Genomic DNA, 55786 nt, shown 5'->3' on the forward strand with positions numbered 1-55786 from the left:
GTGAGGGGTGTGAGGGGCGGGGGGCCGGGGGCGCTCGGCTACCCCAGTAGGCCACGGCCCGGGGGCCCGGGGCGGGCCCTTACGGGGCGGCGGGAACGGATCCCCTAGGGGGCGGCTGGGCCCCCTGCGGGGCCACAACGTGGTGGGGGCGGGGGATATTCCGGGGCGGAAGGGCGGGCTATTCCTGTTTCCGGGGGCCTACGGGACGGGTGTGGCTTCTGGGGCTTCCACGTCGGGTGTGGCTTGCGGTGCTTACACGTCGGGTGAGGCTTGCGGGGCTTCCACTTCGGGTGAGGCTTGCGGGGCTTCCACTTCGGGTGAGGCTTGTGGGGTTTACGCGTCGGGGGTGGCGCGGCTGGCCAGGCGTTCGTAGCGCTGCCGGGCCGCTTGGGGGGTGCCGAGGCCGAGGCCGAAGGCGATCTCCTGCCAGGTCATGCCGCGGCCGCGGGCCATTTGGAGGAGCCCGGTCTCCAGTTCGTCCAACTCACCGCGCACCAGCGGGACGAGGCTGAGCGCGGCGGTGATGTCGGCGTGGTCCACCTCCGGCTCACCGTCGTCGAGCTGCGCGGTCCCGCTGAGCAGGAGCGATACGAGGCGGACGGCTTCGTGCGGGCCGAGGAGCGAGGGGTTCACCTGCCGGTGGCGCTGCTGGTCGGTGGCCGCGTGCCGCTCGGCGATGCGGAAGAGGGACGCGTAGACGCGCTGCGCGCGCGCCTCTTCCGGCTGCGGGGGCGTGAACGGGTCGGTGGGCTGTTCGGGAGTTGACGACATGAGGAGAGGATGCGGGAGTTCCCGGCCCGTTGTCAACGACTTAATTTAAACGACTCGTTCAAGTGGATCGATGGCGCGGAACGTCGGTCGGCGAGGGCCCGTCATGCCGGGACAGGTGCGCCGGCGGCGTCAGGACGGCCGTGTGGTGGTGACCGCGTAGAAGGCCACGGCCGCGGCGGCGCCGACGTTGAGGGAGTCGATGCCGTGGGCCATGGGGATGCGGACCCACTCGTCGGCGGCGCGGAGGGCGCCGGTGGAGAGGCCGCCGCCTTCGGCGCCGAGCATCAGGGCGACGCGGTCGAGGGTGTGCGGGGCGGCGGCATCGAGGTCGGTGGCGCCGTCGGCCGGGGTCAGGGCGAGGAGCCGGAAGCCGGCCTCGCGGACCGTGGAGAGGTCGCGCGGCCAGTTCTCCAGCCGGGCGTACGGGACGGAGAACACCGCGCCCATGGAGACCTTGACGGAGCGACGGTAGAGGGGGTCGGCGCAATCCGGGGAGAGCAGGACCGCGTCCATCCCCAGGGCCGCGGCGCTGCGGAAGATGGCGCCGATGTTTGTCGGTGGCACAAGTTAACTACCTAGCCAACACGTGTGTGAAAAAGGATCATCCGACACACACGAGGGGCCCTGAATGGTCGACGTGCAGGAAAAGCCGCGCCGAAAGGGACGCGGGTACATTCGCGTCTCGAAGAAGCGCCGGGACATGATCAGCCCGGAGATCCAGCGTGACGAGATCAATCACCTCGCTGAACGCGAGAACATCGAGCAGGTAGCAGAGCCGATTCAGGACCTCGGCCTCTCCGGGCGAGAGTTCGAAGAGCGGCAGATCAACAAACTCGTCGAGGACGTCGAGGCTGCCATCATCCAGGTCGTCTTGCTTTGGAAGTGGAGCCGCTTCGGCCGCAACACGCTCCAATCCCTGCTGAACATTCAGCGCATCTACGACGCAGGCGGGGATGTCCGCGCAGCGACGGAAGATTTCGACGGCAAGACGAGCGTCGGACGCCTCCAGATCACCCAGATGCTCGGATGGGCACAGTTCCAGTCCGATCAGATCGGGGAGAACTGGCAGTCCGCACACAAGTACCGGCGGAAGAAAGGACTGCCCCACAGCGGCTTCAAGACGTTCGGCTACAAGATCTGTTTCACATGCCCACCACACGAACCAGGCGAACGCCGTAACAAGTGCGACAACTGTCGCGACGGCATTCAGAAGCTGGACCCGGACACGCAGGATGCATTGGCCGGAGTGTGGCGGCGCTTCACGTTCCAGAACGAGCCGATGAAGCGCATCTGTGACGACCTGTGGGAACGCGGGTTCCGAACCGAGAGCGGAGAACGGATCACGCCGACGCAGATGTACAAATGGCTGGACAGCGGCTTCAGTCTCGGTTGGGTGCGCTGGCGATCGAAGGAAAAGATCCTCCAGGACAAAAAGGTCGTCCGAGAAGGTAGGAAGAACTACTACCGAAGCTCTCGTCCGGAGTACTTCGACGTCTGGGTAACCGGAGCGCACGAGGCTGTCATCGAGGATCCCAACGAGCGGGAGCTGCTCTGGCTGACGTATCTGTCCAAGCGTTTCGGTTCGCCTCAGCTCCCCAAATCGCACCACGACCCGAAGTACAGCATCTCCGGTCTCGCTCGCTGCACAGGACTACGACTCTTCGAGATCACCCGAACGCGTGGCCAGTGGAAGACCGCAATCTGCGGGAGGAATGAGGGCGCCTTCTCGCGAGGCAAGGAAAGGATGGAGCAATACCCGCCGCTACCCAACGGAGATCGCAATCCTCACACCGTCTACTTCCGCTGCACCCATGGCGCCCTCTACAAGGATTGCACAGGCAGCGGTTCAATCGGCGTCGCGCGTGCCGAGAAGGAACTGCTCGATTGGTTGGTCAAGCAATCCCAAGGCGAAGCATCTGTCGACGAGAAGATCGCCGCAGCGAAGGACCAGTTCGCCTTGAAGGGATCAGCCGACGAACAAGCAGAGGTATCTAAGAAGCTCAAGGAGCTGGACGAAGAGTCCTCTCGCTTGGTGCGCGGCTACACGAAGGGAATCATCGACGAGGACAACTACGTTAAGGAGAAGCAACGCATCGAGTCCGAGATCTCAGCAGCGCGGGAGCGCCTGAAACTTTTCTCCGCGAAGGTCGTCGCCTTGCGTCCGGCACAGGCTCGGTTCCTTGGACTGGTCGAGGAATGGGAGCACATGACGTACTCGCGAAAGCGGCAGGCTCTGTCCACTGTGATTTCGCACTTCTGGGTGTACCGCGAAAAGGCGAGAAGCAAGCCACGAATCCGCGTGGTTCCTCTCTGGGCGGAGGAGCACGAACGGCTCGCCCCTCCGCCGCCAGGCCATCCTGCTGACGAAGTCGACTAGGCCGCGTCCCTGAGCGGTGGGAGTTGAGACTCATGATGGTCTTGCTCCCACCGGCTCTGTCGTTCTAGGACTGCTTGGGCGATCACAGCCCAAAAGCTGTCCCAGCACTGTTCTTCTCCGAGTGAGACCCTTTCGGATTCAGAAGGCACAGACACTACTTCTGCTACACCCTGGTCTTCCATTCGACCTCCTCGGCCCCGAGTTTCGGGAGCTGAGGCGAGCCTATGGAATGGGCAGAAAAACAGTTAGGTCCTTCAAGAGCGGCGGCTGAGCTAAGAGACAAGCGAGAACGAAAGAATCAGCAGAAACAGCTAAGGGGCCCCGGCCGGGGCCCCTTTTTTCATACCCGAAAACAGGAGGAAGCATGTCTCACGTATGGGTGGTATTCGCCTTCGTCGGCGCGGCGCTGGCCGGGCTCGCGGCGGTGTGGCTCGCCGACATATCGGAGGGTGAAGGGAAGCACCGGAAGCGCCGATAGCCGTGGGAGAGCCCAGAGTCAAGGGCTGGGCTCTCCACTGTTCCTCATACCAGGACGGTGCCGTTTCTCTCGCATTCGACGCAGGCGTCAATTTCTGGCCAGCGTCCCCGGCATCGAGGACAGGTCTTCTCTTCCACATCTGCCTCGTGACCGCCGTTCCAGTGCTGGCCGGTGGTCGAGTAGTTAGTAGTCATTCTTTCAGTCCTCGATTACGTCGGCATCGACGATGTTCTGCTCAGCAGCTTCGGAAGGCGTCGCGGGGAGGGCGTGGTGTGGTGTTTCCTGGGCTCCGAAGAGGCGGCTGATGAGTCCGGTTTCAGCGGCGCCCTTCTGGGTGGCCTTGATGGAGATGCTTACCGATGCCTCGTCGGCCTTACGTTTGCTGGCTGCGAGCTTGCTCCACCTGTCGATTTCCTCGGAGAGGACAGGGTCCAGTTCGTTTTCGCCGTAGGACTCTTCGGCACGGGCTCTCTTGTACACCCGGCCGAGTTGAAGTTCGAGGACTGTTGCCTCGGCGTCGGCGAGCTGCTCCTTGGTGCGGATTGTGGGGTTGTCTGGTCGGTGCCAGGGGGCGACGGTAGTTACTCCCTGGTGCCGCTCCTGGAGGGACTGGGTATCAACTGTGTTGGAGGCAAAATCCACGTTCGGTTCGGTAGTGTTTGGAGTCGTGGGAGTTACTCCCCTGATGCTGGCGTTGAGCTTTTCCATATAACGGGACCAGGCGTAGATGGATAGGCGTAGGACTTCGGTGGGGTCGTCCTGGTCGATAAGGTCGATGTCGTATCCAGCGTCGACGAACTCCTGGCGGTGCCGCTTGCGGGCACGGTCCTTCATCTTCTTGGGGTAGCGGCGCAGTTCTCCTCCGGAGAACCAGATGGTGTCCCCGAATTGGCTGGGTGAGAGCCAGCTCGTGCTGGTGACGGCGTGGAAGGGCGCGGTCTGGAGGAGGTCGGGCTTAGTGATGCCTAGGCCGAAGAGGCGTACGCCCGTTGAGCGGACGATGCGGGCCAGGCGGTGTGCGAGGTTGTTGTCGATGGCGTCCTTGGGGATGGCGACGTTGGGCCAGTTCTCGCAGATTTCGTCCAGGTCTTGGCCGGGGTGCCAGACGAATACCGCCTTGGCCCTGTGTTCCTCCAACCAGGGCAGGCGCTTCATGCGATGGTCGGCGTCGAGGCGGGCGGCGTCGAATTCCACGAAGAAGTCGATGCGGCTGAGGTTCGGTTGGATGAACTCGTCGTAGTAGTGGTCGGCGATGTCGGCGAGTTCATCGGCTGTCGGGGCGCTGGCGGGGTTGTGGTTGAGGCTGTAGGTGCCGGAGTCGATGAGGATTTGGACGGCCGGGTCGTTGTAGTAGGCGTTGATATCGAAGGGCTTGGTGAACTTGTTGCGCTTGCGCAGTGCCCAGTAGCTGAGCGAGTGCTTGAGGTGGCCTTCGGCTATGAGGAGTCGCCGGTACACAGGAAATTCTGTGCCCGCTTGGTAGAGGTCCATCGGATGTCCTAGAGGGGCTCGGCGCTGCGACGCGGATCGGTGGCGTATGCCTGGGCCTGGGTTTCGGTCTCCGCGACGAGTTCCGCCCAAGGGCGCAGGCCCTGTTGGTAGTCGGGGCGCCATTCCGGCTTGGCGAAATGCGGCAGGGTGAGCGTTGTTACGGGGTATCCGCGGGCGAGCAGCTCGACGCTGACAGCAGGGTCGGGCTCGATGACCAGGTCCAGCTTTATGCCGGTGCCGGTGAGGTGTCCTAGGCACTCCAGGCGTACGTCGGCTGGCGTTGCTGCGTTGGATGTTCGTCGCGGGCCGACGAGTCGCATGTGCGCTGTGAGGCCGGTGAAGGTGAGCCACTTGTGTGTGGTGGACGGGTTGCGGTCGTCGGCGAGGAGGTACAGCGCGTGGTCGGTGGCGAGGGCCTGGTAGAGGGCGTTGCCGAGGGGGATGGCGCCGTCGGTGTCGGTGTTGCGCAGGACGCCGTCGATGGTGATGGCGATGTTCACTTCTGGCTCCAGAGGGCGGCCTTGATCAGGGCGGTCTGGGCGTCGTCGATGGCCTGGCCATAGAGGTCGGTTTCGGTGGACTGCTGTGCTGTGGAGCCGATTTCCTTGAGTTGGCGCAGTGTGTGAACGGTGCCGTTCTCCTTGGCGGCCTGCCAGCGGAAATTGTTGAAATCGCTATACCCGCTGCCCTGGGGGCTGAAGGCGGCGCGGCGGCCGAGGTGGATGGCATCGAAGAGGCTGGTCGCCTTGGCGATGACATTGCGCAGTTCGGTGGCGTGGTTCATCCAGGCCGGGGAGCCTTTCGCGAGGGTGCTGAGGCTGGTGGCGTGGAAGCGGTAGGAGTCCAGGAGTTGCTTGGCCTGGTGTTCGTCCTCGGTAGCTGCCTCGTAGTAGCTCGTGGGGTATAGGGAGCGGACGTCGCTCGGCAGGTGGGGTGGGGTGACGGTCCACTCGTCGTGGGTGAGGGAGTAGGCCGCGTAGGGGTGGATCGAGGTGATGTCCTTCACGCCTCGCGCCGGGTTCCAGTAAAAGGTGACCTCGTACGTCCGACTCCCGATTTGGCTGTGGGCCGTCTTGGGCCATAGTCCGTTGCGCAGGCTCTCGTTGACGTACCTGGCGGTCTCTTCAGCTGTGAGTCCGGCGTAGCCGTCGTTGTGGTAGGTGAACTGGGCGTAGTTGACGCCGATCAGTACGTCGAGATCGCCGTTTCCTCGGTCGGCTGCCCACTGGTAGGTGATTCCGGAACCGGCCAGCCAGACCTCCGCCCACTGGTCGAATCCCGGGGTGGCGAGGAAGAACTCACGCAGCGTGCCGAGGATCCAGTCGCGGATGGACGGCTTGAGGTGGGTGCCGTCGAAAAGGTTGGGGTCGAGTTCTGCGGAAGGCTCGGAGAAGTAGCCGCTTCCGCCGTGTACGGGGTCGGGTATGTCTGTGAGGGACTCGGCGAGTCGATCGTAAAAGACGTTGGGGCCACTCATAGATGCGACGCTATGAGTGGCCCCAGACTAAGTGTTAGTGCTCGTTCTGCCTCTGCTAGTTCCTGGAGAGAGGTTCTCCGACGTCTACGGTAAGGCTTTCGTCGAACCCGCTTTCCAGCCAGCTCAGTAGGAGGCGCGAGCCGAGTACGAAGCCGCCGCTTACGAATTCGTTGGCTTCGTTGACCTGGGCGACGACGTCCCATTTGAAGGGGATGCCGAGGTAGGCGTCGCCGGGTTTTTCCCAGGTGGCCTCGTACAGGGCGCCGTTGGCATCTGTGCACCAGGCGTGCTCGGTGGGGAAGAAGGCGCTGGCGAATCCCTCGACGTAGGTGAGGTTGTCGTGGGCCCAGGTGGCTTCCATGGAGTTGTGGAAGCAGCGCTTGGCGGGTCCTGTGTTGTCGACGGGGAGGGCGCGGTCTGGACGGAAGACCCGGCCGTGCTTGATGAGGACCTCGCCGATGTGGTGATGCGCCCAGTTCGGGTAGCGCTTGGCGCTGTTGCCCTTGGCGGTGCTGGTGAGCATGTCGAGCCACTGCACGATGCGGCTGATGCCCTGGTCGATGACAGCCACTGCCGTCCCCCTTTGTTCGCGCTTTCTGGTGTGACGAGCCTACGACGTGTTCTCGCAGCTGATCCTTCCGGGCACCAAGGACGTTGTCGACTTCGAGGCCAGGGACTCCGGCGCCCCCGTCGGCGAGCTGCTCGGCGCGGGAGAATGGCTTGCCGGGGAGTGGGTAGGCAGCGACGGCATCACCGACGCCGAGGCCGTGGGGACCTGGTACCTGGAGCTGGACGACCTGATCATCAACGAGGTCGACGAGGCCCTGGAGGCCCAGGCCGACGCCGACGAGAAGGGCTCCAACGGCGCCGAGCGCCGTCACCCTTGCATCCACGAGATTCCCGTCCTGCGCCTGCCGAAGCTCGATGCGGCTCGGAAGGAGTGCCAGGAGGCGTGAACATCAACCAGCCATCCCTCACCGTCCCGCCGGAAGAGCTGGAACGCTTCGAGGAACTCGTCCGCTACCTGGCCGCCCACGACGGCAGGACGCCGACCGACGACATGCCGCTGGCCTGGTGGCTCGTCGAGGCCCTGGAACAGCCCCGGCTCTAGATGCTCGGGTTACGGCCCAGATACGCCAGCATCCCTTACGGGAAACTCTGGCGCACCGCGCTAATCGCAGGGGGCATTTCCTTACACCCCTGCGATTAGCGCAATACTCAATGAATTAACTGCAAGGCGCTTCGATGCGCCTTGCAGTTAATTTTTCGCTAGTCAGTTATTCGACTTCTTCTTGTCACGCTGGTGACGAAGGCGCGTATTTTCGGCGCGGGAGACCACACGGAGATTCGAGGGCCGGTTGTCGGTGTAGTTGCCGTTGATGTGGTCGACGGTTTCGTCCGAGCGCAGCGTACGGCCGAGCTTCTTTTCGGCAGCGAGGCGGTGGGCGTAGGTGACCTTGCCGGTCTTGGGGTCGCGGACGCTGCCGTAGCCCTTCTTCGTCTTGCCGCCGGTCCACTTGCCGCCCTTGGCTGCGGTTTCGCCTGCGCTGGGCTTCTTGGCCGTAGACATCAGTGCTCCTCGATGTGCTTGGGCCAGTGCCATGTGCCGCCAAGCTGGGCTTCTTCGTCCTGGGGGCAGCCGCTGTTGAAGTAGAGGCCGTTGGGGTTGAGGACGGCGAGGCTGATGCGGACGGGGCCTTCGGTGTCCTGGTGCTGGCTGGTTTCGGTGACGATGGCGGCGCGGCAGTGGGGCGGGTGCTGGCCGTCGGGGGTGCCGTGGGAGCGGTAGTGGACGATCCGTCCGAGTGTGGGCTGCTGCATGACTATTCCTTGGGAGTGGTTTTGGCGCAGAGGTCGGCGCGTACCCGGTTCATCACGGGGCAGAAGTCGCAGAGGTAGCGGTCCTTGGCGCTGCGGTACTTGGGGAGTCCGGCCGCCTTGCGGTCGGCGTTGGTGCCGGGGGTGAGCATGACCCTCTTGCTGCGGAAGTCTCCGCAATCGAGGGTCCGGTTGTGCTTCTTCCAGCAGACCATGGCGTCTTCCTGGAAGGTGTTCTTGGTGGTGTAGAAGTCAACACCAAGTCCTTCGGAGGCTTCGCCGCCAATATGCTTGGTGATTTTCTTGACGACCTCGTCCTTGTAGTGCGGGTTCTGCCAGTGCTTTTTAGAGATGGACATAAGCTGGCCGACGTGGCGATTACCGTCCGGGTACACGTGCCGTGCCGTGAGGTTTTCCAGGAGGAAATCCTCACGAGAGTTCCCCTGGTAATCGGGGAGTTCTTCAATCGTCTTGCACTCCATGCACAGCAGGAGTCGTACCTTTTCTTCAGCCACGGGGAGCCCTCTGGTCGGCGTCAGATTACGCCTGCCACCGTACGTCCGCGTTCCCCGTCGGCGTTAATCCCTTTCACTCCTTAATTAAGCGTCATTTCAATGGCGATAAGGTCCGGGTCGACATCCCAACTCTTCGCCCTTACCGTCCTCTTCATGCCACAAGAATTCACGCCGCAGTCCGCCGCGGAAATCATTGAGGAAATCATCGAGGCAGCCTACGAGATCGCTGATGGCTGGTACCAAGAGGCGCCGATCGACTGGGATGACCTTCTCTATCGGTTGGATGGCACTGAACTCGCAGACGGACGCGTGCTGTACATGCCGGAGGACATGCTGCATCCCGCGATCAAAGCTCTTCAGCGGGCGGTGCGTGCGTGCAGGAGGAGGCGCGCGGGTAGGCCGAGAGCTTCGTCACCGCAATCCGGCGGCGTAAGAACACTGGGGCCAAGCGCCAGGGCCCTGCCCGCGCAGGACGTTCTCTGCAATGCGGATCTGCTCGGCCCGGGTCTGTTGGTGCGGCATGCCGGAGCCGCCGTAGGCGCGCCAGGTGGCCAGGGAGAACTGAAGACCGCCGTAGTAGCCGTTGCCGGTGTTGATGTGCCAGTTGCCGCTTGACTCGCACTGGGCGAGCTTGTCCCACCGGATGATCGAGGTGGTCGGCGTCGGGGGGCGCTGGTGGACGCTGGGGGCGTTGAGGCGGAGCTGCTGGCCGGGGACGATGACGTCGGGGTCGCGGCCAATCGATTCCCGGTTAGCGTTGTAGAGGGCCTGCCACTTCGTTGATGAGCCCAGCTGTTGCTGCGCGATCTGGCTGAGGGTGTCGCCGGGCCGGACGGTGTAGGTCTTGGTCGAAGCCGCGGTCGCAGTGCCGGTTGACAGTGCGATTGCTGTGGCGGTGATGGCGGGGACAATCGCTAGGGCGAGCTTGCGAGTCATTTCGGTACCCAACGTTGGGGATAGGGGCCGTCTCGGCTCTCCCGCGAGTTTCCGCCCGAGACCTTTCGAGAGTATGGAGGCGCCCCGACTAGGAGTTAGTCGGGGCCCCTGTTTTCAGTTCTCGTTGCGCGCGTCTACGAGGACGTGCTGCTTTGCGGTCACCTTCGTTCGGGATTCGAGTCCGACGATGAGGACGAGGAGGGTGTTGAGTCCTCCGATCACTGCCTCGTTGGCCTCGACGCCTGCAAGGGCCGGGACGAAATGCACGAGAGCGGTGAGCAGTCCTACTACGACGGTGCGGGTGAGGATGGGGTTGTTCTTGATGTATTCGATCATCGCATGAGCCTCCTCCAGGTGACGGGGCCGACGTTTCCGTCTGCGTCGGTGCCGCGCCATCCTTGGTTTTCTTGGAATGCCTTGACCCCGGCTCGGGTTGTCTTTCCGTAATAGCTTGAGGGCCCGTAGGTGAGGTAATGGCCGTATCCGTGCCGGATGAGGGCCTGGTCGACCTGGAGGACTTGGGGGCCCTTCGTGCCGTAGCGGACGGCGGAGCGTCCCGGGTAGGTGCTGGCGCTGGTGGTGCCGATCAGCGCGCGCAGGGTGGCGGGGCCGGGGATGCCGTCGGCAGAGGCTCCTCGGTATCCGAGTGACCGCTGATAGGCGGCGTAGGCGCGGGTGTCTGCTGTGGTCCAGCGGGGGCCGGGGCCCACGGCGTAGTAGCTGCCCAGACCACGGCGTACGAGGGCCTGCCCGAGCGTGGTGATGTGGGTGCCGTAGGCGCCTGGTCCGTAGGCGAGTCCGTTGATGGTGACCTGGTAGGTGCCGAGCCCGGTGTTGTCGTGGGTGGGCGGCGGCTTGGGGTTGTCCGGCTGGCTGGGCCGCGCCCCTTGGGGCAGGTGCAGTTCCTGGCCGGGCAGGATGTGGCTGGGGTTCTTCACCTGCGGGTTGGCGCCGATGAGGCTGGCGAGGGAGACGCCTGCCGCGACCGCGATGGCCGCCATTGTCTGACCGGCTCGGACGATCCATGTGCGGTTGGTCGGCTTGCCGTGGCCTCCTCCCCCAGCTGCGTCGAAGAGCGCTGCTGTGTTGATCGCGCCCGGATCCCAGTGGTCGTTGCCTGGGACGTGGCAGTGCCCGTAATGGCCGCCGCGGTTGAGCCAGGTTGATCGGTTGCGGTTGTGGGCGGCAGCTGCCGTTGCGGCGGGAGGGCCCATGGGCCAGGTGTCGGGGACGTCCCAGGAACGGATGGCGGCCATCAGGGCGCGCCAATTGGGCCCTGGGCGCCAGTAGTTGGTGAAGGGATTGCTGGCGCGGGCCAGTACCTCGATCTGAATGCAGACGGATCCGGTGCGGTTGGTGCGGCTGGAGTCGTCGTTCTTCAGAGCGCGGGCGCTTTCATCCAGCGGCCCGTACTGTCCGATGCGGTCGGTGGTGGGGTCGTACAGGATGTGGGGTTCGGCGTTGATGTTGGAGAGGTAGGCGGCGACGTCGTCGAACGCTGCGCTGCCTGCGCCGGATTCTGTGGTGTGCCAGACGACGCGGGGCGGGAGGCTGGGGGTGTCCATGGCACCACCGATTCGGCCGCTGCCAATCCGCTCGGCGCCGGGTATCCATCGTGTGCCCATGGGGCTCCTTGGGGTCTTACGCGTACTGGTGGGATCTCTGCGGGTAGCGGCAGGTGCGGGCGGCTGCGGCATCCTCGTCCAGGCCGAGGGATCCGAACGTGCGCGGTTCGAGAGTGTCGGATCGGGACTCGTTGGTGAGGCGCTCGACGTAGCCGCCTCGGTTGGGGGCGGCCTTGCGGATCGTGCCGTCGCAGGCGCCGTAGCCAAGTTCGGTGGTGAGGGGGGCTCGGGGGATGTATGCCATCAGCTCTCGATCTTCCTGCGGGGCACGGGGGCGGTCAGGCGCTTGGTGGATCCCAGGAGTGAGCGGTCGTTGAAAACGTTCGCCAGGCGTGACTGGGCCAGGAGGCGCTCGTCGATGGTGACCTTGACGTTGTCGCCCCGGCCGCTTCGTCTGCGGTCGAACATGCTCATGGGCTGGCGTGGCTTATCCGGCATGGCTGTGCTCCCTTTGCGGTGGCGGATACACGGAGTCGACGTTGAGGGCGTCGGCCAGTGTGGGTGCGAACCAGCGCTTGCCGTGGGTGCCGTACACAGGCTTCGGTGGGTTCCAGGTGCCCTGTGCGACGGGTCGGGTCAGCGCGGCGAGGGTGTCGTCGACCTGCTGCTCACGGCTGGTCGACCAGGGGCGGGGGGCGTATTCCACGGGCTACCTCCAGGCCGGGAGCAGGGATCGCAGGTCGGTGCGGGGTTGGTCTTCGGTGCCGGGTGTCTTGGTGGGGTTGCGCAGGGGTGTGCCTTCGGGGTTGCCGGTGGCGGTCCATCGGCGTCCGCGGAGTTGGTGTTCGATCCCGGTCATGGGGTGGAAGTCGGCGGGCCACTGGTAGTCGGCGGCGCTGAGTCGGGTGCCTTTGTGGATGCCCCTGGTGGTGGGCCGGTTGTTGTTGCGTTGTGCGGTCCGTGCGCCGGAGTTGGCCAGCCGGTCGGCGCGGCGTGAGGTGACGGTGCCGAGATAGCCGTCGGGGTATTCGGCCTGTCCCAGGCGGGGTGCGGAGAGGTTCCTTCGTGCCTGGGAGATGGTCTGGGCGCCGGTGAGGTGGGTGCTGCCTCCACCGCCCACAACTGCGCTGCCTGCGCCGGGGAGTTGGTAGGGGGCGGAGTAGTACAGGTCGCTCACGTCGCGCGCACCTGGCTGTTGCGGACGGGGTTGGACCCGGCGTAGCGGGTGACGGTGTCCATGCCGGTCTGCTGGCTCTGGCGGCTCTTGACGACCTGGTCCGGGGTGATGCCGCGGGTGCGTGCCTCGTTCTGGATTTCGTTGATGCGTGCCAGGACGCCGGAGCGGTACTGGGTGTCGGCTCCTGCGAGGCCGCCGATGATGTTGGCTGCCATGGAGGTGCGTTCCATGGGCTGGGTGCCGGTGGCCATGTTGGACAGCTCGCGGCCGACCTTGCCGAACTGGGCGCCGTTAAGGACGCCGGAGCTGAAGTCTCCGAGGGCCATGGCGGCTCCTAGCGTGTGTAGACGGGGTTGGATTCCGTCGGCGGGTTCGGGGGGTCGGTTTGGCTGTGGGCGAGGGCTGTTCCGAACTGGGCGGCGCTGAGGAGGCGGGCTGCGGCGCCCGTTGATTCGGTGGCGGTGGCCCGGCCCAGGGTGGGCAGGGCGGTGCGGGCGGCGGCCAGGAGGAGGGGGAGCACGGTCACCTCCCGCTGGTGTCGAAGCAGAACTTGGTGGGAATGTGGGTGACTGCGCGGCCGGTTGCGCCTGCGACGGGGACGTTGGAGACGTGCCGGTCGGCCTTGATGGGGCCCGGTCCGGTGCGGTCGAGTTTGCGGCTGCGGATGCCGGTGGCGGGCTCGGGGTAGGGGCTGCCGCCTTTGGCGTTGCCGTTCTTCTTCACGGGCGTACCGCCCTGGGGCTGGACGTAGGTGCTCGCCAGGGCCATGGACTTACCCATGGTGGGGAACTGCCCGGATGAAATGATGTGCTCGCTCACGATGGCCTCCTGCGCCCTCAAGCAGCCGCTTTCCTATTCGCTTTCGAGAGTAGGTAGGAGGGTTCTTTTTGTGGTAACGGGAAGGCCCCCGCTGTCAGCGGGGGCCTTCTTCACGCCACCTGCTGCAATGGCGAAGCTCCTGTGGGTTTGAGGTGCTGCACTGCTGCTATCTCTTGCGGGGTTCCTCTGCCGGTGTAGACGGCGGAGGCAACGCGTGCCAGGGCGTAGGCGTCGGCGAGGTTGTCGTCGCGGAAAATGGCGCCGTATCTGTGGGAGACGGTGGCGATCATTTCCTGCTTCGTGGCATTTCCCTTTCCCGTGACGAACTTCTTGAGGGTGGTTGGGGGAACGACAAGAGGTCGCCGCCAGGGCTGCACGCCAGCAATCTCGGAGATGGCCAGCTTGACGGTCGCACCGAGTTCTCCGAGGGCCTCGCGCTGGTATTTCGATCCGTGAGAGTAGCCCTCCAGGGCGACTGCGGAGACTCCTCCGAAAGCGCAGCAGACGCCGGACAGCATCATTTGCACATCACGGAATATTCTGGCGAGCCGGTCGGACTGGGAGGCAAAATTCTTCGCTTCCCATCTGCTGGTCTTGGTCTGGTAAATCTCGCTGGGATGGCAGTAGATGGCCAGGGCGAAACCAGAGTAAGACTGATCGATCCCGATGAACGGATACGTCACTAAACCTTCTCCCACTGGATGGCCGCACGCTCCAGGTGATGGTCGTAGGACACTTCTTCTGGACCCTCGTAGGGCCGGTCGCGGTAGAGCATGGAAAGCACCCACTGCGCCGAGGCAAGGCTCGCGTACGGCCCATACCGGAGACGGCGCTGTGTTCCGCACTTGTAGGTGATGCGGCGCACGACGCAGTAGACCTCCGAGGAATCTGTGCGAATGCGTCTCATGCGGCCAGGTCCCCGTTCAGAACGGCACCGGGGATGTAGGGCGACCTGCGTGTGGTATGGGCACTGCACTTCAGGCAGACCAGAACGATGTGGGCCCTGGGGGTGCCTGGCGCGGCCACGGTGGTGGGCTGCCAGTTGTGGCGTGCCAGGTCTATGCAGGTGTTAGGGAGTCGGCGCAGGGCTGCTGACGGGGACCTGAGCAGGACGTAGCAGTCGGAGGTGAAGCGGGTCCGGAGAATGCGGGATGTGCGGCCTCTTTGGTCCAAGTGTGTGGAGCCGGAGTCGACGCGCCGCTGCGTTCGGTCGCTATTGGTGAGGACGACGACCTCCACGCGGTTCGGGTGGACCTCTTCGACGCGTACGGTTCGGCCGCGACGACGGCTGTCGGCGTCGGCCCAGACCTGGCCGGGTGCCACCAGGGATCGGCCCAGCTTGCTCATCTAAACGCCCTTCCAGTGCAGTTCGGTGTCCATGTCGGGCTCCAGGCGGCAGGCTGTGCACAGGGCCTCACCGTCGATGTACTGGCGTTCTTCGTCGGCGTCGATCTCGTAGCCGCAGGCGCAGACAGTGGCGCTGAGGTGAGTGATCACTGCTTCTCCCACTGCTCCAGGAGGCGGTCGTAGGCCGACTTGGAGCAGATGGCGTCAGCGCGCGCGGCGTCTCGCTCTGCTTGGGCCGCCTTCAGCTCCGCGCGCAGCCGGTCCATCTCCGCTGTGGCGTCTTCGAGCTGCCGCTTCCACATGGCAACGTCGGTGACCTGTACGGCCGCCCGCAGGCGCTTCAGGTCGCCTTCGTCCAGGACGAGGGACAGCGCGAGGCTGGTGTCCTTGCACGCCAGGGCACGGTTTTGTACGACGCTCCCGGAGGCCGTGGTGGCGTCGACCATGAGGTGGTGCCGAGTGCCGAGGGTGCTGAGGCGGAATCGTGTGGGCATTGTCTTGCTCCCGGTGGTCAGTTGGAGATGGGCCGGTAGTTCTTGGTGAGGTTTTCGGGACGGATGGATACGGCGGTCCGGCGGCCGGTGCCCAGGTTGTAGACGAAAGCGGATCGGAGCGCTGAGTTCGTCTTCGAGCTGCGGAGGACGGCGAGCTTCTGGAGGTCCTTGTGGAGATACATCTGTCCGTTGTTCACCGGCGTTTCCTTTCACGAGGACCAGCGCTGTGCGCGAGTCTCCCGGTCGTTGCGTCCGACGCGTCGGGTGAGTTCGCGAGAGACGACCGCGGCTTTGGCGTTGAGTCCGTTGTAGATGGATTCGAGGAGCTTGCGGGTGGCATAGGCGGTGTTGTAGGCGTCCATGAACTGGTGGACTTGCGGGTCTGCTGCTGCTGCGGCCTTCTGTGCGGTCACGGACTTCTCGCTTTTTGCTTTGACTGCCGCCAGGGCTCGGTAGCGTTCGAGGTTGGTCTCAGCTTGCTTCTCGTCGACTGCGGCTTGGGCGAGCCGAGTTCCGGCGAACTCGCTCCAGTTGGTCAGTTCCACGAAGGTCTGCATCAGGGCGTCGTCGGGAAGTTCCGTCAGGTCCGGCGGTAGCTCGGGGGCGTCCTCGCCGGGGCGCTGAGGGAGCTTCAGGCCCTTCACTCGAAGGCGCCGCACTGTCCGCTGTGCCAGAGTTGGCTCCGCGCTGTCGTCCGGGAACGCCTTCATCGCTCTCCTCGTACGCGTTGCATTCTTTGCAGCCGCCCTTGGGACAGGCAGGCGGATCGTTTCTTCCGAGCCGCTCATTGATTTCCTGGCACGTCGCTATGCGGTCTGCGATGACGTCGTAGTTCGCCTTGACGGTGAAGCTTTTGACGTCCTGCGTCAGCTTCGACTCGTAGATGAACTCGGCGCCGTCCACGTCGAGTCCCATGAATGTGTTGGCGAGCCAGATGTATATCTGCACCTGCCGGATGTGGGAGGGGAAGGGGGTGCGAGTGTCTCTCCACAGTCCCTTGGCGTTTACGTAGGGTCGGCCGTCTGCGTCTTTGTGGGTGTGCCGTGTCAGGAGCTGGGGGTGCTCGTAGCGGTAGGTGCCCTCTCCGACCGTCTTGATTTCCAGGATCTTGCGGATGGGGACGAGCAGGCCGTCGGCGTGTCCTGCGATGCGGTGGCTGGCGATGGCGCGAAGAGGGACTTCGGCGTACTCAAGTGCGGTTGAGCTGCACCGGTCGCACGCAGCAGGACTCTTGGCCCACCAGGTCTGCACGCAGTTGAGGCATCTGAAATTCCCTTCCAGCCAGCCGATTTCCCAGGCGCGGTCCTGCCACGTGCGGTGGGTTGCGTGCCCGTTGTCGAAGATGTTCAGGGTCTGGAACCCGAACTTCTGCTTGTGGTGGATGCCGGTCTCGATGCGCAGGTAGGTGGCTCGGGGGCACCAGTCAGCCTTGGCGACCTCCGAGGGGTGGATGATGTCCTGGCGGCGGCTGTTGTCCTTTGCGTGCTTGTCGAGGAGATGTGCCTTCGCCTTGGTCAGGAAGGTCTGAGGAGTGGTCTTGGTGAAGAGGTCGGCGAGGGAGGGATTGCGCCTTTGGTGGGCCTTCATGCTGCTGCCTTTGTGGTTTGAGGATCGCCCACGTGGCGCCATGTTTCGTGGCGGACGACGCAGCCTACGGCTGTCCGGCCTATTCCGTGTGCGCGGGCTAGTTCGGATTGGGTGTAGTGGCCGCTGTCGTATTGCTGGCGTATCTGTCGGACGGTTTCCTCAGTGAGCTTGGCGTAGGGGTGTGATTCGCCGACGTGACGCGGTGGGGGCACTCCGCGTCCTTTGTGCCACATATCGATGACGTTGTCGGCCTGCGTCCCTTCCGAGAGATGATCAGGGCGGACGCAGATGGTGTTGTCGCATGCGTGGAGGATGATTCCTTCGGGCATCTTTCCGGAGGCCAGATAGTAGGCGTATCGGTGTGCGTAGTAGCGCTTCCCCTGGGCCCAGAAGGTGCCGTATCCGTTGCCTCGGTTGCCCCCGGTCCATATCCAGCAGCCATCAGTCTTGTGTACTCGGGACCAGAACTCTTCTCCGGGGATCACTTTGCTCTTGCCTTTTCGTCGAAGAGGCTGAGCGGCGGGGCGTTTTCGACCGTCCACTTGTCGGGGAGCCTTCTGTAGTGCCTGCGCATCCAGCCGAGTTGCTGCTGGTTGAGCCCTCCCCAGCAGCCGAAGCGCTCGCAGTTGGCGAGGGCCTGGTACAGGCAGCTGTCCCGCATGGGGCAGACGACGCCGTCATTGGTTCCGTTGCAGATGTCGGCGGCGTGGTCCATGTCGTCGAACCAGGGATCAGTGACATTCGTGTGCGGCGTCGGGAATTTTCGGCACTTGGCCTCCTTGCAGGAGTCGTCGCCAGCGCTCCAGTCGGGTGCGGCCTTGCGTGAATACAGGGCCACTAGGCGTCCAGGAGGGTGTCGAAAGTCTCCTGGCTGATGACCATCCAGTTACGGCCGCCGAGTTCTACGGCGAAGACCATTTCCCGGCCGGATATAAGGGCGTTCCTCTCAGCCTTGAGGAGATCGTCCAGGCGGAGCGAGTAGGACTTCTTCTCCGTGGTCTTGGCTTCGAACGAAAACCGCGCGGACCGCACGTCATTCTTGTGGAGCCAGCCGTTTCCCGATCCCGGATTGACCACGCCCTGATACTTGGCGGCGAGAGCCTTTTCCTGCGCCTGGGACTTCTTCAGGCCGCCCCTGGTCACGCCGCCTCCAGCTCACGCTGGCGCGGATCCGCGGCCTGGAGTACTGCGGCCGTCAGGGCATCCTGGAGGTCGGCGTCCTCCCGGATGGCGCTGAGCATCTCCTCCTTGCCCTTCCACCGCAGTTCCTCGCCATAGGAGAAGTAGGCGCCGCGCCTTGCGACAACGTCGTAATAAACGGACCACGTGATGAGGTCCTTGACGGTGTCGAACTCCCCGGCCCGGAATCCGAGTGCAGCCGCGTCCTCGAAGTAGTAGTCGGACTGCGAGACCTTCTGTCCGGCTATCTGCTTGTTCTTGATGGTCTTGAACTTGCATACCTGGCCGACGCGGGCCTTGCCCTTGCCGGGACGGGCTTCGTCGATCCACTCGGCGCGAGCAACTTCCAGGCGGCAGTAGTACGCGAAATTCTTAGCGAGACCGCCTGGGGTGGTCTTGGGGACCTGACCGTGCATAGCGCGGGCGCCTATCTTCTCCCGCCACTGATTGATGATCAGGCCCGTCACCGGCCGCTGAGTGCCGGATATCGCCTTGCCGGTCTCCTTGCCGATCTTCCTGAAGAACTTCCCGACGAGCCGGGCGCCGAGCGTCATAGACGCCTCGTCCATGTCCTTTTCCGCTTCGCCGTCCGGCACGAGGGCCGGGTAGCTATCGAGGACGATGAGGTCGACGGCACGGGCCCGCGCCGCGTCGATCATGACCTGGAACGCCTCTTCCATCCGGTTCGTGGCGTGAACGATGACGTTGGCAGTGTTGACACCGAGCATCTTGGCCTGGTCGGAGTCGTAGGCTTCGGCGGCGATCCACAAGGTCACGAAGTCTTCAGAGCGGCGCTGGTTGTATGCGACGGTCTGATGGCAGACGGTGGTTTTCCCGGAGCCCTCCATCCCGATGACCTCGCTCCACTGATTGCGGGGGAACCCGCCACCCAGAATGAGGTCCAGGCTCAGAATTCCAGTGGGCAGCTGCCCCGAGTCCATCAGGGAACTGGCCAGCACGAGTGAGCCCTCCCCGTACTGCCGGTTGATCCGTGCCATGAGCGCGACCGCTTCATCGGTCAGAGCCATCCGCGCAACCTCCCCACATTTGTTGACAGATACGAAGCAAACGTCTGTCACGGCAATGCCGAGAGGCTATGCGGGAGTCACCAGCAATGTCCTTGCGGAGAGTTACTCCCCTGGATCACGAAAAAGTAAAGAACGTCAACGCGGAAAGCCCCCAGGGCATGTGAAGCCCGGGGGACTTTCCAACAGGAGTTGCTACGCTGTAAGTTCCACACCGACCCGGCGCAGCTCATCGATGATCTCGGTGAGCACCTGAACCCTCCCAGCGTCTTCCCCTGTCGCATAGGTCGACGACCAGTACTCGACGCGCTCTTCGAGTCCGGACGCGACTTCCTCAAGGACTGCCGCAATGGCCAGATGAATGTCCCTCACAGCTCCGCCACCTCCTATCTCACATCGCACCCGTTTGCCGAACAGGCGTACTCCTGGCTACCCGTGGTGTGATCAGACCCCTCGTAGAAGACGAGGTCCGACCACACCAGGCGGGGCATTTGGTCGGTGAGGTGACGGTACGTCGCGTAGTCGCATTCCTGGTAGGGCGCCTGTGCGTAGGTGTGGTCGGAGTACGGGAGGAAAGCGACACCCGACAGCTCATGCAGGTGCTTCCACACCCAGTCGCGGACCTCCTCCCATTCACTGCCTCGGACAGAGATGGTGACTGACGGCTTGTGCTCGCAGTAGTGACGCTGGTAATCGAGCCAGAGATCCAGATGTTGAATCGCGGAGATATTATCGCGTGTCCTCGAACCAGCTGCCGCCTGCTGCGGAAAGGAAAAAACAAGGTTCTGGTCGTTCAGAACGTCCATCTCATGCGGTACGCCCGCGTCGATCAGGAAATCGGAGATCGGGTCCTTGACGTCGCTGCGCACGGTGCGAACCCAGTAGCGGCTGTGCGGCGGATGCAGGCCCGAAGGCACATCCGCCATCTGGGACGTAGTACCTTCGGGCTTGATGGCGGTGATGGCGTCGGCAGCGGGGATGCCGAGCATTTCGGCTTCCAGCTCGTTCGCTACGCGGGCCTCATCGCGCAAAAGCTCCAGAACTTGGTTCTTCAGCTCCCGGCCGCGCCCGTCCGTCAGAAGCCGGTTGCCGAATATGCCGGTCATGGAGACGCCGAGCAGTCGCTCTTCCTCGGCATTGCGTGACCACTCCTCACGCAGGAAGGGGAAGCCGGTCAGGGTCGCCTGCCAGGTGCCGAGAATGGCAGCCAAAGTGATCTTGCGCTTCAGCTCGGCGAGGCGGTCCTGCGGACGCACCACGACGGTGGATAGATTGCAGAAGCTGCGGGGCCGGAGGATGATCTCCGAACACGGGTTGGTCCCGTATTCGATGCTGGGCTCCCGGCGGCCCCAGCGGGCCGCGATCCGGCGAGCGGCGTCCCGGTGGAAGATGCCGCGCTCCCCGCTCCCGGAGTCCTTGAGCATCCGCCACTCGGCGTCGAACTGCTCGCGGGTGACGCCGTCGTGGTAGACCGCGGAGTTGTTGGCCAGCTTCCGATAGGGATGGCTTTCCCACCACTCCCCCGACTTGGCCAGCGCCATCTCCTGGTCGTCGAGATCGGACAGGCTGATCAGCGCCGACCGGCGCACACCGCCAACCACGACCACCGACGCAATCTTGCACACCAGATCATGAGCCTCGATCGGCCGCAGCTTCCGGCCCTGGGCAACACGCAGCAACTCCACAGTGAACTCGAACAAATCCCGCAGCGGCTCAGGCCCGCTGGCCCGGCCTCCGAACGTCTTCAGGCGGGACCCTGCGGGCCGGATGCGGTCGTAATTGACGGTCGGTATACGTCCCTGGAGCCAGACCAGATCCAGTAGCTGGGCGTACGCCTCCGCCCAGCCCTGCTTGCTGTCCCCTACCCGCAGCACTGTGCTCAGGTCGAGTCGGGGGTGAGCGACGGGCGGCAACTTGTCGACGTAGCGCCGTTCCACGCTAAAACCGACCCCAGTGCCATTGAGCAGGATGAAGAGGACTTCCGAGAGGGATCGAATGTCATCGATCGGCGTGTAGGCGCAGTTGTACCCGGCGACGTTGGACAGATCGAGGGCTTCCCCTGCCGTCATCAGTGCGCGCATGGAGGGCAGCACCTCGTGGTTGAGTACGGCGTCGCGTAGCTGGTGGGCCAGCTCCTTCTCTGGGGTGTAGCCGTGCTTCTCCTTGAGGTGTCCCGTCATGAACTGGAAGAAGCGGTCAACCGTCTCAGTCCACGTCTCTCGGCGGCCGAGGTCATCGCGCCAGCGGGCGTAGCGGCTCTTTGCGATGTACGCCTGGTACGGGTCGGCGAGGTCGCCGTTGGTGTCGATGAGGGTCATGCGATGCCTTCGTTCCTATCCGACGCGGCCGATGATGGTGTTGAGTGAGGCGCTGCCTGAGATCTGCCCTCGGGCCGGGCGGGGCGGGCCGTCTGAGGAGGAGGCGATCATTCCCGATGTCGACTGGAGCCGGGGGTATCCGCAGTCGTAGCAGCGGTAGTTCTGCGTATTCGGCGCCGCCATGTAGTTCCCTGAGCGGCAGTTGGGGCACCGGGACATGTCGGAGGCTGACTGCGCCTTGAGAGGAGTCTGCTGTGCCTGCGCAGGAGTGGTCGTCGGCGGGGCGAGGGATCCGCTGACTGCTCGTGCCCAAAAACTACTCACCACAGCACTCCCCGATTTTCGTGTATCGAATGATCTTCTTGTCGAAGAGATTTGCAAGAATGGCGCTTGACGTTGCAAAGCAGAGGTCTGCCTGGTCGCGCAGAAACGCGTCCTTCTCTTCGTCACTCAATGAATGAAGGTCAGGGTGGTCAAGGATAACCTTGAACAGGCCCTGAGTGAGAAGATGCGCATATACACCGAGTAGTTCGCTCAGCGGTTCCACGGCGGCCGTGCGTCGTCGAGAGGCAGCGACTTCCATCGCCATTACTTCGGGGCTCCTTCCCGGCTGCCCCAGGCTCCTGAGACTGGCAAGCACCGCCGTGTCGACTTCCTTGCAGGCATCCATCAAAAGCTCTGACTGGATCGCCTCGAAGGAGATTTTGTTCATTCGCATTTACTTCGCCTCCGACCATCTGTCGCAGACCTTGACGTCTGCTGTGATAGGCACCTTGAGCATTTCTTGGATTCCGGGCCCTGTCATCGCCTTCTCAAGCAATACTGCCCCCTCTTCGACCTTGTCTTCTCGACAGTGCACAACTAGTTCGTCGTGGACTGTGAGTGAAAGTCGGAGCCATTCACTGTTTTGCTTGCACAGGTAACCCATCCGCACGATGGCCATTTTGTTGATATCGGCCGCTGAACCCTGGATGAGGCTGTTCAGACACTGCCTCTCAGCCTTTTCCCGGATCCAGTCAACTGGACTGGCAAGGTCAGGGAGGCGGCGCTTGCGGCCGATGAGTGTGCGGATGTGCGGTATCTCGCGAGTGAGGGCGTCCTGGATCAGCCAGCGGCGGAACTTGCCGACTTCTGGCATTTTTCGTTCCTGGAGTTCGAGGAACGCTTGGGCCTCGGCTACGGTGGCGCGCATCGACTTTGCGACCGTCGGGGCTTGGGCACCGAACAGGGTGGCAAAGGCGAGGGTCTTGGAGTCGTTGCGCTGGTCTTTCGTGACTCTCTCTGGGGGGACACCGAAAACAGCGCTCGCCGTTGCAGTGTGTGCGTCTATGCCTGCGTGGAATCCGTCGAACCATGCTCCGTAGCCGAGGAAATGGGCCATGACGCGCAGTTCGATCTGGCCGTAGTCTGCAATGAGCAGTTTCCAGCCTACTTCACGGAGGTGATCCTCCATGGCGACTGTCGCTCTTTCTCGCGGAGCGACGAATAGGCCGCGAACCGCCTTGCCCAGCTCTGTGTTGGGTGCTGGTACGTTCTGAAGGTTGGGCTCTGCTGAGGAGAATCTTCCGGATACGGTGCCGTACTGCTTGAAGGTGGGATAGATGCGCCCCTCGAAAATGATGGACGGTTTCCCAGCTGATTCGTCTCCGAGGTACCCGTGCACGTATGTGCCGAGGAGCTTGTTGACTTCCTGGTATTCGAGCAGTGCAGCGCAGACCGGATTGTCGTCGTGCTTCTTGAGTTCCTCGGCGTCGGCGCTATAGTCGTAGAGGGTGGGCGTGGCTCCCTCTCGCTTCTTCTTCTTTCCTCCCTTGGTCAGCTTGCTCGGTTTGAGGCCCTGGCCGCCGTCCCGCTTCTTTCCGAAGAGTATGTCTGCTTTTTGCTGGGTGGAATTGATGTTGAAGACGCGGCCCGCTGCCTTGTAGACCTGCTCCGTGATCTGCTCGATCCGCTCTGTGAGGTCGGTGTCGAGTTCGTGGAGGGCCTCTGTGTCGATTGGGGCGCCGGTGAGCGCCATGTCCAGGAGGATCTCTAGGACTTGCAGCTCCAGACTCATTGCCCGCGACAGGCCCTCTGCCTGGAGAAGGGGCACCATTCGCTGCCACAACAACCACGTGTACTTAGCGTCCAGGAGTGCGTAGCTGGCGACCTTGCTGAACGGGTGTATCTCAACCTTGCGGCCGACGTTCTCGGTGTCGTATTTGTGTCCGTAGGTCGCCTCGGTACGGGGCTTGAGGCCGTTGAGTCGGTTTTCGTCGAGCAGCCATGAGGCGACGAGAGTGCAGCCGTAGCGGGGGACGGGTAGTTGGCCGTCGTAGTATTTGGCTATGCTTACGAGGTCGAAGGCTGCCTGGTGGGCGATTTTGCGGTATCTGTCACCGAAGAAAAGAGGCTGGAGAGCTTCGAATACTTGGCTCGGCCTCAGCTGGGTGGGGGGCTCGTCCCAGACGGCTGGTATGGCCTCGAATTTCCCTGTGGCGGGGTTCTTTTTCCTGGTGGCCTTGGAGATGAGCGTGTCGCCGTTGGGGTGGCCCATAGGTATGACGATCGCGGTGCCGTACGTGGCCATGGAGAGCCAGGTGACCTGATTCTGGCTGGGGACGCTTCGGTGAGGGCCGACGGTCTCGACGTCAAAGGTGAATGCGTCATGCTGTCCGAAGTAGTCGACGGCGTCGGCGAGATCTTCCTTGTTCAGGATGATGTGGGGCATGTGGGTGCTTCCGGGTGTGAAAAGCCCGCCTCCCTATCCCGTCGGAACTGGAGCACGGGGAGGCGGGCTTGAGCGGACGCGCTTGCAGAGAGTTCGACTATTCGTCGTCCTCTTCCGTATCGTCCTCCAAGAGGCGGTGCACCACTCGCTTCAGCTCCTGGGGGCTGCTGAAGCGCTCCCACGGGTCGGTGTAGATGACCTCTTTGAGGGTTGTGAGGGTCTTGCTGTCGATCTCATCGACGTCCCAGTCCTCGTCGAGGTCTCGCGCCTTGACCGTCTCCAGGTGGTACTCGGTGCTAGTGCCCTTGCCTGTCTTAGAGATGGCGAAATACAGGTTGTCCTTGTCCAGCGGCCCCCTCTTGGGGTCGTCATTGATGGCCTTGAGCTTCCGGCCAATCTTTACGCCGACTTCCCAGACTCTGTGTTCCCACTCGTTGGTCGATTCGTTGAACAAAGCCACGTTGAACAGGGCCAGTTTGCGGGCGTAGTGGTCGAGGTCATCGCACAGCGGGCAGCTGTCCCCACCGCAGCGGAAGCTGCGCTTGCCTGTCTTGATCTCCTGAACGTAGTGCAGGCCGAAGGAGTCGAAGGGCGCGTCCTGGAGGATCTTGATGAGCTGCTGACTGTTGGTGACCCGCAGCTTGAGGGCGTTCTTGGCTTCGAAGTCGGTGTTGTTGCTGCTGCTGGCCGCGGCCTCGAACTCGTCCCACCCCGCAACAGCGCTGCGGCGGGCCGAATTGGTCCGGTGGCTGTGCTCCTCATCGGCCGCAGTCTCACTACGGCGGCGCTTGCGAGGCGCCTCGACGTTGTTATACGTCTCGTGGGGCGTGTCGTCGGCCGCGTGGCGGCGGCGCTTGGGCCGGGTGTCAATGTCATCAACGTCGAATGCGGCAGTGCGGGGCACGTCAGCTCCTCTTGGTGTGCAAGTTGGTCAGCGCGGGGTGGACATGTGCAACGGAGTTCTCTTCGGTGGTGAACTTCTTTGCAAACAGCCGTTCGCGGGAAAGCATCGCGTCGAGTGCGTCCTCAACGTCGGTGATGCTTTCCTCAACAGGGTCGAACTGGACGGAGGCAGTCACTTCGATGTGTTCGTAGGAGCCGAGATTGAAACGCTCGGTAACTTGCTTGGTGTAAATCACGCGGCGTCAACCCCTTCGGATGCCGAGAGGTCCTCGAATAGCTGGGCCACGCGCTCGGAGAACTTGGTAGCAGAGATCTGAATACCTTCGCCTTCGTGGTGGAGGATGCCCTCCTCCTCGGCGATGCGGATCATGCCCTCGATCTGGGCCCTGGTGTACAGCCTTCGGTTGCCGCGCTCAGTCTTTCCCCGAACCACGAAGGTAGGGGCGGGAATGATCCCCGTCCGTTCCCACTTGCGGATGGTAACCGGCTGACGGTTCAGCGCCATTGACAGATGACCGATGGAGTAGAACTCGTGGAGCACTCCGCCCACCCGGTAGACGCGCGGCTTGGAGTCCCAGAGAACTTCTGGCTTACTGGTCGGCTCGACCAGTCGCATCGTCTGCGGATCGATGCTGCGAATGCGTCTGGATGAGCCCGGGTAGTAACCAGGAGCCTGTCGGCTCTGGCCGCCTGCGATGACGGCGAATTCACGCTCCCAGCGGCTCACTTGCCCCCCACTCGCACAAAGGACCACACAGTCTTCTCCGGGAAGACCTGATCTACTTCTTCCTCGGTCAGGAGGCCCTCCTGAAAGAGGACGTAGACCTCCTGCGCGTCAAAGACAGGCCGAGGGGGGAAGAGACGGTCGTAGACGCTCTTCTCCTTCCCTATGCGGGAGGCCGCGTCCTCGTCCACCTCTCGGGTAACGCTCCGCTGATATTTGAGCCCAGTAAACGACTTCCCGCCCACCTCATAGGAACGGCCGAGGTCGAGGGCGTAGCTTCCCTTCTCGTCACGGACACCGAACTCCCGAAGGTCTTCGATCATCTCCTGCTTCAGGGAGTCGAGGAGCATCTGCTGAGCTGCTACGCGATCCCTGATCATGGCCCAACGGGCCGCTTTCCGCTGGAAATCGGACTCCGGAGTGTTGGCGCTGACGTAGCTCGCCAGAGGGGCGTCGCTGAACTCCATGGGATTCTCCCGCTGGTCGTTAGATGGCAGCGGCAGGGCATGTCCAGGCGTGCCATTGGCGGCCGTTGGCCTCCCCCTGCGGCTCTACAAGAACAGTACAACAGATGCACAGTTTCTCAACACCTTCACATCTGTTGAACACTTGTTGGTAGCTGCTCGGGGCGCGGTGCCCAAAGTGGCCGGGCGAGGACGTGCCAGTAGCAGGCGGAAACCGACTGTGCAGTCTTACGGGGGGAACAAGGCTTGCTGGCTAGTTCCCCGCGAGGAGAGGGTGCCGCGGACGTCAATCAGGCGGTGCGGCGCAGGACATCCAGAGACCGGACGAGGTTGGCGCGCAGGGACTCCACGTCAGCGAGCACCCGGCCGTCGTCGTCGGCGCCTCGGCCGTCCAGGATCGCCCTGGCAGTGCGGCGCTTGATCGCCAGGCGCTCCATGCGGCGTTCCTCGATCGTGTCCTGCGCCACGACGTTGACGACCTCTACCTCCTCGAAGAGGCTGCTGGCCCGGACATGGCGGGTGTTGCGCTGGTCCATGGCACCGCTGCTGTCGCGCTGGTCGTAGTTGAGCAGCAGACGTGCTTCGGGGAGGTCGAGGCCGTAGCCACCGGCATCGCTGGCGAGGAAGAGGCGGACATCAGGCTCGGAGGCGAATACGGCCTTCGCCTCTGCTTTCTCTTTCGCCGTCAGGTCTCCGGTGAAGTAGACGGCCGTCCACTGCTTCAGCTCGGCGGCCACCGCGGGCAACACGCCCTTGTTGAAGCTGAAGAGGATGACCTTGAGTGTGGGGTCGGCCGTCAGACGCTTCCGCAGGTAGCGCACCACCGCGTCGAGCTTGGGCGAGCGGGTGACGTCGTCGAGGATGCCCCGGTCGACGAGGCGTGCGGCGTACGTGCTGCCGCCGTCTCCAGCGGCGTGGGCGCCTGCCGAATCCCGCAGCAGCTCAGGGTGGTTGATGAGCATCTGAAGGGCGGAGAGCCGGGCCATGACGCGTCCCTGCACGGTGGTGCCGCTCTCCGCCCGACCGGCGTACACGGCGGCGAGGTCGAGGGTGCCGAACCCACCGAGCTTGTCGAGTTCCTTCAGCAGATCCTGGGCGATCTGCTCGTAGGCGGACAGGGTGCGTGGCCCGAGGCGGACCGGGAGGACGGTCTCCTTCACCTTCGGCATATACGGGGCCACGTCGGCGTCGCGGTAGGTACGACGGATCATGGCGTCGCTGATCTTGCTGTGCAGCAGCGGGAGGTTGCGGTACGCGACCGGGATGCCGGAGCGGGAGCGGTGGATGAACGCCTGGTCGAAGAGGTCCCAGCGGCCGAGCACGCTCGCGTCGATCCACTCGAAGATCGAGAAAAGTTCCTCGGGCTGGCCGTTGTCGATGACGGTGCCGGACAGGCCGAGCCGATAGCTGGCCGTCAGCCTCTTCAGCTTCTTCGACCGCTGTGCCCGGAAGCTTTTGATGAAGCTTGCCTCGTCCAGGACCACTGCGTCCGGCCGGATTTTCCGGACGCGCTTCCAGTCGTGGATGACGGCTTCATAGCTGACGATGACGTACTCGGGCCGCTGTGCCAGGATCTGCTCGTACTGCCGCTCCTTCTGCGCCTTGGAGCCGTCGACCACGACGCAGGCGGAGTCGTCTGGGACCACGACGGAAGCCCGACCCACCCGCCGCCGCTTGGTCGGCACGTCAGTGAAACGGGCGAGCGATTCGGCCCACTGCCATTTCAAGGAGGCGGGGACCACGATCATGCACGTGTCGACGTCGTCCTTGGCGAGCCACTCCTCCATGACGGCTATGGACAGCACTGTCTTGCCGAGGCCCATGGTGTAGGCGCACAGCATCGCTCCTCTCTCGACTATGCGAGAGAAATCGTCCTCCTGATATGGGTGCAGTTTTCCGGTGAACACCTGCTAAGGCTCGTCCTTAGCTCCGGACTTGTGTTAGTCGTTATGCCGCGCATTGCTTGAGGCGCCGACGGAGCGGCGTGTACGCAGCGTCGTAGCAGTCCCAGATCTCTTCGTCGGTCATCTCACCGGGATCTTTTGCTCCCGTGTCCAGATAGTTCCAGTATTTGAGCACGCTTCCTTTGCAGCGGTAGGAGTAGTAGAGCTGAGTGCGGGCAGACCGCCCGGCCGAATCGTTATCCTGGGCGAGGATGATGGTGTCTGCCATGCCGAGCGCCAGGTCCATCTGCGCGCGCGACGCGTGAGCGCCGTAGGTCGCCTTGCCCCCGTCGATTCCCGCGGAGTAGAGACGCACCGCGTCCAGAGGAGACTCCAGCAGCACGAGGGGGCCGTCGAAGTCGATGTGGGCGCCGAAGAGCGAGGTGCCCTTCGCTACGCCGTCGGGGTAGTTGCGGAAGTGGCGCTTGGACTTCTCCTGCCAGCCGAGCAGTTCGCCGTCCACGCTGCGGATCGGGAGTATCCAGCAGCGGCGGGGGCGGGTCAGGTCCCATCGGACCCCGAATTTCTCGCACGCGTCGAGCGTCAGGCCACGTTTGCGTCTGGCGGCTTCCGGCGGCGTGGTGAAGAGAACCATCTGCGCCTCGGACACCGGCTCCCCTGGTTCGACTTCGCTATGGCGGTCGTCTCCCTTGAGCAGCCGAAGAGCCCGGCCGATGGTGCCCTTCGAGGCGATCCATGCATTCGCGTGCGCCGAGTCGGTGCCCTGCATGTAGGCAACGAAACGAGCGAAAGATCCGGCCCAGTCGCAGGAGAAGCAGATGAACTGGCCAGAGTGGCTGTGGATGTAACAGGAGGGCCTGCGGTCGTGCTTGCCGGTGCGCTCCAGGTGGGCGGGGCAACGGAGTTTGTAGTTGTCGCCGTCGTCCCCCAAGACCTCGACGCCGAGGTCAGCTAGGGCAGAGAGTACGTCACCAGGGATGAGGTCGTCATGCCGCCTGGCGATCGAACCACTCGTCCGCCCCATCGTCACCTCCCTGCCCGTACCCGAAATCGACCTTGGCCTCCTGGAAAGTTGACGTCTCGTAATCCCACACGAGAAGGAATTCATCGTTGGGACAATTTCTGGAGGCCATGATCTTGAGCTTGGACTCCTTTGGGACGTCGGTGGCTTCCACACCGATCAGCACGTCACAGTCCTGCTCGAAGGCGCTGGTGTAACCGACGCTGCCTGCGGACAGACCGCCAGCGCCCAGCTTCGAGCGGAGGGACTGTGTGGTGACGATGACGGGGATCCCGCAAGCTCGCGCGAGTTGCTTGCTCCCACGACTGATGTTGGTGAGCGCCGAGTTCGTCATCTTCTCCCCCGTGATTTCATCGCGGAGAAAATAGATACCGTCGATGAGAACCACATCGGGCTTGACATCGTCGATCTTTGCCTGGATGGAGCCAAGGGTTGTGGTGGCCTTGACGTCCTCAGAGATGACGAAAGGTGTGGCGGCCTCTTCCATCTTGCGGATGGCTTTCTCCAGCCGCTTGAATTCGAGCTTGTCCAGGTCGCCGGACCGGAGCTTGGTCAAGGAAACCTTCGCCGCAATGGCGTCAACACGCTCGCTCAGCTCGGAGGCGATCATCTCGAAGGAGAAGACGAGCACCGTGTAGCCCAACGCGTTGATGTGCTGGGCCACCGTGATGGCGAGCTGCGTTTTGCCGGACTTCGCAAGACCGGTGAAAACGATGAGCTGACCAGGCTGAAGTCCCCCAGTGGCCTTGTCCAGCAAGTCGAAACCGGTGGGCAGCCCGCGGAGTTCGCCGTCGAGTTCCGCGTACTGCTGGTAGCGCTCCAGGCGCTCGTCGCCGGTCTGGGCCAAGTCGTAGTCGACGCCGGACGGCACGTCGTCCGCGATTGTCTGGAGCATCTCCCGGACCAGGCGCAGCGCTTCCTCGGTGTTGCCCTCCTCCCATGTCTCCGCGGCGAGGGTGAGGCCCTTCTCTGTGAGGGCGCGTCTCTTCGTCTCGCGGATGGAGTCGATCAGATACGCCAGTGGCTCTTCAACTTCAAGAAGCTTGAAGGTGGGGAAGTCCTTGCGCAGCACATCGGCCGTCGGGGCACAGCCGTATTCCTGTTGGTAGGCGAGCAGAGAAGCATAGACGCTTCGGCGATCGGGGTCGTGGAAGTGTCGGGGCTTGATACCTGCGGCGATGGCGCTGCGCAGGTCGCCGCAGGTAATGATTTTGGATATGAGCTTGTGCTCGACGTGCGCCAAGGCTGTCCGTCCGATGTGGTGGTCCGCTGTGAGTTCAGGTGCTTGCGGCGCGGTAGTCCGGGCCGCTGACGTAGACGATGTCGAACGCCTCCATGGCGAAGGAGGCGGTCGACTCGTCGTACACGGCGGCCCATTCGCCACCGCGCAGATTCGTGGTGATGATGGTCGGCAGCATGGCGTCGTGCCGGTGGCGCAGCAGAGTAGTGACCTGCTGCGCGGCATAGCCGGATGCGGTGCGGTGCTCCTTGCCGACGTCGTCGAGGACGAGCAGTGGCACGGTGTAGAGGCGCGTTTCGAGTTCGGCGAACCGCTCAGTCTCCGCGATGGCGGCCTCGCCGCCGAGGCCCTTGTCCACCTTGTTGTGCAGGGTGAAACTCTTGGTCTTGGACTGGACGTAGTCGGAGAAGCGGATGAAGTGTCCATCGACTTGGTACTTGCGGCAGATGGAGACCAGTGCCGCGCATGCCTGTGTTGTTTTGCCTCGGCCGGGCTCGCCCGAGAGCATCACGCCTCTGCCGAGTCGGGACCGGTCGCTGGGGAATTGGTGGAGCGGGGTGTCCTGGGGGATGTGGCGGTTGGGCCAGTCGAGGTGGAGGTCGATCAGTTCCTGGAACGGTTCGTCGAGGTCGCCGAGCCTGATTCCCCACGTACGGCCGGGCAGGCCCATCTGCCGCCAGTAGTAGGAGGAGTTGACGGTCATCACCGCCTCACCGCCGCGGCCCACGGGTCGGGCGTTGTCGGGTGGTAGCCGCCCCAGTTCTCGGTGATTTCCCGTGGGATGTCCAGCTGCTCAGCGGTTGCCCACGGGTCCGCCCTCGGCGGGGGCGCGGCTTGGGCCAGGAGGTCGTTGATGACAGCCCGGTAGAGGGTCCACGGCCTCTTCGCGGTGTGGTAGCGGGGGTTCGCAAAGAACTGGTCGATGCTGGCTTTGAGGGCGGCCGGGCCATGCCCGGCGTCGAATGCCTCGCGGAAGGTCTTGCCGAGCCCGCCTCGGTTGGTGTGGCCGATGAGGTGGTCGGCCCAGCGCGCCCGGGAGATGCACCGCGTCCAGTGGTTGACGAGGTCGTTGACCCCCCAGTCCTCCACCGGGCGTGCCAGGCCCTTCGTCGACTGGGTGTCTGCTGGCTCCGAAGGATTCCACAGGGTGTCCTGTACGGCCTGCATTGGGTTCAGGTCGTCATCGTCACGCTGTATTTTGCGGGGCGGTTTCTTCTCCAGTCGACGTGGCTGCCAGGAGCTGGTCAACGGTGCCTCCCTCTCTGCTGTGCGGTTTTGCGCGCTCCGCACACTACGCAAGGGATGAGAAACTCCTCAACAGGTGACCATCTTTTTGAGGGTAGTTGGTATACGTTCCCTCGCGAGCCGCTAGGCGAGTCGATAGGGGCGTAGCCCCTTGAGGGCTTCGCCCATCCTTCGCAAGCTCAGGAGCGATAGAAGAGGGAGGGTTCGGCTCCCGCGCAGTGGGTGATGGCCAAAGAAACACTGGGCCCATTGATTTCATTCCGTCGCGAAAAGTGACGCGCATCACACCAACTGCGGTGTTGTTTGTTGGTACGCAGCACGACGCTTGGCGCAATCACGTTTTCGAGAAGGGGGACCTTATTCTGGCCCGGTAAGCAAAAGAACCTCGGCTACCTCTCCCCGGCCGAGGTTCTTTTGCTATGCGTCTAACCCCTGTTGGGCTGATACTTGACCCACTTTCCCTTCGCGTGATCCATCACAATGTCGTGGATCTCCACGCCCTTACGCGGGCGCCCCTTAAGGGGGAGGTACTCCTCCAGCTCCTCGTTGTACCAGCCACGGCGTACCTCAACATCCGGTTCCGCGCCCGGTGCCTCCGCAGGGGAAGCCTTCGGGTCCGCTGCTGCATCGGCGTCAGGCTCCGCACTGCGCAGGGCCACCTTTATCTCGTAAAGTGCGTCGCGCTCCGCAGTGAGGTCTGCGGAGAGTGTGCTGTCCACGGTGATGAGGACGCTCTCGACGACCTCGGTGAGACGGCGCAGCAGCGGTATCAACTCCCCGGTAGCTGGGTCGCCTGCGGCGTGCGGCGCTTGTGAGCGGTGTGCCTCTGCGATGTCCGCGTCAATGTCCGGCGCGGCTTCCCCCGCAGACTTGCGCGTCGTAGGCATCAGGTCCTTGCCCTCTTCGGCAGGGGCGTCGTCTTCCTGGCTGGCGATCATGCGCTCGGCGGCGGCCTGTACCGGGTAGGGCATGAGAGCACATCCGAGGTCCAGCGTTTCGATTCCCGCCGTCGAGGCCGCGGTGATGAGTTCGTCGCACCCTGCGTTTGTGCCTTCGCCTCCGTTGGTGTCGGTCAGGATGAGCAGCGTCCGGTCGCCCTCCTGCTCACGGAGGTATGCGAGCATCTCCGCGTAAATCTCTTCGATGCCCTGGGATGCCTGCGCCTGTTCCGCATTTTCTACGATGAGCTTCACTCCCCGGTCATCGGTGTGGTTCTCCGCGTAGATAGTGGTGTAGTCGATGTTCGCGCGGCCTGTCCAGTTGTATACGTGCTGGAGCGTCCTCGAAATAAGGTCAGGGTGAGCCGGGAAAACGAAATGCGTATCCCGTGCGCGCTGGGTGGGTACGAACTTCTCGCCGCTTTCTTCGTAGCCAAGCCAGTCGGTCAGTAGGTCGTAGACGGCCGCCTTGCTGATGGCTCCGGTTCCGGCGATGGCCACAGTGCGCTGAGTCATGCTGCTCCTGAGTCAGAGGGAAAGCTCCACCCTGGATTTTATGCCTTCCTCCGCGATATCTTCTCAATTTTTAAGGGACGATCTGATGCTTATGCCTGTGGTGCACTGGCGTAGCGCAGGTCGTACGGTGTGCCGTGCTCGATGTGATCGCCGAGGACCTCGGCCAGTCGACGCTGGAGTGTGCGGCGCTCGCGGTAGTAATGCGACCGGGCGTGCTCGGTGACATCCCAGTCCTCCCACAGGTAATCCGGGTTCTGGCCGCTGCCGTCGAAGTACGGGCGCAGCACGTCGCCCTCCTCCAGGAGCACGTCATCGAGGTAGAAGGAGCAGACGGCGCCACTGTGGTACGTCTCAGGGTCAGGGCCCACCCACGCGGACACCCAGCGGTGCACGCCAGGCGGTGGGGTGAATATGTGGGAGATCCTGACCCAGTCGCCCTCCGTTCTTCCACGTGTCTGGCGCGCTTCCGCCGTGGATTCGCCCGGGTAGATCTCGCGCACCAGCCCCTTGCCAGGCACGTGAGTTGTGATTTCCACCCAGAGGCGGACAGGCACCGTGCTCTGCGGCTGTTCGGCGACGTACGCGGACAGGGTGTGTGGACGCCCCATGGTGATGATCTCCAGGGGGGTGGCGGCTGCTTGGGAGCTGGCGCTGGTGCCCAGTCCGATACGTGTGCCGGGCGCGGGCGGGTCGGTCGGGGACGCCGTCGCGGCGAAGCTCGCTGCGCCCGGCCGTGCTCGGCCGGTGGAGGACTGGATGGTGACTGTGCCTGGCTGGGTGCCTGGGAGGTAGGTGAGCCAGCCTGCGGCGTCGTTGGTGAGGGAGGGGTTGCGGGCGAGGTTGACGCGGTTGGCCCGCAGGTTGATCGTCAGGTGGCGGGCGGCCTGGTATGGCTCGGCGGGGCGGTTTGTTCGCAGGGTCTGGTAGCGAAGGCCGAACGCGTCGCAGTGGAAGGGCTGCGTGGTTTGCAGGCGGATGGTGACTGCGGCGTAGCGGGCGTTCGCCGGGGGTGTGGCAGTTCCTTGGTACGACGACCAGGCCCAGGCGCCGTTGGTGGTGAAGGTGGTGACGGTGCTGGTGCTGAGCAATGCCTGATCGGCGCCGTAGAAGTGGACCAGCAGCTCGCCTGGGGTGGGTGACTCCGTGGCGACGGAGCCGTTGGCGATCAGGGAGCTGTTGGTGGTCTCCAGGCGTGCCAGGGCTGCCGCGGTGGGTTGCGGCCCGGCCCAGGGTGCCTCAGTCGTCGGCTCGCACCTGAGACTGCGTGCGCCGACCAGGGCGCGGTCGGTTGACAGGGCTGTGCGGCACGTCGGGCCGCTGTAGCAGCAGGAGGTGAGCTGGTAGGCGGCGTCGCGGGGCAGGATGTTGACGGCGTTCTGCCGGGTGACCATCGCCGATCCCACCTGTATCTGTGCTCCTTGGGCGAGGGCGGGCAGTCTCAGGCGCACCTCGGCGTAGCGTGCGGCCGGGTAGGCGCTGTTTGCGGCGGGCACGGTGGTGGTGAGGGAGGCTCGCCGCCAGCCGTTGTTGGTGTCGGTGACTGCTGCGTTGATGACTTGGAGCGCTGCGGGGTCCATGCGGGCCGTGCGGACGGTCTCGGCGGTGGTGTTGTACTGGGCGATGCCGAGGTCGCTGTACGAGGCGCCAGGCCCTCCGGAGGCGACGAGAGCCGATCCGCTGATGGGTGCGATCAACGTGCCCTCTAAATCGTTTGTGCGGGAGGCGAGTCGGGCGGTGGCATGGGGCTGGAGCAGGGCCTGGTCGGTGATGGGCATGGTCGTCATCAGCTACCTCTTGATCTCGGCGAGGCCCACGTAGCTGCCCGTCGTCTGGGGGGCGGAGGGGTAGGTGTAGCGCGCCAGGTCAGTGGTGTTGAAGTCGTCGTTGTTGGCCTTTTTGACGACGATCAGGCGGTCGCCGTCGTAGGTGAGGATCAGGCGGTCGCCGTCTGCGAGCGGTGGGTAGGTGGCCAGCTGGTCGGCCTGGTAGCCGCCATCGGTCTTGCGGATGCGGTAGAGGCCGTCGCGCGCTGCGATGGTGAAGTCGCCGCCGTTGCTGGTGGCGTGCACGGCCAGGCCGTGCAGGGCGCTGGGGTCGGTGGGCCGGGACAGGACGGTGACTGCGAGGCTGACGGGTCCGGTGGGCTGGGGGGTGAGGGCGGTGGTCAGGTAGGTGCCATCTGGTGCAGGAGCGGGGGTGGTACTCAAAATGCCTGCCGCGACTGACCACGTACCTCCGCGTGTTGTCCACTTCTGGGCGGAGGTGCCGACAGAGGTTCCTGCCAGGTCGTTGAGGTCGACATCGAACGGGTCTCGAAGGGCCGCGGTTGTTGCTGCGGTGGCGGTGAGCTGGGGAAGGGGGCGTCCGGTGGAGTCGTACCACCCGATTTCGCAGGCCAGGTTGCTGATTGTGGTGCCGCCCGCATAGCGGGCGTGTACGGCAGCGGTAATCAGCTCCGTAGCTGCTCCTGCGAATGCCCAACTTCCCTGGTCGCTCCCCGAGTTCGCGGGCTGCTCGCCTTGGTTTGCGGTGATGGCCTCGTAGCGGGCGCGCCCGTGCGCGACGATCTCTCCAGGCTGGTAGAGGCGGTCCGGCGTCCAGGCAGAGACGCGAGGAAGAGGCACTCCGGCGGAGGCCACGAGCGCCGGGTCGGGGACGCCTTGGTCGGTGGCCAGCGACGGCCGCCAGTAGTCCTTGGCCTGGCCCGGCGCCTGCCCGGAGGAGGCGGTGGCCACCGCCTCCCAGGTGCGTCCCTGGTAGGTGACCAGGTGGCCGACGCGGTAGACGGTGGCCGCGTCCCAGGGGCGAGCCTGCGCGGGGGCGATCGAGGCGAGGGTGTAGGAGGCGGCTCGTGGCGCGGTGGCGGCGAGTGCGGTCGTGGCGTACTGGCTGTGTGGCCCATCAGGTGGGGTGATGCCGCTTTGGCTGCCCAGCGTTCCAGGCACGGTCCGGGCCGCTGTGTCGTCTGCTCGCAGCCACCAGGTGGAGGGGTCGAGTGTGGCCGGGGTCGTCTCCAGTCCCCAGTCACGTGGTGGCGCGCTGACCTCCTCCCAGAAGATGCCGCTGTCTGGGTGTCCGGCAGGAGGCACCGGCGACAGACGCTGGTCGGTCGGTGTCAGGCTCAGGGTGTTGATGCCCAGTTGCCAGCCGCTGGAGGCGACGTTGGCGCCGCTGACGGCGATGCGGATGGCGTGGTCTCCGGCGGCGAGCTGGCGGCGGCCCAGTGTGGCGGTGGCGGTGGACTGGGTGCGTGCGTAGCCGTCGATCGTGCGCAGCGTTTCGCCGTCGATGGCGATGGTCCAGATGCCGTAGCTCGGAGCGGTGGTGTACACCAGGGCGATGTCGTAGGTGGCGGCGGTGTCGACGGTCAGCTTGAGGGTGAACGCGTCGCCGTTCTTGAGGTTCCTGCCCAGGACTCGCGTGCCGAGCTTGTCTGTCTCAGCCACGACTGTGCCTTGTGTCTGGGTAGTTGTGGGCGGCAGCAGGCTGGTGGCGGGGATGCGTCGGGCGGAGGAGCGGGCGCGGAAGGTGCGGCCTCCGTAGGTGACGTACTCCCCCGCTGCGTAGCGCACGCCCGCAGACCAGGAGGGCAGCGCCGGATGCCACATGCCTGACTGGTCCTGGTCTGCCATGAGGTTGGGGCTGGTGTGGATATCGCAGTCCCAACCCGTCAGGTCGTGGATGAGCTGCCGCAGGCCCGCGTCGGTGCCCTTCGCCCGCGCGGCACGGCTGGCGTTCTCGACTCGGGCACGACGGAGCTGGGGCCGGGCAGACAGCGGTTGCTCCAGGCCGAGCATGTCGGCAGCACGCTCGGTGTAGGTGCTGGAGGTGGTGTGCTGGTCGTGGAGCCTGGTTGCGAGGTCGATACGGCCTTTGGCGGTGTCCAGCGGCTGGCCGAGCACGGTGAGGAACGCGGTGAGGTCCTCGTTGGTGCCGCTGTTCTCCGTGGTGATCTCCTGGGGCGCGGTGCGGTACGCGGGCGGCAGGAGGGAGTACATCCGCTGCGCGTAGCGGTGGTCGGCGACGGAGAGTCCTGCTGCGGCACCGGCTCGGACCCATTCCAGTGTGTTGGTGGTGGCCCGCCAGTCCTGTGATGCGCTGGAGGGTGCGCTGCCGCTGGTGGGGCGCTGGCAGAGGTAGGTGGTGCCGTTGTAGGTGACGCAGTCGCCGACGCGGTAGGAGGCGGCGGCCGACCAGGCTGGGTAGGGCACGGAGACGTACAGCGCGTAGTAGTACAGGCGGTCGGGCAGCAGATCGGTGTCCAGGTAGGTGGTCACCAGGCCCTCGTGTCCGGTTTCGTAGAGCACCGTTCCGTCGTCTGCGTCGCCGGGCACGCCGAAAGTGTTGCGGACCAGCCGGAGCCGGGTCCAGGAGTCCTCCCGTGACGGGGACCAGGTGACCTGGATTTGACAGGGGGCGACGGATTCTGCGGTGGCAGGCTCGACGCTGTACTCGACACGGACATCGGTGCCGTATTTGGACTGGGCGTAGAAATCGAGCCCGTACTGTGCCATGGAAGCTCCGGTCAGGGGGTCAAGGGATCGGCGTCCCAGTCCGGCCGGGTCACCATGTCCTGCGGCAGCGCCCGGATATAGGTGAACCCGGCCCAGGTGAACACGGTCTGCGGGCCGATCGGGTCGAACAGATTGGCCGCCGGGATGCGCAGGTTGCCCATGTGCCGGATCTCCACCGACAGCTTCTCGCCCTGATACCAGGGCCCGGAGTACACGGGGTTGTTGCGGTGGTATCCGTAGATGCCAAGCGGTGCCGAATCGCCGTCGGTGGCAACGTCCCTGGAAACGCCCTCGATGTTGACGCGGGTGTACATGGCATGGTCGGTTGATTTTGTCTGGGGCCGCTTGGCGGGCACCCACATCATCGTGCGCACCGAGATGATCCACCATCCGGTCTTGGGGCACGTCAGCGTGTACGTCGGCTGCTTAGCCATCCCCAGCGGATCGATGACCGCCCGGTCGAAGAGGATGGGGTGCCAGTCCTCGACCGGATGATTGGGATTCCCCTGGTTCACCGTCTGCGGGATGCTGGTGCCCGAGCTGCGCAGAGAGCAAACCGGCAGGTTCCAGCCGGTCTTCGCGGCGTCGAGCAGTCCGTCCTGGTAGTAGCGCAGCCGCTCCTGTTCGCGTTGGATGATGTCCAGGCGGGAGTCGACGGTGGTGTAGGAGACGGTGTTGCCGTTGGCGTCCAGGTATTCGGTGGGCATGACTCCGAGCGTGGAGCTGATGCCTGCTATCTCGTCCTGGATTTCGTTGACGTGCTCCGCCATGACGTAGTCGCGCTGATTGGCGTGCTGGGGCCACCTGCGGATGGCCTTCGGGTAGTGAGAGGGCATCAGAATCCTCCGTCGGTGACGAGGTACAGGTCGCCCGGCACGGGGATTTCCCAGTCGCGGCACAGGATGTCCTGGGCGCCGGTCTGCACGCCGTCGGCCCTGGCGAAGAGCGGGACCTTCACGTATTCGACGCCGGGCAGGGAGTCGAGCATTCGGTAGACACGGGAGATGGGAATCGTCTGCCCGAAGGCGCTGCGTGCGTCGGAGAGCAGCTCTTGCAGCGCGCGCCTGCCTGCCCGCGCGACGTCGGCGGCACGGTGGTTGGGGTACAGGCCCAGGATGATCGGGCTGGCTTCGCTGCCCATGTTGACGCGGACGAGGTCGCCTGGGGCGACCGTGACGCGTACTCCGGCGACGGCTCGCTGCTGGAGGTAGCGCTCCACGCGGTCCAGCAGCTCCAGGGCCGGGGTGGCGTTGGCGGCGCCGACGACGCGGACGGTGACGGAGGTGGTCTGGGTCGCCAATGCCTTGGCCTTGGCGATGCCGGGCACGGCCAGGGCGAGGTCGGCGTAGTCGCGTAGCGAGACCGCGCGGTCCTGCGTGCGATGGGCTCTGGGTGCGTTGGTGCGGATCGATTCCAGCGATTCGGCATCCCGGCCGCCGGTCATGGCGCTGCTGGTGGCGATGTAGACGCCAGGCAGCGCATCTGCGATGTCGATGAGTTGGTTGGCGGAGATGTTGCCGACAGTGCCGCCTCCGGTGCGGTACGCGGCGTGCAGGGCCTGCCCTGCGGCGGGGACGGCACCGGCCAGGCCGTCGCCCAGGACGATGATGGTCTGGCCATCGGCGGCGGTGTGTACCTCAAACACCAGGTCAGTGGGGCCGCATTCCAGGAGGCTGTCGACGCGGCGCCAGGGCACGGCGTCCTGGGCGGTGGAGACGTACAGGCGGATGCTGTCGTGCAGGGCGGGGCCCTCGGCAAGCACCAGGCGCTGCTCCGGCCGCCCGGTGGAGGTGCCCAGGGCCTCGGTGAGGATCTCCTGCTGCTGCGGTGTGTCCCGGGCGATCAGCAGCGGTGTGATCCCTGCGGTTTGGCCCTCAGTCACCGGGATGCTGGCTGAGCCTCCGGCTGCGGCCAGGGTGACGGCGGTGGTCGTCTCGTAGATCAGCGGACGGTCCAGGGCGTCGATGAACGCGGTTGTGATCTTGGTGCCCGCAGGGACGGTCACGGCAGTGGCCTGACTCGCCTCGGTTGCCAGGACCACGGTGCCTGCGGCGGCCGTTGCCACATCGGGGGTGTAGCCGAGCATCCGCGCCAGGTCCATGATGGACTCCCGGCGCGTTGCCGTCGGCAAGAACGCCTCGCGGCTGGCCGCATCGAGGTAGTAAGAGAGGATGTCACCGAGATAGGCGATTTCCTCGATCAGCGTGACGCCGAAATCAGCGGTCGCGCGGCCGGTCCATTGGGGAAATACCTGCGTGGCGTGATCGAGCATTGCTGCGCGCAGGCTCGCGAAATCCCGGGCGGTGTAGTCGATGACGGCAGGGACAGCTGCGCTGGTCTGTTCCGCCACGAAGACTCCTGTCAATGATCGTCATTTCGACATGCCCATTTTGTGCCAGGGCCTGGGTGTTGTATTAGTAGGTGTCGACCCGGCCACCCGGTCGGACAACGATTTCCTGGGGATAGGTGACAGTTTCTGGGCTTGCATTGGTGGTGCCGATATCCACCAGCACGTCCACGATTCCCTCCGCGTCGTCGTTGACGACAGGCCGAGCTGCGGAGACAACGGCTCCCGGCTCCCAACGAGCGACCGCGTCCTGTACCGCATGCCGGAGCGCCTCTTGTGTGACCGGGTCGTTCGGCGCGAACAGGAAGGGCCGCAGGTCCGTGCCGAATTCGGGCTGCATGACGCGCTCAGATGGCGCGGTAGCCACCACGGCACGCACCCGCTGCGCTGTCTGCCGGTCGGGGTTGGTGACGCTGGCGATTCGGCCGGAGGCGTCCACGGCGAAGGGGATGGCGAGCTGTTCAGACATTGTCGTATCTCCCGTTGAGCGTGGGTCCCTTGTACTCGATGGACATACGGATATTCGTTGCCGTCCCGGTCTGCCCAGCACGTAGCGCCAGCGTGATGCGTGATCCGGATTTCAGTGAGGCAAGCACTGTTCCGGTGGCCCCTTGCGCCACCGATGAGACCGATTCCTGAGACCAGATCCGGAATTCCGTGCCGCCAGCGTTCACCCACATTCGGTTCTGGGTGAGCGACTGGCCCCAGCGGCAGCTCACACTGATCTGGTACAGTCCGTCTCGGGTGGTATAGATTCCCATGGTGTCCTGCGAGGCGAACATTCCTGTGTCCGTCTGGGCCAGCACAGATTCCCAGGCGATGTCGGATGATGTCGGCGATAGGGCGAAACTATCTGTCTGGGTAACGATGTAAGGCCGCTTTTCTGCGACGGTCATCCACCGCCCGTTAATGCGCACCTGCGCGATTTCAGCGTCATTGAGGATGTAGAGATCGCCGTCGGCCGGATTGAGGACGTCACGTACCGCAGTAGAGGCCACGGCACGGATCCGTGCGGTGTGCTCGGGGAGGGTGCCGGGCCGTGCGGCGTTGCCCGGACGGACTGGTTCGACGGCCAACTGGCCCCCCGCGATGACGGCGAGCTGCTCGCCGTTGGGGTATGTCGAGTTGGCGTTGCACCAGTAGCGGGGGGTGATGGTGACGGTGGAGCCCGGAGTCAGCCCCTGGAGGAGATGGCGTTTCGTCGCAGCCAGTCCCCATGTTTTGCCGGAGATGGTCACGGCCTGCTGGAGTCCGTCACCGCTCCATTCGTAGTCCCCGCTGACGGACCAGCCCAGGCGCATCTCGGCCGTGTCGGAGACCTGGTTCCACAGGGTGGCACCGATGCTGACCAGGAGGCTGCCGGTGGCGGGCACGGTGGTGGTGATGGGGGCCCAGTCTGTGGGGGCGTAATCGGTCCAGGTGCTGGTGGCGGCGTACCGGGGGGCGGGATACGTCAGCAGTGTCTGCTGGACACGGGTGTCCTCCCCCTCGACCACCGGCTCGACGGCAAGCTGTCCAGACTGCGCCACGAAGGTCGTCACGGTGGTGCTGCTGTCTGTGCCATACACCGGGGTGATGCGCACAACCTCGCCTGGCACAAGGCCAGTTATAAGCGTGCGCCGGGTGGCGGCGGAGACCGCGGAGGCGTTCACGCTGGTGATTTGTTTGTACAGGTGGGACCAGGTGTCTTTCCACCCGGTGCTGCCGCTGAGCACCCAGGAGTACCACAGGTCATCGCCGACGGTGGCTGACGCCGGGGCGATCTTCCCGGAGATGGACACCCACATTTTCCCGGACGCTGGGACCACCGCGCGGATGCCCGCGAGATCGTCAACGGGGAACGGCGTGTAGGACGAGGCCAGGTATTTAGGCTGCCGGGACTGGTCGGTGGTCACCGGCATCACCGTCGCCGCAGGAACAGGCTCGACGACCATCTGGCCACCGGAGATGATGCGGGGCACGTACGCGGCGTCAATGTTCGCATGGGAATAGGCGGGCCGAATCTGCACACGGTGTCCCGGCGGCAGTCCCTGCACCAGATGCCGACGCGTAGCCGCGATAGTCCCCGCCTCATCAACGCCCGGCACTCCGCCCTGACGATGCAGGCTCACTCGACCGGTGTCGACGTACAGGTAGGCGCGGGTGTCCAGGTCGTAGACGCCCCAGGAGATCGCACACTGCGCACCCGGCCGACCCCCCGGATTCAACCGGGCTGACAGGGAGACGAAAAAGGCACCCGACTCCGGCACGACGGTATTGATGAACGGCCACTGAGCCTCGTCCCAGAGGTAGAAACTGGTGCCGTTCAAGGGCCGGGGGGCAAGGCGCTGGGCGGATACCAGTGGCTCAATCGGCTCGTAGTCGCGCTCCACTACGTCCGGGTCGGCTACGTAGACCGGGCGGGCCTCATCGCCTCCCTGATACGTGACCCACACCAGCTCGCCCACGGCCGGGACGCGCCCGCGCACCGCAGGCTCCGCCCACAGGGTCAGGGCCTCTCCGGAGACCTGGGGCACCTGAAGGCGGACGCGTCCTCGCAACTGCGGGTCGGTCGTGCTGGCCACGACCGCCTGGTACGTGCTCATGCTGCGCCTCCGATGTACTGGGCGCACCAGCGCTGCTCGGACAGGACGGTGCTGGCGGGTTGAGGCAGGGGCAGCCGGTGCGCATCCAGGCCGTCGGGCCGGTTGCGGCCCAGCACGAGATCGGTGACGTAGGTGCGCTGAGAGGGTTGGGTGGGATGGAGGGTCAGGCGATGACTGACCTGGCGGATCATCCACGTACCCACCGTGTGCGGACCAAGGCCCGCTCCTTGGAGCCAGATCTCGGTGCCGACCTTGAGCCGGGCGTCCCCCCGTACGCTGGCGTTTGCCGATACCCACAGTGCGGAGGCGGCGGAAGCGGCGCTCACGCGTTCCTCGGCCTCGGCGCGGGAGTCGGCGGGGAGCGCCGTGGCGTATGTCCGGTGCGCCGCTGTGGCGGAGCGGGCGTCGACGCTGCGGGACAGGTGCCGGGTATGGCGGTTGTAGGCATACCCCTCGATCCGAGTGCGGCGGCCACCGCCGGGCTCCAGCTCGCCGTGGAGGGCGTCGAAGGCATAGATGGTGTCGTGCAGGCCCGGCAGCTTGGTCAGGTGGGCTGAGGGGATTGCCTGGCCCCGGCGCAGGGTGGCCAGCGGGGAGGTGAGGTAGACGGTAGTGGCATCGGCGACCAGCCGCAGGCCGTACTCCTGGGCCAGGTCGCGCAGGAACGCGAAGTCGCTCTGGGCTGACTGCATCTTGGTCAGGCGTGTCGGCGTTCGCTCGGTGACGCAGGCCAGCTGGTAGTGGCGGCATACGCTGCGGGCGAGAGCGGAGGCGCTCGACATCTGCCAGGCGAGACTGCGCTGGGACTGCATGGTGGTGGTCGGGCCAGTGAGCGTGTAGGTGACGGTGACCTCGCTGTTGCGCTGGAGGCGGGCGTCGTCCTGGCCGGTGGTGATGCGGTAGGAGTGGACGTACCCATAGAGGTCTGCCTGTTGGTGTGGCCCGGAGCCGTAGCGCAAGTGCATCGGCGTACCCTCTGGCTGCACGATGCCGGAGGAGAGGGCCCAGCTGCGGATGCTGTCCGTGCGGGGCACGCTGATGCGTATGGAAATCTCCGCCACCTCGTGCGTGGCCTCGGCCTGGTGCACGGAGATGTGGGTGATGTAGTGGCGGCTGGTGGGTACGTTTGGATAGATGATGCGTGCGTGGGGCGCAAATTCCTTAATCGGCATGAGGAATCCTGATAGCAGTTCCGGGCGCTATTTCTGTCCAGTCCAGGATTTCCGGGTTGACCTCAGCGATGCGCCACCATTGCGTGGGGTCGCGATAGAACTCGGTAGCCACGGTGTCCACGCGATCACCGTCCTGCCACCGGTAGGAAATTGCACGCACGCGCAGTGTTTTCGGTGGGGCTGGGCCGAGGACCTGGCGCGTGGCTCCCGCAGCATCAGTGACGATCTCGACTGGGTGGTCTGCATAGCGGGAGCCACTGTTGATCATGTTTCTCCTATTTCGGCTGAGGGAGCCCTGTCATCGTAATGCTGAGCGACAGGCGTTGAGTAGTCATGTCCTGTGTCCAGTGCACCCATTGGATCTCGATATTGCTGATGTACCCGTAGTAAAAGAGGGCCCGGTCCTGGCCTCCGAAAAACGCGGTGCACGGCCGCATCTGCATCGGACCGGTCACCGTCTCAGGGACGTCTGACGTATCCGGTGAGGGCGCACTGTCCGGATCACTGCTCGACCCGGCCGAACCGCCCGTTCTGGAAACTGAGTTGATCCCGACCAGGTTGTACAGCGCATTCACGTCGTACATCACGCCATACCTGGACTGTGGGGTGTCCCGCCTGGCGAGGACGTCATACGTCCGGTCGTAGAAGAGGCTGAAAGAGCAGGAGGAGTTGATTGGCAGCAGCGCGGTCCCGGTATCCGACTCAGCGCGCTGCCAATCCGCCGGAGTAAGGTTGGCCTGGTCCAGTCCATGGCTCATCGACACCGTGGACGGGTTGTAGTGGAATTTGAGGTAGTACGGCTTTTCCTTCTTGGGAAGCCCACGGGTGTCGCTGACAATGTAGCCCTGCGGAAAGGTTAGGTAGTCGTCCTGGCCGCTGCCAACTCCCCCGCCCCACCAGCCGATTCCTCCCGCCGGGAGCTGGCGAGGGTCTACCGCCCCGTTGCTGTGCTGACGAGCATCCAGCTCTTTGTGAATACGAGAGAACACTAGACGCCCATCCCGATCTCCCTGATGCGCTTGTCGGCGGCAATCGCATCGACGATTTGTCTTCCCGCCTGCATGGCCGTACTGCTGCTCATCGCACCCTGCACGGTGATGCTGATCGACCCGGGCCCGAACTGCACTGTCACTCCCCCACCTGAGTTGGATGCCCGCTTCGGGCCTTCAAGCGCCGCGGCCGTGGTGGACCGCACGGGAATGGACTGCTGCATCAGCGCGTTGCGGATTGTCTGTGCGGTGCCTTTCGGCAGGATCATCTCGCCCTTGTGCACCTGGGCGATCTCGTCCTCCGGCAGATCCCACGCGCCCACGGCGTACCCCTTGGGCGGCCGGTCCGGGTCGGCCTGCTGGACCTTGCCGATGCTGCCGTAGCGCGCCTTGATCCAACCGATGGCGGCAGCAGTCGACGCTGCGGGGTCCGTACGGTCATTCGGCAATGACTTGGCGCGGTACGCCGCGAACGTCGACCCGATGACCTGGAACAGCCCCACCGAGGGGTCGCCATGCTGGGCATTGGCATCCCAGTCGTTGCGGGCATCCTTCCGGTAGCCCGACTCCCGGTAGGCGATGGTTGTCAAACCCCGTGCCCAGGCCGCCCCGGAGACCCCCTTGGCGGCCATGCCACGCTGAATCGCAGCCCTGACCCAGCCCGGCGGCGGTGGGACCTTCGTGTACCGCCCGTTGATGGCCCCCCAGGAGTACCCTCCGGAATCCGCAGCGGCACCGGCATCTTCACTTCCGGACCCGCCTTTCTTGGACGCCCCGGAGCCGGATGGGCCGCGACCACCGGAAAACAGGGACGCGGCCAGCGCCTCGATTTCGCTGACGCTTCCATAGGCGTTCGTGATAGCCCCGGTCGTGCTGGCTCCGGTGGCCGCCGGATTGTCGTTCCCCGCGCCTGCTTCAGCAGACGTCGATCCCGGCTCGTCGGAGGCAAAGGTGTCCCCGGCACCGGAGACGACCCGGCGGACCGCTATGTACCGCCCGAAACGGTCCTCGGAGTCAACGCGGATTTTCTGCCCCGTGCGCGGCGCATGCACGATTTTCCCGTTGCCGAGATACATCACCACATGTCCCGAATTCGGGAACATCAGGTCGCCAGGCTTGCGGTCCTCAAACGCGACGCCCTTACCCGCCTTCAGCTGCTCGTACGTTGTACGCCCCAGCCGGACACCGACCTTACTGAAGGCATACTGCATCAGCGAACTACAGTCGAATCCAACCGTTTTCGCACCCTGAGCAAATCCCCGAGACGGTCCCTCCGGCCCCCCGCCGCCCCACGAATAATCGACACCGATCTGGGACAGCGCCGCCTTGATTGCGGGATTTGCGCTGCCCTGATGCAGATTCGCCCGGGTCTTCGCGCCGCCCCCGGAGCCCCCCGATGCTCCCCCGCCAGTGGAACCACCACCAGATGCACCGCCGCCGATGAGACCGCCGATGCCACCAATAACGCCACCGGCCACCGCCCCTACTCCGGTACCGAGCCCGGGTATGACGCTTCCGGCCGCGGCACCAGTAAGAACGCCTAGCCCGGCGCCCTTCAGAGCCCCCGTCAGGCGCCCGCCACTGCCCGCGTCCACACCCTGGTATCCGCCCACGGTCTGCTTGACGCCAGGCAGCTCCAGAATGGCGTTCAACGCCTCTTTGAAATCAATGACGGCATCGGTGGCCGACTGCATAGCCGGACCGAACGCGTCCATCATCTGCGAGTCGTGACGCCGCTCCTCCCCCTCCTTCCGCTTCTTCTGATTGAGGAGATTGTCGACGTCCAGGCCGCCCTTTTGCAGCTTCCGGCGAGCGTCCTCCGCTTTGTCTCCCGTACCGCCCGCATCGCGCAGCAGCTGCTCGTAATCGGCCACCGACCCGCCAGTCTGCTCCCGCCAACGCGCTTGGGACTGAATCTGGGTGAGACGATTCTCCACCCACTCCTGCCCCAACCCGAGTTGCCGTGCCTGCGCCTCCAGCGTGGTGCGCAGCGACCCGCCCTGCTCGGACGCCGCCAGGACGTTCTTCAACCGGTAGCCGCGCTGGAACACCCTGTCCAAGATGTTCTGATTGAGCTGGCCCTGCGATAGCCGCTTGCCTCCCGCTCCGATGGTCGGGCCGAGCCCCATCACCTGGTAGAGCATGGACGCCTGCGGCGTGTACATCGCCGTCATCATCCGCGCGGAATCCGCCACACCCATCGTCGGGTCCAGCAGCGCATACCCCGACGCCTGCTGATGCAGCAGACGCCGCTCCACCTCGCTGCGCCCCATGCCAAGACGCCGGTCGACCTCGAACAAGCCGCTGTTGAGGTCTTCTGTTGACAGCGCGGTCGACGACTGCATCGCCGCATTGCGGAGTCGGTTCTTCTCCGACCAGTAGCCGGACTTCGGGTCGCCCCACGTGCTGTACGCGAACGCGGCGTAGCGATCCATCTCGTACGCCTGGTCCGTCATGTGGTCGACGCGCGACCGTATCTTCCCCGCGCCCCAGGACACCGCGCGCCCGGCGAGTTGCCCCAGTCCAAATGCCAGGCGCGGTGTGTCGATGGCCCTTCCAGCGCCGTCGGGCTGTCCGGCGCCCGCGGTCGGCGGATACGTCGGGCGAGGCGGAATGGCGCCTGCGCCACCGAGCCGGGCCGTCACCCGGGCACGCGCACTGGCGTCCGCCCGCTCCCGGTCCTGCCGCGCCCGTTCCTGGGCCTGGCGCATCGCCTGCTGCTGAGCCTCAGCGGCGGCGGCCCGCCGGGCGTTGGACTCCAGGCGGTCACGGTGCGCCTGGTCCCGCTGGCGACGACGTTCCTCCTCCTGCTGACGGCGCAGGTCAGCCGCCCGGAGAGTCGCCTCATTCTGCTGGGCCCGGCGAGCCTCCATACGCTGCCGCATGATGGCTGCCGCCTGCTGGGTCGCTGTGGCCCCAGAGCCGGGCAGAGAGCTGGTCTGTGCAGTTCCGGCCGGGCTCGGCTGATTCGCGGAGGGAAATCCCCCCCAGCCCATGCCGGACCCCACTCCGGTCGGCGTCATCCCGCTGAGCGCGCGATTCAGGCGGCCGATGTTGGTTCCCAGTGTTTTGATCTGGCGCTCCAGATCATCGACCTCGTGCTCCAGCCGGTTCACGCCGAGCAAGCGCCCAGCGATATTGGGCTCTCTACTGGACGCCATGCAGTGCCTCCTTCCGCTCCTTGTGCCACAGCGCGAGGTCTCGCCAGTAATGACGCTCGCGGACCGTCAGAGCCTTGATCTCGCTCGGTGGCCAGCGATAGGCGAAAACCAGCGATTCGATGTCGAGAAGTGTGGCCTCGATGTCACAGGTCCAGAAACGCATCCGCCACCGAAATCGGCAGCGGAATCTCCTCTCCGCAACTTTCATGGGTGACGGACACGTCGGTGAGCTGCGGGCCGGGAGCGTGGTCGGCCAGATACATCAACAGGGTGCGCCGGTCGGCGATACCCAGGCTCTGGGCGAAGGCCGCGCCGTCCTCCACGGGTGTCTCCCCCACAGCGGTCACACACCGCTCCAGCAAACGGGAGTTGACCCGTGCCGGGGTTGCGTCCCTCTCCGTCAGGACGAACCTCTGATCTGCTCCCGTGGGAAAACGCACCCGGGCGATCCTGCCATCGCGCAACGTCACCGTGGGCTCGCCCCCGGGCAAGGCACGCTGCTCGACCGTGGACAGATCGATGGTCACGTCGATGAGCGAGGTGCAGCTCGGGCACTTCACTCCCTGGATCTCCAGCGGGCTACCGAACGTTGCGACGCGGATCGCCAGAAGCAGGCTGTCGCGGTCACCGACGAGCATGTCCTGGAGCTGCTCGTCGGTAGGAATCTTCGACCCCAGAGCGGCGACACCACGGCGCAGGATGGTGTCGAAGAACTCCAGTGAGTTGCGGTCCACAGCCGCAAGAGCTTCTTCGTCGGCCCCGGTCAGCTCGCGTACGCGTGCCTCGCGCACCAGCTGGCCGTCAATAGTGATCCCGACAGGGAGCAGGGCCTGCGTGGGATTGGGGCGCGGCGGGCTCGGGGCGGGCCCGCTGCTCTCGGCCAGGACCTGCTGGATCGCACGGTTGGCGGCAGCGGCGTCGGTTACGGGGTTGATTGCGGGGGCAGCGGACTGGTCGAAGGTCCAGTCGTAAGTGAGGGGCTCGGTCACTGGATTCCTAATTCCTAGAGGGTGGCACTCGACTTGGCATTCGGGGCGACCTTGAAATCGAACCCCTCGTGCGCGAGTGTCATCTGATGCACGGCGTACATATTCTGGCCCGCATCGAGGTCACCGAACGCCACGCTCGTCGGCCACGCGTTGTACACCCGCCACACGGCCTGAACTTTTGCGGGCGACTTGGTCACCGGGTGCTCTATCAGCATGATGTCAACAGTGGCACGGAAATCGGTGCTGGTGTCGTAGGTCTTCCCCACGCCTTGCATGACGTTGAACAGCTGGCCCATCCAGTCCAGGAGCTGCTGATCTCCCGGGCACAACCCCTTGGAGAGCGTGATGGGGCTGAAATCGCTCTGCCCGGGGAGCTTCTGGGTGGACACGTTCATTCCACCGGTGCGGTAAGCGATCACGTCAGTGGTCGAGCTGAGACCGGACACCGCCATGAAGCCAAGCTTCGGGTAGGCCCCCTGTAGCCCCTGCGGTCCCGATATCTGGACGTGGAATTTGAAGGACCGCAACGGGTCCGTGGATATGGAGGCGAGGCTGGACCTCTGCTCCACTGTCGCCCGGGTCTTACCCGCCATAGCCCACTCCTTTACTGAAACGCCTCGGACGAGGTACTTCCGCCCTCGAACTGACCGATGTGGATCGCGATGAATTCCGCTGGGCGCAGCAGCGCCAGTCCGATGTCAATGTGGACCTCGCCGTTGGCGACTGTCTGCTCGGTGTTATTTGTCTCGTTGCACACGACTCTGAAGGCAGTTTCAGGGCTGCCGCCCTTGAGCTGGCCTGCCTGGGTCATTTCGGTCAGCCGCTGCGTGATGATTGTGGTCAGCGACGCCCAGAGATCCGGAGTGTTGGGCTGAAAAACAGCGTAACCAGTCGACTCAACGAGCAGTTTCCTCACATGGATAAGGAAACGCCTCACAGCTATGTACCGGTCTGGATACCCCGCCTTTATCGTGCGCCCGCCCATTGGGCAATAGCCCGCGCTCGGTACGTAGCGAATGATGTTGATGCCCGCCACATTCAGCTCATCGAGCTGTGCATCGGTGAAACGGAACTGGGCGCTGAAGACCCCGCGGAGCACGGCCTCCTCGCCCGCAGGAGTTCGGTGCGGCCCATGGGCGATGTCGAACCGCGCGAACTGGCCCATCAGCGCGCCCCCGGGGGGAAGCAGGCGCGTCGCACCCACAGCTGCTACTGCGGGATCTGCTGTCTGAATCCACGGTCCGTAGACAGCCGCATAGGAGGAGGCGCGCAGCGGTGCCGGAGTAGTTCCGCCATTGACCAGTGGGCTCAGTTCTCGCATCTTGGCCAGCGCCACCTCGGTCGGCGTGCCGTCAGGGACCTGCGGGGTGTCGACGATGAGGAAGGCGTACGCGTAGCGCTCGCACCAGTCGATGACCGGGTTGAGGACGGCGGCGTCGGATACCCCGGGGAGATTGATGTTGAGAGCCGCGTTGGTGGATTCGAGTGACTGCGCGGCAGCCGAAAGGTCCGGTGCGGCAGAGCCGTTCGAGCCGCCCGCGAGCGGCTTGTCGACTGTGACGGCGGGCGTGTTGTCGGTCGTCCACGCAAGGGGCCCGAGGTAGGCCAGAGAGATGAATCTGGATCCGCTGTCGGGTGCGTTGACGAGCGCGATAGCGTTTCGGGTGTCGGTGGGGTCCAGACTGACGTCGGTGTAGCGCTCAACGAGGCCGCCAGCGGTATCTCCAGCCGTCTTCACCGTCAGGGTGAAACGGCCAGGAGCCGTACCCGCATCGGTCACGCTGACCGTCAGTCCGTTGGCGAAAGCGCCCGGCGCGGTCGCGGTCACGCGCAGCACGTCCTTGGGGCTGGAGTTCTCACCCCCGGACTGGCGGTCCTTCAGCACCAGTGACGCCGTTTTCGCATCTGCTGAGACTGCCCTCACGACATAGCAGGCTCTTCCCCCGTTGACGAAAAACTGGTGCACGGCGAACGGAAGCATGGAGTCGGCGCTGAACCCGCCGTACAGTGACACGAATTCCGCCCAGCTCCGAATCAGCGTCGGCTTGGACGGTCCGAAATCATGGGCTCCCACAAAAGCTGCAATGAATTCCCCCGCCGGGGGTTCATTCACCACGATTGGATTCAGTGTCTCATCGACGAAGATTCCTGGACGCTTGTACGTGGCCATGCGGCTCCTTAGCACTACGGGACCTGCGCGTCGTGCAGATCGGTGATGACGGTCTTGACCGGCGTGGGAGTGGACACGGCCCCGAGGACCTCACTAGTGACGCTAACGAGGTAAGCGGCAGTAAGGAGGCGCTTTTGATGCTCGTCCCAGCCTATGTGAAATTCTGGCCCCTCTAGTTCGAGGCTACGTACAGTGCCGTCCTCGGGGACTTCCAGATAACCGAAGCGCACAGGAAGAAGGTCCACGGAGCTGAGTCGAGCGACCAGGTCCGTAAGATGCGCCTGCTTCCGGCACAGCACATTGACCTGGTATTCGATCCGGTATGGAATGGGATTGTCCGTGTAGTACGGAGAAGCCGCCCCATCAGCCATGCCGGGCCAAGGCGCGTAGCCCTCTGGCGCATAGCCGAGCTGCACAACACCCCGGGCTTCTCGACGCGGGTCGCGCACAGCGCGCGTGCGCTCCAGGACAATGAGAGGGAAAGTTTGATCGGCCAGCTCGCTTTCCGGATAGGAGAACCGCACCCCGACAGGGGTCTCCATGGAACCGTCTTTCACACTGAGCCCCTGGAGCTTTCGCCGCAATGCGGCATCCTCGTTCAGCAGCCACGGCATCGATTTGACCTCTCAGAAACTCCGACAGGTCCAGATTCACATCAGATGTGCATGCGGTGTTAGCTAGTCATTCTGGCGGACATGCCGCGAACCGAAACGCCGGTAATCGTCGAAAATGGAATCTGCCGTGATTTCATCAGGCATGATTTCGGTGAGCTTCAGCGAAACCACGAAATCGTGTCGCCTCAATCGGCCCAGAGCCTGGAGGTCGTCGATCCGGTGTAGACACCCGTCATAACCGATCCAGTCACTCAGATACCTGCGGGTGTCGATGTCTGGCTGACTGATGCCGACTCGGGCGAGCTGCCGCGCGGCGGCCGTCACGTACAGCGGAGCCACCTGGTACAGGCCCTGCGCGGTGCGCTCGACGGCGCCCTGGTCGCGAGAGACGTCCATCACTGGCACCGTGATCGGTGGATGGTAGGCCCGGCCTCCGGGAGCTGCGCCCTCGTCGTAGACGTCGTGAGCGTGGGACTGCGCTGGCGCGGCCCGGAACCACGAGACGCAGTCGCCCTTGCGGTGCTGCCAGGCACGCAGCCCGGCGTCGATCCGGGCCGCGTGGTATGCGGTGCTGAAGCGCCCGCTCTTCCAGTCGGCCCTCATCCGGTGAGCCCGCTGATGATGGGCGATGCGATGCCGGAGGGGTCTTCGTTGCGGCGGTCGATGGGCGGGAGCTGGCGCGTTGGGTAGGCAGAGTCGTCGTACTCGCGCGGCGTGAAGATGGGCACGAGACGGTTGTTGTACGGAGAGACGCGGCGCAGTGTCGCCATTTCGATGCGGTAGAGGCCCACGTTGAGCTGCTGACACAGGTCCCGGTATCGCGTCTCCAGATTCTCAATCTGCGCCATAACCTGGGTGTAGATCTGCCCGCGGGCGACGTGCGTGCCCTCTGCCGTGTGGATGTCGGGCTCCATGGAGGCGTCCGTCGCCACCGCCCACAGCACATTGACGGCCGCCAAGACGGCCAGCGGCAGCTCCTCGATCTCCGGCAGCGTCGCCAGGGTCACCGGTTCGTCCTCGTACCGGTAGAACCCCTCCGCCGACCGATACCGGACCGTGACGACCCGGTCGGAGCAGTGCTGGAGGACCGCGTCCTGGAGGTGGATGACCAGCTCCTGGTCGTCGACCATGCCGCCGGATCGTCCCTCCACGATCACCACGGCGCCCAGCGGCAGCGGTCCCAGACCCTCCCGGAAAATGACCCGCCCTTCCCGGGAGAGCAGGGTGTAGTCCGTACCAGCGGCCAGCTCACGGCTCTGACCGCCCTGGACAAGCAGAGCCTTGGTGATGGTGACGCGTGTCTGGGAGAGGTCGTATTCAGACAGCTCGCCCGTGCCGGTCAGCACATCGCGGAACTCGCTGCCGAAATCGCCGAGCAGCGAGCGGACCCGCGCAAGCATCTGTGCCTGATCAGCCATCAGCCCACCCCGCAGGACAGGGCCCCAGCCCTGATGGACACCGACTCCCCCGCATGCACCTCGTGCGGGTCAGTCAGCTCGATGACACTGACGACCCTGCCGGACCCGTCTGACGCCGCCAGCGTGACAGCGACGTGCGTGACGCTGACCGCCGCACCGCTCGGCAGCAGCGGCCCGAAAACGATCTCTGCGGCGTTCGCCGCCGCGCTGATGCGACCCTGGTCGTCGACCCCTATCTCCCCCAGCTCCAGCAACTGCGGGAGATAGCCCTCAGCGTCGATTTCGCTCTGCGCCAGCGTGGCCAGCGTGACCGTCCGCCCTGGATCGCTGGTCAGCAGATGCACGTGCCGAGCCACCTCCCGAGGCGGGACGGCGCCAACCTCGGCCTTCAGTGCGGCCAGACCCTCCGGTGTGGAGGCCGCCGCGAGCAGGTCCTCCAGAAAGCCGCGCGGCAGGCACCTCATCAAGGCGCCGCGCTCGGGAGTCACCGCCCAGGCCGTGTGAAGGCAGTCGCTCACCACCGCCGGGAGGTCCGGTGCGGCCACCATGGCACGCGTCAGCTCCACACTGGTCTGAACCGGGACGTATGTCGGCACCGTCACTGCACCTCCTGGGCAATCTCGTCAGGACTGGGAAGTTCGACCGGCGGCGGATCAGGGTCCGGCTGCGGATCGGGCGGCGGCACGACAGGCGGCGGGGTGTACTCGGAGAAGTGCTTTTTGAAAAACGTCTGCGAGTACCGGATCAGTCGAGGGGGCGGTGATGTCCTGCCAGCAGGGAACGAGAAAATGACGCTGCCATTGGCGACGGAAATAACATCCACGACGCTGCCCGGCTCCAGCCGCCCATACCCAATACCAATGCCGTCAGAAGACGTCAGCTGATACGAACGGCCTGCCATAACCGACGTCAGGCCCCCCACACGTAGCCCTTTTCTGCAAGATGGTTGTACACGAACGCAGGCACCTTGTAGGTACGACCGGCTTCAAAGGTGAACGTATTTCGGTAGCCGATCGTCACGTTCTCCAGATCCTCCACCACACGCATCTCGCGGGTGCTCTCACCGACAACGACCGGCAGCTGTTCAACATTGGCAGCAGGCGGGGCAGTCAGGTCCACGACCTGGGATCGGACCTCGTCAGCAACCTGCGCCTCGGCCAACTGCGCCTTGGCGGCTTCCTTCTCGGCCAGGTCGCGGTTCGTCTCCAGCGTTCGCTTGACCCGGCCGGTGGCATCCCGAGGGCTCGTCACGCGCTTAGCAGTCGTCGCCATCTCTAGACTCCTCACATAGCAAAATCCCTGCGACGGAATCTTCGCAGGGATTTTGCCTGGGGAGTTATACGGGTCGGCCTGTTACTGGGTTCCCCGCCCCGCGAACAGGCGGCTTCGATATCGACTTCGCCACCCAAGCAGTGCTATGTCGCTGACCAGCGGAGGTGCCCCTGGTCAGCCGTTGAGGCGCTGCACCTTGGTGCTCAAAATCGCTTGCATTTCGATGATGCGCCTAGGGTCCGGACGGGGGTGCATCCACTTGTTCTTGGGGTGCATCTGAGCCCGCAACGGCGCGGCTTTCAGAAAGGCACTGAAAGTATGGTCTTCCCACGGGGGTACCCACGCTCCGGAGCGGCATACGAAGCAGGCTGAGAAGGCGACCGGAGGCGGCACGCCGTCGTCAATAGACATGGCCACTTCTACTAGCGGCTCTTCGGTCGGGCGGTCCAGTGACTCACGCCATGGCGGAAAGTGGACGTGTAGCTCGGCGCCTGCCCACGCATGGGCCAACATCCAATTTTCGCACCGGATCCCGTCGCCGCTAGCCTTCCACTCTTCGAAGCTCGCGTGATTGAGCTTGCACCCCGCATCATGGTGCGCGTCGTACAGGTGGATCGTGTCCCACGAGCCTTCACCGCCCACGTCGCTTGGCCATAGATGCCCCGCCCACGCGTTGCTGTCTGCGTAGATCAACGGAGCCCCGTCCGTGAACCAGAACCGCCCCCAGAACCCGCCCCAGCCGCTCGCGGTGGGCAGCGGGACTCCGGCTTCGCTGAATCGCTTGGCGCGTTCCACCCACACAACTTCGGTGTGATGTTCGTCTTCGGCCACAGGCCATCCGTACAGCTCCGGGTGGGAGCCCATGGGAGCGCCAGCGTCCGGGTTGGGGAAGAAGAAGTCCCAGTCAACGACGAGCAGATGCATTCGGTTACCTCCTCGGGGGGCAGCTTAGCGGCAGACAGCACTGCCCCCGACCGCAACTTGCCAGCGGCCGGGGGCAGTTGATCACTCAGGCGTTCTGGAAGTGACCAGGGCTTCCGCTGCCGCCCTGGCCGTCGCCGTCCTCAACGTCGGTATTATCCGACCCCGTGGCCGCCGTCATCCTCGCCGCCGTGCGCGGCGGCATTCCTCTCCAGTGCTTCCTTGAGGGTCACAGGCGTTTGCCTTCCCAAGAAATTCGATTCGAGGAGTTTCCCCGGATCGTGGTGCACCTGCTGGCCCGGCCGCCTGATGGCCGGGGGCTTGCCCGCCCCCGTCGAGACTCTCGCCCCGGGTGGGGGAATGCGATTGTCTGCGACGGGTAGCGGAGTTTAAAGAGGCGTTATTGGCCATTCACGGCGCACCGCCAGAGGTTTTCACGTTCCGTACCAGCGCCCCTCCTTCTGGCCGCGCTCATCGAGGTTCTGCGACACCATCGCCTGTCGCTCCTTGGCGTTTTGAGTGCCAGCCACCTCCGAGTCCCGGTTGCGCCGCTCTTTAGCGGCCTTGATGGTGTGTTTTGCTTTCGACACTGCTT

65 protein-coding genes and 2 pseudogenes are annotated in these 55786 nt (G+C 64.4%); 3 read left to right on the forward strand and 64 right to left on the reverse strand.

Annotated features, from left to right (window positions below; genetic code table 11):
- Positions 1-333 precede the first annotated feature (333 nt).
- Together ADL22_RS12145 and ADL22_RS12150 are read right to left on the reverse strand one after the other, a co-directional pair.
- Positions 334-771, reverse strand: coding sequence for a DNA-binding protein (locus ADL22_RS12145; protein WP_066977043.1), 438 nt, complete (start codon positions 769-771; stop codon positions 334-336).
- 129 nt (positions 772-900) lie between these two features.
- Positions 901-1326, reverse strand: a pseudogene (locus ADL22_RS12150) (TrmH family RNA methyltransferase); the annotation flags it as partial.
- Between the two features lie 73 nt (positions 1327-1399).
- On the opposite strand from ADL22_RS12150, the gene ADL22_RS12155 reads away from it, so the two are divergent.
- Entirely contained in the window at positions 1400-3148 is a 1749-nt protein-coding gene (locus ADL22_RS12155) for a recombinase family protein (protein WP_066977046.1), read from the forward strand.
- A gap of 676 nt (positions 3149-3824) precedes the next feature.
- Here the strand turns inward: ADL22_RS12155 and ADL22_RS12160 are convergent.
- From ADL22_RS12160 to ADL22_RS12175, 4 genes are read right to left on the reverse strand one after another with little or no spacing between them, the layout of a single operon-like run.
- Positions 3825-5117, reverse strand: coding sequence for a hypothetical protein (locus ADL22_RS12160; protein ID WP_066977048.1), 1293 nt, complete (start codon positions 5115-5117; stop codon positions 3825-3827).
- An 8-nt stretch (positions 5118-5125) separates the two neighbouring features.
- The gene (locus ADL22_RS12165) at positions 5126-5617 is read right to left on the reverse strand and encodes a hypothetical protein (RefSeq protein ID WP_066977050.1); all 492 of its coding nucleotides are present in this window, start codon (positions 5615-5617) and stop codon (positions 5126-5128) included.
- Positions 5614-6594 (reverse strand): hypothetical protein, encoded by a 981-nt coding sequence (locus ADL22_RS12170; RefSeq protein WP_066977053.1) that lies wholly within the window; start codon positions 6592-6594, stop codon positions 5614-5616. Before ADL22_RS12170 ends, ADL22_RS12165 begins: the two co-directional genes overlap by 4 nt.
- A gap of 55 nt (positions 6595-6649) precedes the next feature.
- Positions 6650-7165 (reverse strand): hypothetical protein, encoded by a 516-nt coding sequence (locus ADL22_RS12175; RefSeq protein ID WP_066977056.1) that lies wholly within the window; start codon positions 7163-7165, stop codon positions 6650-6652.
- A 46-nt stretch (positions 7166-7211) separates the two neighbouring features.
- Here ADL22_RS12175 and ADL22_RS12180 point away from each other — a divergent pair, with 46 nt between their 5' ends.
- Both ADL22_RS12180 and ADL22_RS35240 read left to right on the forward strand, forming a co-directional pair.
- On the forward strand, positions 7212-7550 hold the full coding sequence (locus ADL22_RS12180; RefSeq protein WP_066977059.1) for a hypothetical protein: 339 nt from the start codon (positions 7212-7214) through the stop codon (positions 7548-7550).
- Positions 7547-7705, forward strand: a complete 159-nt coding sequence (locus ADL22_RS35240; protein WP_159048615.1) for a hypothetical protein — start codon at positions 7547-7549, stop codon at positions 7703-7705. The genes ADL22_RS12180 and ADL22_RS35240 overlap by 4 nt, the downstream gene beginning before the upstream one ends.
- 162 nt (positions 7706-7867) lie before the next feature.
- Here ADL22_RS35240 and ADL22_RS12185 read toward each other — a convergent pair whose 3' ends face one another.
- The 58 genes and pseudogenes from ADL22_RS12185 to ADL22_RS35285 all read right to left on the reverse strand — a co-directional run bounded on the left by ADL22_RS12185 (position 7868) and on the right by ADL22_RS35285 (position 55781).
- Positions 7868-8164 carry an HNH endonuclease signature motif containing protein gene (locus ADL22_RS12185; protein ID WP_066977062.1) on the reverse strand — a complete coding sequence of 99 codons (297 nt, stop codon included), beginning with the start codon at positions 8162-8164 and terminating at the stop codon, positions 7868-7870.
- Positions 8164-8415, reverse strand: a complete 252-nt coding sequence (locus ADL22_RS12190; protein ID WP_066977065.1) for a hypothetical protein — start codon at positions 8413-8415, stop codon at positions 8164-8166. The genes ADL22_RS12185 and ADL22_RS12190 overlap by 1 nt, the downstream gene beginning before the upstream one ends.
- Before the next feature lie 2 nt (positions 8416-8417).
- Positions 8418-8927: a hypothetical protein gene (locus ADL22_RS12195; RefSeq protein WP_159048616.1), complete on the reverse strand. Its 510-nt coding sequence runs from the start codon at positions 8925-8927 to the stop codon at positions 8418-8420.
- A gap of 417 nt (positions 8928-9344) precedes the next feature.
- Positions 9345-9566 (reverse strand): annotated as a pseudogene (locus ADL22_RS36080) (transglycosylase family protein); the annotation flags it as partial.
- Positions 9567-9977: 411 nt separating this feature from the next.
- Positions 9978-10199 carry a hypothetical protein gene (locus ADL22_RS12205; protein WP_066977070.1) on the reverse strand — a complete coding sequence of 74 codons (222 nt, stop codon included), beginning with the start codon at positions 10197-10199 and terminating at the stop codon, positions 9978-9980.
- Complete coding sequence (locus ADL22_RS33805; protein ID WP_234430663.1) at positions 10196-11428, reverse strand: peptidoglycan-binding protein; 1233 nt, start codon at positions 11426-11428, stop codon at positions 10196-10198. Before ADL22_RS33805 ends, ADL22_RS12205 begins: the two co-directional genes overlap by 4 nt.
- 76 nt (positions 11429-11504) lie before the next feature.
- Positions 11505-11732 carry a hypothetical protein gene (locus tag ADL22_RS12215; RefSeq protein WP_066977074.1) on the reverse strand — a complete coding sequence of 76 codons (228 nt, stop codon included), beginning with the start codon at positions 11730-11732 and terminating at the stop codon, positions 11505-11507.
- A complete protein-coding gene (locus tag ADL22_RS35245; protein ID WP_159048617.1) occupies positions 11732-11926 on the reverse strand; it encodes a hypothetical protein in 195 nt (64 codons plus the stop codon). The genes ADL22_RS12215 and ADL22_RS35245 overlap by 1 nt, the downstream gene beginning before the upstream one ends.
- Positions 11916-12134: a hypothetical protein gene (locus ADL22_RS35250; RefSeq protein WP_159048618.1), complete on the reverse strand. Its 219-nt coding sequence runs from the start codon at positions 12132-12134 to the stop codon at positions 11916-11918. Before ADL22_RS35250 ends, ADL22_RS35245 begins: the two co-directional genes overlap by 11 nt.
- 3 nt (positions 12135-12137) lie before the next feature.
- Positions 12138-12605, reverse strand: a complete 468-nt coding sequence (locus tag ADL22_RS12220; RefSeq protein ID WP_066977076.1) for a hypothetical protein — start codon at positions 12603-12605, stop codon at positions 12138-12140.
- Positions 12602-12931 (reverse strand): hypothetical protein, encoded by a 330-nt coding sequence (locus tag ADL22_RS12225; protein WP_066977079.1) that lies wholly within the window; start codon positions 12929-12931, stop codon positions 12602-12604. The genes ADL22_RS12220 and ADL22_RS12225 overlap by 4 nt, the downstream gene beginning before the upstream one ends.
- Before the next feature lie 8 nt (positions 12932-12939).
- The gene (locus ADL22_RS12230; protein ID WP_159048619.1) at positions 12940-13131 is read right to left on the reverse strand and encodes a hypothetical protein; all 192 of its coding nucleotides are present in this window, start codon (positions 13129-13131) and stop codon (positions 12940-12942) included.
- On the reverse strand, positions 13128-13424 hold the full coding sequence (locus ADL22_RS12235) for a hypothetical protein (RefSeq protein ID WP_066977082.1): 297 nt from the start codon (positions 13422-13424) through the stop codon (positions 13128-13130). The genes ADL22_RS12230 and ADL22_RS12235 overlap by 4 nt, the downstream gene beginning before the upstream one ends.
- Positions 13425-13534: 110 nt before the next feature.
- Entirely contained in the window at positions 13535-14107 is a 573-nt protein-coding gene (locus ADL22_RS12240; RefSeq protein ID WP_066977085.1) for a hypothetical protein, read from the reverse strand.
- Positions 14108-14771: 664 nt separating this feature from the next.
- Entirely contained in the window at positions 14772-14921 is a 150-nt protein-coding gene (locus ADL22_RS35255) for a hypothetical protein (RefSeq protein ID WP_159048620.1), read from the reverse strand.
- Positions 14918-15265, reverse strand: a complete 348-nt coding sequence (locus ADL22_RS12250) for a hypothetical protein (RefSeq protein ID WP_066977092.1) — start codon at positions 15263-15265, stop codon at positions 14918-14920. Before ADL22_RS12250 ends, ADL22_RS35255 begins: the two co-directional genes overlap by 4 nt.
- Positions 15266-15282: 17 nt before the next feature.
- Positions 15283-15462, reverse strand: a complete 180-nt coding sequence (locus tag ADL22_RS12255) for a hypothetical protein (RefSeq protein WP_066977095.1) — start codon at positions 15460-15462, stop codon at positions 15283-15285.
- A gap of 12 nt (positions 15463-15474) precedes the next feature.
- Positions 15475-15810, reverse strand: a complete 336-nt coding sequence (locus ADL22_RS12260) for a hypothetical protein (RefSeq protein ID WP_159048621.1) — start codon at positions 15808-15810, stop codon at positions 15475-15477.
- On the reverse strand, positions 15737-16852 hold the full coding sequence (locus ADL22_RS35260) for a hypothetical protein (RefSeq protein WP_159048622.1): 1116 nt from the start codon (positions 16850-16852) through the stop codon (positions 15737-15739). The genes ADL22_RS12260 and ADL22_RS35260 overlap by 74 nt, the downstream gene beginning before the upstream one ends.
- Positions 16849-17394, reverse strand: coding sequence for an HNH endonuclease (locus ADL22_RS36960; RefSeq protein ID WP_420711557.1), 546 nt, complete (start codon positions 17392-17394; stop codon positions 16849-16851). The genes ADL22_RS35260 and ADL22_RS36960 overlap by 4 nt, the downstream gene beginning before the upstream one ends.
- Positions 17334-17690, reverse strand: coding sequence for a WhiB family transcriptional regulator (locus ADL22_RS12265; protein ID WP_066977101.1), 357 nt, complete (start codon positions 17688-17690; stop codon positions 17334-17336). The genes ADL22_RS36960 and ADL22_RS12265 overlap by 61 nt, the downstream gene beginning before the upstream one ends.
- The gene (locus tag ADL22_RS12270; RefSeq protein ID WP_066977104.1) at positions 17690-17995 is read right to left on the reverse strand and encodes a hypothetical protein; all 306 of its coding nucleotides are present in this window, start codon (positions 17993-17995) and stop codon (positions 17690-17692) included. The genes ADL22_RS12265 and ADL22_RS12270 overlap by 1 nt, the downstream gene beginning before the upstream one ends.
- Positions 17992-19059, reverse strand: coding sequence for an ATPase domain-containing protein (locus ADL22_RS12275; RefSeq protein WP_066977107.1), 1068 nt, complete (start codon positions 19057-19059; stop codon positions 17992-17994). Before ADL22_RS12275 ends, ADL22_RS12270 begins: the two co-directional genes overlap by 4 nt.
- A gap of 192 nt (positions 19060-19251) precedes the next feature.
- A complete protein-coding gene (locus ADL22_RS35265) occupies positions 19252-19428 on the reverse strand; it encodes a hypothetical protein (RefSeq protein WP_159048624.1) in 177 nt (58 codons plus the stop codon).
- A 14-nt stretch (positions 19429-19442) separates the two neighbouring features.
- Positions 19443-21374 carry a hypothetical protein gene (locus tag ADL22_RS12280; protein ID WP_066977110.1) on the reverse strand — a complete coding sequence of 644 codons (1932 nt, stop codon included), beginning with the start codon at positions 21372-21374 and terminating at the stop codon, positions 19443-19445.
- Positions 21375-21690: 316 nt separating this feature from the next.
- Positions 21691-22086, reverse strand: a complete 396-nt coding sequence (locus ADL22_RS12285) for a hypothetical protein (RefSeq protein WP_159048625.1) — start codon at positions 22084-22086, stop codon at positions 21691-21693.
- Between the two features lie 6 nt (positions 22087-22092).
- A complete protein-coding gene (locus ADL22_RS12290) occupies positions 22093-24084 on the reverse strand; it encodes a DNA polymerase (protein ID WP_066977114.1) in 1992 nt (663 codons plus the stop codon).
- 97 nt (positions 24085-24181) lie between these two features.
- Positions 24182-24988 carry a hypothetical protein gene (locus ADL22_RS12295; RefSeq protein WP_066977118.1) on the reverse strand — a complete coding sequence of 269 codons (807 nt, stop codon included), beginning with the start codon at positions 24986-24988 and terminating at the stop codon, positions 24182-24184.
- Position 24989: 1 nt separating this feature from the next.
- On the reverse strand, positions 24990-25223 hold the full coding sequence (locus tag ADL22_RS12300) for a hypothetical protein (protein WP_066977121.1): 234 nt from the start codon (positions 25221-25223) through the stop codon (positions 24990-24992).
- Positions 25220-25714 (reverse strand): MerR family transcriptional regulator, encoded by a 495-nt coding sequence (locus ADL22_RS12305; RefSeq protein WP_159048626.1) that lies wholly within the window; start codon positions 25712-25714, stop codon positions 25220-25222. The genes ADL22_RS12300 and ADL22_RS12305 overlap by 4 nt, the downstream gene beginning before the upstream one ends.
- Positions 25711-26178 (reverse strand): hypothetical protein, encoded by a 468-nt coding sequence (locus ADL22_RS12310; RefSeq protein WP_066977127.1) that lies wholly within the window; start codon positions 26176-26178, stop codon positions 25711-25713. The genes ADL22_RS12305 and ADL22_RS12310 overlap by 4 nt, the downstream gene beginning before the upstream one ends.
- Before the next feature lie 287 nt (positions 26179-26465).
- On the reverse strand, positions 26466-28082 hold the full coding sequence (locus ADL22_RS12315) for a DEAD/DEAH box helicase (RefSeq protein ID WP_324615540.1): 1617 nt from the start codon (positions 28080-28082) through the stop codon (positions 26466-26468).
- Positions 28083-28122: 40 nt separating this feature from the next.
- A complete protein-coding gene (locus ADL22_RS12320; protein WP_159048627.1) occupies positions 28123-29103 on the reverse strand; it encodes a toprim domain-containing protein in 981 nt (326 codons plus the stop codon).
- A complete protein-coding gene (locus tag ADL22_RS12325; protein ID WP_066977135.1) occupies positions 29066-30343 on the reverse strand; it encodes a DnaB-like helicase C-terminal domain-containing protein in 1278 nt (425 codons plus the stop codon). The genes ADL22_RS12320 and ADL22_RS12325 overlap by 38 nt, the downstream gene beginning before the upstream one ends.
- Before the next feature lie 34 nt (positions 30344-30377).
- Positions 30378-31043: an ATP-binding protein gene (locus tag ADL22_RS12330; protein WP_159048628.1), complete on the reverse strand. Its 666-nt coding sequence runs from the start codon at positions 31041-31043 to the stop codon at positions 30378-30380.
- Positions 31043-31588, reverse strand: a complete 546-nt coding sequence (locus tag ADL22_RS12335) for a hypothetical protein (RefSeq protein ID WP_159048629.1) — start codon at positions 31586-31588, stop codon at positions 31043-31045. The genes ADL22_RS12330 and ADL22_RS12335 overlap by 1 nt, the downstream gene beginning before the upstream one ends.
- 422 nt (positions 31589-32010) lie before the next feature.
- On the reverse strand, positions 32011-33039 hold the full coding sequence (locus tag ADL22_RS12340; protein WP_066977142.1) for a hypothetical protein: 1029 nt from the start codon (positions 33037-33039) through the stop codon (positions 32011-32013).
- 89 nt (positions 33040-33128) lie between these two features.
- Positions 33129-34823, reverse strand: coding sequence for a hypothetical protein (locus ADL22_RS12345; protein ID WP_066977144.1), 1695 nt, complete (start codon positions 34821-34823; stop codon positions 33129-33131).
- A gap of 3 nt (positions 34824-34826) precedes the next feature.
- Entirely contained in the window at positions 34827-37373 is a 2547-nt protein-coding gene (locus ADL22_RS12350) for a carbohydrate-binding protein (RefSeq protein WP_159048630.1), read from the reverse strand.
- A gap of 191 nt (positions 37374-37564) precedes the next feature.
- Entirely contained in the window at positions 37565-38389 is an 825-nt protein-coding gene (locus tag ADL22_RS35270; protein WP_066977148.1) for a hypothetical protein, read from the reverse strand.
- Positions 38389-39903 carry a baseplate J/gp47 family protein gene (locus ADL22_RS12360; protein ID WP_066977150.1) on the reverse strand — a complete coding sequence of 505 codons (1515 nt, stop codon included), beginning with the start codon at positions 39901-39903 and terminating at the stop codon, positions 38389-38391. The genes ADL22_RS35270 and ADL22_RS12360 overlap by 1 nt, the downstream gene beginning before the upstream one ends.
- Positions 39904-39967: 64 nt before the next feature.
- The gene (locus ADL22_RS12365) at positions 39968-40369 is read right to left on the reverse strand and encodes a GPW/gp25 family protein (RefSeq protein WP_066977152.1); all 402 of its coding nucleotides are present in this window, start codon (positions 40367-40369) and stop codon (positions 39968-39970) included.
- Positions 40362-42485 carry a phage baseplate assembly protein V gene (locus ADL22_RS12370; RefSeq protein ID WP_066977155.1) on the reverse strand — a complete coding sequence of 708 codons (2124 nt, stop codon included), beginning with the start codon at positions 42483-42485 and terminating at the stop codon, positions 40362-40364. The genes ADL22_RS12365 and ADL22_RS12370 overlap by 8 nt, the downstream gene beginning before the upstream one ends.
- A complete protein-coding gene (locus ADL22_RS12375; protein WP_066977158.1) occupies positions 42482-43657 on the reverse strand; it encodes a hypothetical protein in 1176 nt (391 codons plus the stop codon). The genes ADL22_RS12370 and ADL22_RS12375 overlap by 4 nt, the downstream gene beginning before the upstream one ends.
- Positions 43647-43925, reverse strand: coding sequence for a hypothetical protein (locus ADL22_RS35275; RefSeq protein ID WP_159048631.1), 279 nt, complete (start codon positions 43923-43925; stop codon positions 43647-43649). The genes ADL22_RS12375 and ADL22_RS35275 overlap by 11 nt, the downstream gene beginning before the upstream one ends.
- 7 nt (positions 43926-43932) lie before the next feature.
- On the reverse strand, positions 43933-44646 hold the full coding sequence (locus ADL22_RS12380) for a hypothetical protein (RefSeq protein ID WP_066977161.1): 714 nt from the start codon (positions 44644-44646) through the stop codon (positions 43933-43935).
- Positions 44646-47807, reverse strand: a complete 3162-nt coding sequence (locus ADL22_RS12385; RefSeq protein ID WP_066977164.1) for an NlpC/P60 family protein — start codon at positions 47805-47807, stop codon at positions 44646-44648. The genes ADL22_RS12380 and ADL22_RS12385 overlap by 1 nt, the downstream gene beginning before the upstream one ends.
- 143 nt (positions 47808-47950) lie before the next feature.
- Entirely contained in the window at positions 47951-48796 is an 846-nt protein-coding gene (locus ADL22_RS12390) for a hypothetical protein (protein WP_066977167.1), read from the reverse strand.
- Positions 48797-48810: 14 nt separating this feature from the next.
- Positions 48811-49389, reverse strand: coding sequence for a phage tail protein (locus tag ADL22_RS12395; protein ID WP_066977170.1), 579 nt, complete (start codon positions 49387-49389; stop codon positions 48811-48813).
- An 11-nt stretch (positions 49390-49400) separates the two neighbouring features.
- A complete protein-coding gene (locus ADL22_RS12400) occupies positions 49401-50966 on the reverse strand; it encodes a phage tail sheath C-terminal domain-containing protein (protein WP_079064066.1) in 1566 nt (521 codons plus the stop codon).
- A gap of 14 nt (positions 50967-50980) precedes the next feature.
- Entirely contained in the window at positions 50981-51580 is a 600-nt protein-coding gene (locus ADL22_RS12405; RefSeq protein WP_066977176.1) for a hypothetical protein, read from the reverse strand.
- Between the two features lie 63 nt (positions 51581-51643).
- Positions 51644-52183: a hypothetical protein gene (locus ADL22_RS12410; RefSeq protein WP_066977179.1), complete on the reverse strand. Its 540-nt coding sequence runs from the start codon at positions 52181-52183 to the stop codon at positions 51644-51646.
- Positions 52180-52998, reverse strand: coding sequence for a hypothetical protein (locus ADL22_RS12415; RefSeq protein ID WP_066977181.1), 819 nt, complete (start codon positions 52996-52998; stop codon positions 52180-52182). Before ADL22_RS12415 ends, ADL22_RS12410 begins: the two co-directional genes overlap by 4 nt.
- Positions 52998-53600 (reverse strand): phage tail fiber protein, encoded by a 603-nt coding sequence (locus ADL22_RS12420; RefSeq protein ID WP_066977184.1) that lies wholly within the window; start codon positions 53598-53600, stop codon positions 52998-53000. Before ADL22_RS12420 ends, ADL22_RS12415 begins: the two co-directional genes overlap by 1 nt.
- Entirely contained in the window at positions 53597-53899 is a 303-nt protein-coding gene (locus ADL22_RS35280) for a hypothetical protein (RefSeq protein WP_159048632.1), read from the reverse strand. Before ADL22_RS35280 ends, ADL22_RS12420 begins: the two co-directional genes overlap by 4 nt.
- A gap of 8 nt (positions 53900-53907) precedes the next feature.
- Positions 53908-54270: a hypothetical protein gene (locus ADL22_RS12425; RefSeq protein ID WP_066977187.1), complete on the reverse strand. Its 363-nt coding sequence runs from the start codon at positions 54268-54270 to the stop codon at positions 53908-53910.
- A gap of 174 nt (positions 54271-54444) precedes the next feature.
- Positions 54445-55194, reverse strand: a complete 750-nt coding sequence (locus ADL22_RS12430) for a hypothetical protein (protein WP_066977190.1) — start codon at positions 55192-55194, stop codon at positions 54445-54447.
- A 431-nt stretch (positions 55195-55625) separates the two neighbouring features.
- Positions 55626-55781 (reverse strand): hypothetical protein, encoded by a 156-nt coding sequence (locus tag ADL22_RS35285; protein WP_159048633.1) that lies wholly within the window; start codon positions 55779-55781, stop codon positions 55626-55628.
- Between the last annotated feature and the right edge of the window lie 5 nt (positions 55782-55786).

It is taken from the genome of Streptomyces sp. NRRL F-4489 (assembly GCF_001509485.1).
Classification (GTDB): domain Bacteria; phylum Actinomycetota; class Actinomycetes; order Streptomycetales; family Streptomycetaceae; genus Streptomyces.

Coding starts and splice junctions, on each gene's coding strand:
- ADL22_RS12145 (WP_066977043.1), bottom strand. CDS start 771: ATGTCGTCAACTCCCGAACAGCCCACCGACCCGTTCACGCCCCCGCAG.
- ADL22_RS12155 (WP_066977046.1), top strand. CDS start 1,400: ATGGTCGACGTGCAGGAAAAGCCGCGCCGAAAGGGACGCGGGTACATT.
- ADL22_RS12160 (WP_066977048.1), bottom strand. CDS start 5,117: ATGGACCTCTACCAAGCGGGCACAGAATTTCCTGTGTACCGGCGACTC.
- ADL22_RS12170 (WP_066977053.1), bottom strand. CDS start 6,594: ATGAGTGGCCCCAACGTCTTTTACGATCGACTCGCCGAGTCCCTCACA.
- ADL22_RS12185 (WP_066977062.1), bottom strand. CDS start 8,164: ATGTCTACGGCCAAGAAGCCCAGCGCAGGCGAAACCGCAGCCAAGGGC.
- ADL22_RS12190 (WP_066977065.1), bottom strand. CDS start 8,415: ATGCAGCAGCCCACACTCGGACGGATCGTCCACTACCGCTCCCACGGC.
- ADL22_RS12205 (WP_066977070.1), bottom strand. CDS start 10,199: ATGATCGAATACATCAAGAACAACCCCATCCTCACCCGCACCGTCGTA.
- ADL22_RS33805 (WP_234430663.1), bottom strand. CDS start 11,428: ATGGACACCCCCAGCCTCCCGCCCCGCGTCGTCTGGCACACCACAGAA.
- ADL22_RS12215 (WP_066977074.1), bottom strand. CDS start 11,732: ATGGCATACATCCCCCGAGCCCCCCTCACCACCGAACTTGGCTACGGC.
- ADL22_RS35245 (WP_159048617.1), bottom strand. CDS start 11,926: ATGCCGGATAAGCCACGCCAGCCCATGAGCATGTTCGACCGCAGACGA.
- ADL22_RS12225 (WP_066977079.1), bottom strand. CDS start 12,931: ATGGCCCTCGGAGACTTCAGCTCCGGCGTCCTTAACGGCGCCCAGTTC.
- ADL22_RS12250 (WP_066977092.1), bottom strand. CDS start 15,265: ATGCCCACACGATTCCGCCTCAGCACCCTCGGCACTCGGCACCACCTC.
- ADL22_RS35260 (WP_159048622.1), bottom strand. CDS start 16,852: ATGAAGGCCCACCAAAGGCGCAATCCCTCCCTCGCCGACCTCTTCACC.
- ADL22_RS12275 (WP_066977107.1), bottom strand. CDS start 19,059: ATGGCTCTGACCGATGAAGCGGTCGCGCTCATGGCACGGATCAACCGG.
- ADL22_RS12280 (WP_066977110.1), bottom strand. CDS start 21,374: ATGACCCTCATCGACACCAACGGCGACCTCGCCGACCCGTACCAGGCG.
- ADL22_RS12285 (WP_159048625.1), bottom strand. CDS start 22,086: ATGAACAAAATCTCCTTCGAGGCGATCCAGTCAGAGCTTTTGATGGAT.
- ADL22_RS12290 (WP_066977114.1), bottom strand. CDS start 24,084: ATGCCCCACATCATCCTGAACAAGGAAGATCTCGCCGACGCCGTCGAC.
- ADL22_RS12310 (WP_066977127.1), bottom strand. CDS start 26,178: ATGGAGTTCAGCGACGCCCCTCTGGCGAGCTACGTCAGCGCCAACACT.
- ADL22_RS12320 (WP_159048627.1), bottom strand. CDS start 29,103: ATGGGGCGGACGAGTGGTTCGATCGCCAGGCGGCATGACGACCTCATC.
- ADL22_RS12330 (WP_159048628.1), bottom strand. CDS start 31,043: ATGACCGTCAACTCCTCCTACTACTGGCGGCAGATGGGCCTGCCCGGC.
- ADL22_RS12340 (WP_066977142.1), bottom strand. CDS start 33,039: ATGACTCAGCGCACTGTGGCCATCGCCGGAACCGGAGCCATCAGCAAG.
- ADL22_RS12345 (WP_066977144.1), bottom strand. CDS start 34,823: ATGACGACCATGCCCATCACCGACCAGGCCCTGCTCCAGCCCCATGCC.
- ADL22_RS35270 (WP_066977148.1), bottom strand. CDS start 38,389: ATGCCCTCTCACTACCCGAAGGCCATCCGCAGGTGGCCCCAGCACGCC.
- ADL22_RS12365 (WP_066977152.1), bottom strand. CDS start 40,369: ATGTCTGAACAGCTCGCCATCCCCTTCGCCGTGGACGCCTCCGGCCGA.
- ADL22_RS12370 (WP_066977155.1), bottom strand. CDS start 42,485: ATGAGCACGTACCAGGCGGTCGTGGCCAGCACGACCGACCCGCAGTTG.
- ADL22_RS12375 (WP_066977158.1), bottom strand. CDS start 43,657: ATGCCGATTAAGGAATTTGCGCCCCACGCACGCATCATCTATCCAAAC.
- ADL22_RS35275 (WP_159048631.1), bottom strand. CDS start 43,925: ATGATCAACAGTGGCTCCCGCTATGCAGACCACCCAGTCGAGATCGTC.
- ADL22_RS12385 (WP_066977164.1), bottom strand. CDS start 47,807: ATGGCGTCCAGTAGAGAGCCCAATATCGCTGGGCGCTTGCTCGGCGTG.
- ADL22_RS12395 (WP_066977170.1), bottom strand. CDS start 49,389: ATGGCGGGTAAGACCCGGGCGACAGTGGAGCAGAGGTCCAGCCTCGCC.
- ADL22_RS12400 (WP_079064066.1), bottom strand. CDS start 50,966: ATGGCCACGTACAAGCGTCCAGGAATCTTCGTCGATGAGACACTGAAT.
- ADL22_RS12405 (WP_066977176.1), bottom strand. CDS start 51,580: ATGCCGTGGCTGCTGAACGAGGATGCCGCATTGCGGCGAAAGCTCCAG.
- ADL22_RS12410 (WP_066977179.1), bottom strand. CDS start 52,183: ATGAGGGCCGACTGGAAGAGCGGGCGCTTCAGCACCGCATACCACGCG.
- ADL22_RS12415 (WP_066977181.1), bottom strand. CDS start 52,998: ATGGCTGATCAGGCACAGATGCTTGCGCGGGTCCGCTCGCTGCTCGGC.
- ADL22_RS35280 (WP_159048632.1), bottom strand. CDS start 53,899: ATGGCAGGCCGTTCGTATCAGCTGACGTCTTCTGACGGCATTGGTATT.
- ADL22_RS12425 (WP_066977187.1), bottom strand. CDS start 54,270: ATGGCGACGACTGCTAAGCGCGTGACGAGCCCTCGGGATGCCACCGGC.
- ADL22_RS12430 (WP_066977190.1), bottom strand. CDS start 55,194: ATGCATCTGCTCGTCGTTGACTGGGACTTCTTCTTCCCCAACCCGGAC.